This window comes from Pedobacter gandavensis (assembly GCF_014172405.1).
GTDB classification, from domain to species: domain Bacteria; phylum Bacteroidota; class Bacteroidia; order Sphingobacteriales; family Sphingobacteriaceae; genus Pedobacter; species Pedobacter gandavensis.
The window spans coordinates 115,343-173,013 of the sequence record NZ_WNXC01000010.1 but is presented as its reverse complement, the minus strand read 5'-3'; the positions used below and the strand labels follow the sequence as shown (position 1 = coordinate 173,013).

The following is a 57,671-nucleotide window of genomic DNA, read 5'->3' as shown; positions in this document are numbered from 1 at the left end:
TAATTTGTCGATATTTTTGGTTCCGACAGCTAATTTACGGGCAACAGTTTCGCCAACATAGCGGATCCCTAATCCGAAAAGTACTTTTTCAAAAGGCATTTGCTTAGAGTCTTCTATTCCTTTCAGCATATTTTCAATAGAACGTTCCCCGAAACGTTCTATTGTTTTCAGGTCTTCAGATCTTTCGTGTAAGGTGTATAAGTCGCTGATGTGAGCGATTAGTCCACGTTGGTAAAAGGTTTCTATGGTTTCATCACCCAATCCGTCGATATTCATCGCTTTACGGCTGATAAAATGTTGGATTTTGCCTACAATTTGTGGCGGACAAGCTTCGTCATTAGGGCAGTAGAAGGCCACTTCTCCTTCTTTTCTGATCAATGGCGTGTTACATTCCGGGCATTCGGTCAGGTAATGTATTTTTAAAGCATCTGGTTTACGTTTTTCCAGGTTTACATTGATGATTTTCGGAATGATCTCTCCACCTTTCTCAACAAATACGGTGTCACCTTCATGAAGATCTAGTCGCTCGATTTCATTGGCATTGTGCAGCGTTGCTCTTTTTACTGTTGTTCCGGCCAGTTGAACTGGTTTTAAATTGGCAACCGGCGTAACTGCACCTGTTCTTCCGACCTGGTAACTTACTTTTTCCAGAATGGTTTCTACTTCCTGTGCTTTGTATTTATAAGAGATGGCCCAACGGGGAGATTTAGCGGTAAAGCCCAATTCCTGTTGTTGTGCGTAACTGTTTACTTTGATTACGATTCCATCGATATCATAAGAGAGTTTGAAACGCTTTTCTTCCCATTTGTGTATAAAAGCAAGCACATCGTCAATGGTGTTGCTCAATTCCGTATGTTCACAGACATTAAAGCCCCATTCTTTTAGGCGCTGTAAGCTTTCCCAGTGGGTTTTAAAATAGTTTTTATCGGTATTCAGTGAATATAGGAAACAGTCTAATGGTCTTCTGGCAACTTCTTTGGAATCCTGCATTTTAACCGTTCCTGCGGCAAAGTTTCTTGGGTTGGCATATTGTACCTCTCCAAGTTCTTCGCGCTCCTTGTTGAGACGATCAAAGGCTGCACGGTGCATAAATATCTCTCCTCTGATTTCAAACAGCGGGGGGACGGTTTCTTCTTTCAGTTGATGTGGGATGTTGTTAATGGTTTTGATGTTGGTAGTCACATCGTCGCCTTTGGTTCCATCACCACGGGTAACCGCGCGAACAAGTTTGTTGTTTTCGTAGGTTAAACTGATGGAAAGTCCATCGAATTTAAGTTCACATACATATTCAAACTGGTCTCCAATAGCTTTTCTGACACGTTCGTCAAAGTCGCGCAGGTCTTGTTCGTTATAGGTATTCCCTAAGGACAACATTGGCCAGCGGTGGGCTACGGTTATAAAGTTTTTGGTGATATCTCCGCCAACTTTTTGCGTAGGGGAGTTAGGGTCAGCGAATTCCGGGTGTGCTTTTTCAAGTTGTTCCAGCTCGGCTAATTTTTTATCGAACTCATAATCTGCAATGGTGGGCATTGCCAATACATAATAATTGTAACTATGTTGGTTAAGCTCCTTAACCAAGGCTTCCATTTTGTCTTTTATCTCCATAAGTGGCATAAGACAAAGATAGAAAAACTCAGATTATAAAGGGGGGAGAATACTTTCTATGCGCTTAAAAATGTCTAGATATTCTGGTTCAACTGCATCGCGGTAAATGATCAGTTTTTCATGGAGCAACTCGGTTTGTGCTTCTGTAAAAGGATGAGGCCAGATGCGCATACAAATTCTGTTGAGTGCATAAGAGATGTTTTCAATTTTCTGATAGCTGAACAGGTATCTACTGGTGATGAAGTTATCCAGGAATTTGAGGAAAATACTGGTATCTGTTACCCCACAGTTGTTGAGGAAGGCCGCTATGGCTTTTTTATCGGATTTGATGAGCTGTTCGTAAAAGGTATTGATGTTGACGGTACCTTTTACCGTAAGAATGTGGTCCAGGACTAATTCAATACCTATATGTGCGAGGAAAAATGGTTTCACCGGACTGTTTTCACAAGCGGGTAAGATCAATTGCTTCAGGGCAGCAGTTTGTACTTTGAAGAAGTTTGAATTGTGGAAAATCCGGTCTACTTCGAGGTGTCTTTCCCAGCCTTTTAACAGTGATTGTTGAATTGGGTCTTTTAAAAAAAGATGTTTTTCTTTCCCGGGGTATAGGTTAATTTCTTTCTGTGCATTTTTGATCAGATCGGGCAATACAACACCTATGACGATGTTTTCGTCAGTGTTGTCTCGTTCAAAATAATAGTGGGAAAGAAAGTTCATCGGTTTAAAAGTAGCGATTTTTGTTCAATTTCGTTGTTTCTGAAGGGTATTGAATTGCGGGAAGCCCTCAGCTTCTTCCATATTTGTCTTATATTTGCGACAAACTAAGGAGATACATAATGACCAATTTCGTTGAAGAGTTACGCTGGAGAGGCATGTTGCAGGATATAATGCCTGGTACTGAAGAAAAATTAAATGAAGGAATGACATCGGGGTATATCGGATTTGATCCAACTGCAGATTCACTGCATGTGGGCCACCTGACTCAGATCATGACTTTGATTCATTTTCAACGTGCAGGACATAAGCCTTATGCTTTGGTAGGCGGAGCAACCGGAATGGTTGGTGATCCTTCAGGAAAATCTGATGAGCGTAATTTGCAGACTGAGGATATGGTAGAACATAACCTTGCCGGAATGAGAAAGCAACTTTCGAAATTTCTTACGTTTGAAGATGCTGGAAACGGTGCAGTCATGGTGAACAATAATGACTGGTTTAAGGATATGAATCTTTTTACTTTTATCAGGGATGTAGGTAAGCACATTACGGTAAACTATATGATGGCAAAAGACAGTGTAAAGAGACGTCTTGAAGGTGATTCAGGATTGTCATTTACTGAGTTTTGCTACCAGTTGATTCAGGGTTTCGACTTTTACTATTTGTGGAAGCACCACAACTGTTTAGTGCAGATGGGTGGATCAGATCAATGGGGAAATATCGTAACGGGTACAGAATTGATCAGGCGTAAAGATGCAGGTACTGCTTTTGCGGTAACTACAAAGTTGATTAAGAAAGCTGATGGTACTAAATTCGGTAAAACGGAAAGTGGTGCTGTTTGGTTGGCTCCAGAGAAAACTTCTCCTTATAAATTCTACCAGTTCTGGTTGAATGCTTCTGATGATGATACTAAAAAATGGATCAGAATCTTTACGTTGAAAACACAGGAAGAGATCGAAGCTTTAGAGGTTGAGCATGATGCAGCACCTCATTTGCGCATCTTACAGAAAGCTTTAGCGGAAGATATCACGGTGAGAACACATTCTGTAGAGGCTTTGGAAACTGCGATCAAGACTTCTGAATTTTTGTTCGGTAATGGTTCTTTAGATTTCTTTAAGACTTTAAATGAAACTCAGGTATTGGAGATTTTTGAAGGAATTCCTCAATTTGAGATTTCTAAAAATGACTTGATTTTAGGTATTGATGCTGCAACTTTACTGGCTGAGAAAGCAACAGTTTTTGCTTCAAAAGGAGAGGCTAAGAAATTGATTCAAGGTGGTGGTGTATCGGTAAACAGGGAGAAATTGAAAGATGCTGCAGAGGTTATTGGCGCTGAGCATTTGTTGAATGATCAGTTTATCATTGTGCAAAAAGGAAAGAAAAACTACTTCTTGTTGAGCGTAAAATAAGATAATGATCAGTAGGTCTGGCTTGTTAAGCCAGCTTTTGATCATTAGATATATATATTAGCAGACACGTTTTTGTCTCTTATGAAAAATCCCGGTCTTTTGTTTAGAACCGGGATTTTTTATGCTGTAATTTTATTTTCAGGCTATAAATGAGGGGTGTTTTATGCGCTTTTATTGAACGAGCAGGTTGCAACCTCTGATGTCTGCATTGTCGAACCTGCCCAGAACTTCAAAAGATCCGTCTGGAAACAAACGGCCTAAATCCTGAGTAGCGATAAAAGCGCAGGAGTTGAGGTTGGAAAGGTCGATGACATTAATACCGCCACTGTTTTTATTGCTGATTAGGCTTAAAGGATCGTTGGTGTCGCGCAGGTAAATCTTCATCCAAGGCGGACAGTTGAAAACACCAAGTCCTTTGGAATAAGCCTGGCCGAGTAGTTCTGTCATGCCATATTCGCTATGGATGTCGCTAACGCCAAAACCATCTTGTAGGTGCTGATGTAATTCCTCACGTACCATCTCTTTTCTTTTTCCTTTCATGCCACCGGTTTCCATCACTACGAGTTCAGGGAAATTTAGCTGATACTTTTCGATAAAGTCGAGCAGGGCGTAGGTGACACCGATTAGGATGGTCTTTTGTCCGCTGGCTTGCAGTTGTGTTAACTTTTGGTGGAGTTCCTCATGGTTGTGCAGGAAATAACCACTATCGGGATGTTTGCTATCTCTGATTAAGGCATCAACCATGTAAATTAATGAAGATCCTTCGCGCTCCAGGTAGGAAGGTAATAAGGCCAGAAAGCAGGTGTTTTCTATAGGGCCATAAAACTGTTCGAAGGCCAGCGTAAAGCTTTGATCATAGACAGAAAGGTCTGTCACCAGATGCTTACTTTGTGACATTCCTGTAGTTCCGGAACTGCTAAAAGTAATTTCTACGGCTGCTTTGCTACTCAATACTTCATGGGTTTTGAAAAAGCTGATCGGCAGAAAAGGGATTTCTTTTGAAGATTTGATAGCCTTTGGCTCCACCTTCAGGTGGGAGATATAAGCTTTATAAACGCTACAGTTTTCCGCCTGGTGTTTAAACACCTCCAGGCAGGTTTCTTCGAACTGTTCGTTATTGGAGATAGAAAATATTTGCTTGATTAAGTTCTTCACGCTGCAAAAATACACAAGATTGCTTTAGTTGGCGACCTGATTTTTATTTAGAAGGGCTTTTCTGAACTGGTAACCACAGAAACCACTTACGGCCGCTGCAAAAGCACCAAGAATGGCTGTTAGCGTTAGGACGAGGTACCAGCTTTTTACGCCGATCATTTCGGCCACGCGTTTAGCCAGGATATGATCATTAGGGATACTTTTAACGAGCGCCATTCCTGTCCAGAGTAGTAAGATGGCAAAGAAAGGGGCCCATAGGGATATTTTTGCGGTTTTGCCGATTAATCCGCAGGTAGCGAAAGCAATCACGATGATGATCCACCAAGGGAGCACCATTTGAAGGAGGAAGGAAACGATAAGGATAACTAGAAAAACCATCATTTTATTTTTTGGTTATTTTTAATTGAGTAATTATTTTGGCAGCAGGATCATTTGGAGATTGCATGAAATAAAGGTCATATAATTTCCCGCTTGCCCAGGTATCAATCATATTGTCATAGAAAGGACTTCCAGGATTTCCAGATTGACCACCAGGAAAAACGCCATGACCTTTCGGTTTTTTCCCGAGTTCGATGACCATTCTCCAGGAAGGGCCATTGGTTTCACTAAGGGCATTGATGGTCATTTTTCCACCGCCTGTTAGGAGCACCTTAGAACCGAAACCGGGGATTTTTGCCAGGTGTGGTACATTGGTATGTTTTACATTTGCCCAAGCCCAATCCATACTGATGGCGCCATACTTTCTTTCCAGACTGTCGCAAGCATATTTGAAAGCTTCATTTACGGCATCTTCTAATGTTTCTTTTGCAGGCGTATTGATGTTGTCAAACCATTTGGAATTGGGATCCTTTTGGATCAGTTGAACGGTGCGATCTCTGGATGGGAAGCGCATCGGAACATCATCCACCGTAAATTCGTCATTCCAGATGTTAAACATTATTCTTTTAGTCCAGAGGTCGAATACGCTGGCCCCAACAGATTGAGGACCGTAATATTTGTTCCATTCTGAGGTAATCCTGAACGCTTCTTTTTGTGTCGCATTGAGATCCAGCTGACTAATCTTTGGAAGGATATAAGGCAGAATGTTTTGTGCAAAGATGCTATAGGAATCTGTTTGCATGAGGCGAATACTATCGGCTGTAGCCTTGGTCATTGCAGAAAGGCGGTCGTTAATCCTTTTTCCACGCTCATACGGACTGAATTCCCAATTGATATAATAAGGATAAGTTTGATCAGTGGACGATTGATTGGCAGAGCTGACAAAGTTTCTTGGCGGGTTTTTTACAGTTGGATTTTGCGATGCAGGAATCCAGCCCTGCCAATCGTTTTTGGGGTCAGTACCATCAAGGATGAATTTTCCCTGGTCTTTCCATTTTAATGGGAATTTGCCATTTGCGGTGATGGAAATATCATTATCTGCGGAAGCAAAAGCAAAATTCTGCGCAGGGGCGGTATAATAAGTCAGGGCATTGCGATAATCGTTGTAGTTTTTACCTCTGTTTAGCAGATAAAATGTTCTGAGCTCATTGGATTTTTCATGTGCGATCCAGCGAAGCGCGTTTCCAATGGGTACATTGGCGGCTTTGGAGAAGTCTTTCGGTTTTTGCAGGTAGACCACAGGTCCATGATGGGTATAGAATACCGTATCAACTTCTGTCTTTTCTCCAAGGATTTTGATTTTTTCCAGGCGGGTGCTGGTATTGTTCCATTTGTTGTTGTACCAATAGCTTTTATGGCTGTTGTCTTTGAATTTGATCTGGTAGAAGTCGAGGACATCAGCGGCTACATTCGTGACACCCCATGCTATGTTTTGGTTGAAGCCGATGATAATTCCTGGCGCACCGGGAAGGGACACGCCATAAGCATTTAGGCCGGGTGCATGAAGTTGGATCTGGTACCAGATGGAAGGTAAGGTCAGGTCCAGGTGAGGATCATTGGCTAGGATAGGAGATCCGGAAAGCGTTTTTGCACCGGATATTGCCCAGTTGTTACTACCAATTCCTTCTATTTTCTCCTGTGTTTTGATATTTGCGGTATTCATTTCTCCAAATGCAGCAGGAGGTGCTGGAATTGGAAGGGGCTTGAAGTCCCATTTTGTACCTACTGGAATAATTGGGTCTTCTTTGAAAGGGTAATCCGGGAACAGGTCTTTTACGACATCAGTGCCAAATTTCTTCCTGATATTGGTCATGTAAAACTCGTCGGAGCCCATGGCTAAAACAGCCGACATTTGTTTTAACAATAACGCACATTTCAATGGTGTCCAATCTTCCGGTTTAAAGTCTAGTATTTTGTACTCTAAAGGAAGGCTTGCGGAGTTTAGGCTGTGGATATAAGCGTTGATCCCTGCGGTGTAGGCAAGGACCATTTCTTTAGATTTTGGGTCGGCCATCATGCCTTCCATAGATTTTTCAGCTCCGTAAACCATACCCATTCTGCGTTGGTAACGGTCTAATTCTATGGCTTTTTTACCAACTACTTCCGATAATCTTCCGGCGGCATAACGTGTTTGGAAATCCATTTGCCATAAACGATGCATGGCAGTGACATAACCTTGGGCATAATATACGTCATGGTCATTTTTTGCAAAGATATGAGGAATCATGCGGTCGTCAAACGCAATGTCTACATTTTGAAGGGTTCCTTTTAAGGCTAGATTTGTCTTTATGGCCGTCGTTTTGCCTTCGGCATTTTGCCAGAATCCAGTGAATGGATTGAGGAATTTTAGCAATGGGGGAGTATTTCCAAACTTTGTATTCAAGGCATATGCGAGTAATATGGGGATAATCACGCAAACCAAGGCTTTTATTTTATTCATCATGCTTGAATTAAATGTACGGCTTTATGTTGTCAATTAATTGGAATTGATTTTTATGCTTTTGCAATTTAACATAAAACTTAATTCATTTGAAATGAAAATATGATTTCGCCAATTAAATTGTGGACAAAATAGCGTTTGGATAATTAAAAAAATGTATTAATTTTAAGATAAATTAACCAACTATAAATTCTCGATAGTATGAGCAAAACTTTTACAAAAACGATCCTCACGTTTTTATTGCTGTGCATGACTTCCGTATTTGCACAGGCACAAAATGTGATCATTAGTGGAACAATAACAGATAAAACCACGAAGGAACCAATACCAGGTGTTGGAATTACCGTTAAAGGCACTACTTCAGGCACAGCAACAGACATTAATGGAAAGTACAATTTCAGTACTTCTCAGAAAGCTCCTTTTATTATCGTAATTTCTTATGTAGGCTATGCGCCGATTGAAAAGCAGATCACGGGAAACGTATCTAAACTGGATGCGGCGCTGGAGCAAGTAGGTATTTTAGGGCAAGAGGTGGTTATTTCAGCTTCGCGAACCCCGGAGCGGATTTTGGAATCTCCGGTTTCCATAGAACGCATGGGGGCTACGGCAATCAAAGAAGTAGCGGCACCTTCATTTTATGATGCCTTAACCAATTTGAAAGGTGTGGAAATGAGTACGCAGAGTTTAACTTTCAAATCTATCAATACGAGAGGGTTTAACTCTAATGGAAATACGCGTTTCAACCAATATGTGGATGGAATGGACAATCAGGCACCGGGGTTGAATTTCTCCGTGGGTAACATCGTTGGGATCAATGACCTTGATGTAGACAATGTAGAGCTTTTACCAGGAGCTTCCAGTGCACTTTATGGTGCTGGTGGAATCAGCGGTACCATGTTGATCACCTCGAAGAATCCTTATGATTATCAAGGTGCTAGTTTTCAATTTAAAAGCGGGATCAACCATGTGGATGATGCGACTTCCAAAGTACAACCTTTCAATCAGCTGGATGTTCGTGTAGCCAAAGCATTTAACAACAAGTTTGCGTTCAAGGGAAGTTTCTCTTTCCTGCAGGCAGAAGATTGGCATGCAAATAATTACAGCGATTTTGATCGTGCTGCGCGAAAATTTAAAGAAGGTACAAGAGAGACTGACCCTAACTATGACGGGATAAATGTATATGGAGATGAAGTCAGTCAGAATATGAGAAATGTGGCTCAGGCTGCGGTAAATGCGGGTACTTCCGGCTTTATACAACAGGCTTTGGGTTTACCAGCGCCACCTACTGCTGCTCAGATCGCAGGATTTAAAGCTAATCCCGCTGGATTAACCGCTTTAAACACTTTCCTGGGAACTGACCCAAGGTTTAGACCTTTTGTGGCAGGATTAGCAAACAAAGCCTTACTTCCGGATCAGGCAGTGTCGAGAACAGGTTATGAGGAGCTGAATTTGGTGGATTATAAAACACAATCTTTAAAAGGTTCAGGTGCCCTTCATTATCGTTTTACACCAACAATCGAAGCGATTGCGCAAGCGAATTGGGGAACGGGAACGTCGGTTTATACAGGATCTGACCGTTATTCGCTACGTAATTTCAGTATTGGACAATTTAAATTGGAATTAAAAGGTCAGGATTTCTTCCTGAAAGGATATACCACGCAAGAGCGTTCAGGTGATTCTTATATTTCTTCTATTTTGGGTAGTTATATCAATGAAACCTCTAAAAAATCTACGGATTGGTTTCCTCAGTATGTTGGAAATTATGTAGGTGCCAAAGCTACAGGTTTGACAGATGCACAAGCACATGCTGCCGCAAGAGCGGCTGCGGATGTAGGTAGATATCAACCGGGATCTCCTCAGTTTGAAGCTGCAAAAGAGAAAATCATGAACACGACGATTGCCAGTACAGACTTTAAAAATGGTACTTATGGCGCGAAGTTTAATGATAAAACCAATTTATACCACTATGAGGGAATGTACAATTTCTCTAATGCGTTGAAAAACGTAGTGGAATTACAAGTAGGTGCTTCTTATCGTATGTATCAATTGAGATCTGGTGGTACTATCTTTGACGATCTTGACAAAGGAATTGACATTAATGAATATGGTGCTTTTGCGCAGATCGGAAAGAAACTTTTAGATGACAAGTTAAAGTTGACCTTTTCCGGACGTTATGATAAAAGTTCTAATTTTGATGGTAGGTTTACGCCAAGGATAACCGGTGTGTTTACCGTTGCACCAAACAACAATATCCGCGTATCTTATCAGACAGGCTATCGCAATCCAACGACTCAGAATCAGTACATAGATTTATCTGTGGGTGGTGGTTCACAGCGATTGATTGGTGGATTGCCAGCTAGCTTAAACAAATACGAGTTATTGCTGAACAAGCCCTTTACTGATGTGAGTTACCGTGCGTTTTTAGCTTCTGCTTCTGCAGGTACACCAAATCCGGCATTGCTTCAGGCATATGATTTTGACCCGAAAGGTGTTCGTCCGGAAAGTGTGCAGTCTTATGAGTTGGGATACAAAGGATTGTTAGGGCCTAAATTCATGATTGATGCTTACGCTTATTACAGTATTTATAAAGATTTTATTACTGCAGTTGATGTTTATCAAGGTAATAAAGATGGTTCATTCACTAAGTTTGGTGTTCCGGTAAATGCCAAAGGGGAAGTTAAAACTTATGGTGGTGCTATTGGTCTTGATTATTTAATTGGTAAATATAATTTGAGTGGTAACGTGTCTTACAATAAGCTAGATCGTCTTCCAGAAGATTATATCAATGATTTCAATACACCTGAGTTCCGTTACAACCTTGGATTTGGTAACCAACAAATCATCAAAAACGTGGGTTTCAATGTGAACTGGCGCTGGCAAGGTAAATTCTATTGGAACTCCTCTTTTGCTTCCGGAGATGTACCTGCTTTCAGCACACTTGATGCGCAGGTTAACTTGAAAATACCTTCGGTGAATTCTATGATCAAGATTGGCGGGTCTAACGTATTGAATAAATACTATTTCACTTCTTATGGTAATCCTTCTGTTGGAGCGCTGTATTATGTGTCGTACGTATTCAATCCATAGGCTCTCGTTGAATATAAAGTCGAGAAACCCTGGCAGAAATGTCGGGGTTTTTTATGCGCTAAGCTTTTAGGTGCCAATCTGAAAGCCATAAAAGAATCCTTTGGTTTTCCTGTAAATTTTAACAACCTTAGTTGTACAAAATACACGATCTATCAATCTGCTCATTTACTTAAACGATTTTCATGGAAGAACAACGCGAACAAGGGAAAGAAATAAAAGAGGAGGATAAAATTCCCGAAATTGTTGAAGAGACCATTCAACATTTAAACAATCCGGTTACCGATATAAAACCTATTGTAAAGAAATATTTGTCTGCAGTGCAGAAGGTCAAGAAGGAAGGGAATAAGTTCTTTTTCTCTGATGGGGATGCCCGGGTAGAAGTGAGGGTTGTGAGCGACGAAATTATTAGAGTAAGACTGGCACCACATGGTGTTTTTCTAGATGATTTCTCTTATGCTGTGCCTGTGGTGGATCAAAAGGTGACAACTTTTAAAATAACTGAACAGGAGGATCACTATGCGATTTCAACAAATACCATTACTTGTAAAGTTAGGAAGGTAGACTTTGAGATCTCTTTTGTAGAGAACCTCAACCAAATGGTGATGAGTGAAGATGAAGCGCCAATGCATTGGGAGGAAAATGTAGAGTTTGGTGGTTATTATGTGTATGCAACAAAGAAATGCCACTCGGAGGAAAACTTCTTTGGCTTAGGAGATAAATCAGGTAATATGAACCTGAGAGGACGCCATTTCCAAAATTGGAATACCGATGCTTATTCTTTTGGATGGGATCAGGATCCTTTGTATCGTACAATTCCTTTTTACATTGGTGTAAATCAACAGGCAGCTTATGGTATTTTCTTCGACAATACTTTCCGTTCTTACTTTGATTTTGGTAAAGAAGATCAGCAGAAAACCAGTTTTTGGGCAGATGGTGGTGAATTGCAATATTATTATATCCATGGGCCACATATGATGGACGTGGTAAAAAGATATCAGACATTAACGGGGACGCATCCTATGCCTCCAAAATGGGCCTTAGGATACCACCAATGTAGGTGGAGCTATTATCCCGAAAAGAAGGTAAAAGAAATTGCCGATGGTTTCCGTTCCAGGAATATTCCTTGTGATGCCATTTATCTTGATATCGATTATATGGATGGCTACCGCTGCTTTACCTGGAATAAGAATTACTTCCCCGATCCTAAGCGGATGATCAGGGAGTTGGCAAATGATGGTTTTAAAACCGTCGTAATGATTGATCCTGGAATTAAAGTGGATGATAATTACTGGGTTTTTAAAGAAGGTAAGGAGCATAATTATTTTTGTAGAAGGAGCGATGATTATTTCATGGAGGGCCATGTATGGCCTGGTAGATGCCAGTTCCCTGATTTCACTAACCCTGTAGTCAGGGAATGGTGGGGTAATTTATACAAGGAACTGGTTGATATTGGTGTAGCTGGTGTATGGAATGATATGAATGAGCCTGCGGTATTTGGCGCAGGGACTTTTCCGAATGATGTAAGGCATAATTTTGATGGATATAGAGGGTCGCATCGTAAAGCGCATAATGTGTATGGGATGCAAATGGTCCGTTCTACCTATGATGGCTTGAAGAAGTTGATGCGCAATAAACGCCCTTTTACTATAACCAGAGCTGGATATTCTGGGATGCAAAGGTATGGATGCGTGTGGACAGGCGATAATGTGGCGACCTGGGAGCATTTGAAAATGGGTAACATCCAGTGTCAGCGGATGTCCGTTTCCGGAGTCCCTTTTTGTGGAACAGATATTGGCGGTTTTAGTGGCGAACCAGATGCGGAATTGTTTACTCGATGGATTCAGTTGGGTACTTTTTCTCCATTTATGCGCGCACACTCCGCTGGCGATACTGCGGAAAGAGAACCATGGAGTTTCGGAGAGCCTTATACCAGCATCAACAGAACTTTTATTGAATTGAGGTATCGGTTAATGCCTTACTTATATTCTGTGTTCTGGGAGCATCATCGCTACGGTTTTCCGATTTTAAGACCATTGGTCATGTTGGAGCAAGAGAATGTAGGGAACCATTACCGCCAGGATGAGTTTACTTTTGGGGATAAAATACTGGTATGCCCGGTATTGGAGCAGGGAGCAACCTCCCGTATGGTATATCTTCCTAAAGGGAAATGGTATAATTTCTGGACACATGAGATTCTGACCGGCGAAAGTGAACACCTGATTCAGGCTGCTTTAGACCATATGCCGTTATTTGTTCGTGCAGGTGCGGTAATTCCTGAATACCCAGTGATGCAATATGTAGGAGAGAAAAATATTGATGAGGTTTTGCTCAATATTTACTATTCAGATTATGAGGTGAATTCCTTCTTCTTTGAGGATCATGGAGATACTTTTGCCTATGAGCAGGATATTTATTCAGAGAAGAAGTTTAGTGTAAAAGGAGACCGGAATAAATTGAGCATAGAGCAGAGTGCAACCGGACTCTATACCCCAAATTATGAATTGTATGATTATACAGTGATCGGCATTCCATTTAAAGTGACTAAAATCACAATAGATGAAAAGGATGTTAAAGATTATTATATAGACGAACGCAATTGTTTACGGTTCAAATCCAACAAGAATTTTATGACAGTAAAGATATATGGTGAGTAAGGCAAAAAACTAAAACTATTTCCATGAATGTACCAATTAAGAGCAGTTCCAATAAAAAACATGATGATAAAGTAGCGCCGACAGTAGGGCAGCAGGATAGCAGCGTTTGGGTACATAGTTTATTTACTGATTTTGATGTTTCCTTATTTGTAACAGGGAAACATTTCCGACTGTATGAAAAAATGGGGGTTCATTTGCTGCGGGTTGATGGCAGGGATGGCGCCTATTTTGCGGTTTGGGCTCCAAACGCACAAAAAGTGAGTGTGGTTGGGAATTTTAACCAATGGAATGCTGCAAGTCATCCCTTGAACAAAAGATGGGATGCCTCTGGTATCTGGGAAGGTTTTATTCCTGATTTACAAAATGGAGAGGTTTATAAATACGCAATCAAAGGTTTTGATGGGGTCGATATTCAGAAAGGTGATCCTTTTGCACGTCATTGGGAACACCCTCCACGTACGGCGTCCGTTATCTGGGAAGTGGATTATCGATGGAAAGATAAAAACTGGTTGAAAAAACGACCTAAGATAAATGCTTTAAATCAGCCGTTATCAGTATATGAGTTGCATTTGGGCTCCTGGCAGAGGGATCCTTCAGAACCTCAGCGGGTGTTGACGTATAAGGAGATTGCAAACAGTTTGATTCCTTATATTTTGGATATGGGCTTTACGCATGTCGAGCTGATGCCGATCATGGAATATCCTTATTTCCCTTCCTGGGGCTATCAAATTACCGGGTATTTTGCGGCGAGTTCCAGGCATGGAACTCCGGAAGAGTTGATGTACCTGGTGGATGAACTTCATAAAAATGATATAGGGGTGATTTTGGATTGGGTGCCTTCTCATTTTCCTGGGGATGCACATGGTCTCTTTCATTTTGATGGTACTCATTTGTATGAGCACGCAGATATGAGGAAAGGTTTTCATCCAGATTGGAAGTCATACATTTTTAATTATGATAGAAATGAGGTACGATCTTTTTTGATTAGCAATGCGGTATTTTGGATGGATAAATTCCATGCCGATGGGCTACGGGTAGATGCGGTAGCTTCTATGCTGTACTTTAATTTTTCAAGAAAGGCAGAGGATGCGGCAACAAATGAGTTTGGCGGACCAGAAAATTTAGGGGCCATACAGTTTTTGAAAGACTTGAATGAGGCCGTTTACGGTAATTTTGAAGGAGTTCATACCATCGCAGAAGAGAGCAGTACTTATCCTGGAGTAACACATCCGGTAAAGGATGGCGGATTGGGTTTCGGTATGAAATGGATGATGGGTTGGATGAATGATACCTTAAAGTATTTTAAGAATGATCCATTGAATCGGAGTTTTCACCACCACCAGCTTACTTTCAGCATCACCTATGCCTTTACGGAGCGATTTATGCTGCCTTTCTCTCATGATGAGGTGGTTCATGGAAAGTCTTCCATGATTTATAAGATGCCTGGTGATGAATGGCAGAAGTTTGCCAATCTACGCCTTTTATATGCTTATATGTTTACACAACCGGGAACTAAACTGCTGTTTATGGGCAATGAGTTTGCACAAACGCATGAATGGGATTTTAAAAGTTCTTTGGATTGGCATTTGTTGCAGCATGCTCCTCATTTGGGGATGCAGAAAGCCGTCAGGGCACTAAATAACCTATATCGTAGCGAGCCTGCGCTTTATGAGCATAGTTTTTCAGCTGAAGGATTTGAATGGATTAATGCCGATGACACCAATAATTCGGTTTATGTTTACCAGAGAAAAGGACTTAAAGCGAAAGATACACTGATTGTAATTTTGAATATGACTCCGGTGCTTCGCGATAATTACCGGATCGGGCTCCCTTTTAAAGGGAAATGGAAAGAGATCTTTAATACAGATGCCGAGGAGTTTTTTGGTAGTGGAAAAGGAAATGATGGGGTTTTGTTTCTACCTGAACCCTTAGCCTGTCATGGCCGAGAGTATTCGATTCAATTACAACTACCGCCTTTGGGAGCCGTCGTATTGAAGCAAGGGAAATAATACGAATAGCCGTCATTACTGGCGGCTATTCATGCTTTTAAGCAAAATTGTTCTTGTTTTTTAAAAGATCCTAAAAAGTATTATGAATTAATTTTGGCCTTTCAATTCTGTTTCTTCTTTAGTCTGGTGACTGGAAGTTGTAGATCACTTGAGAAGTTAATCTTTTTTTATCTTTTAATCGCTCTAAATTGTCATGTAGGGCACTTTTGTCTTCGATTCCGGTACTGTTTAGTAGCGCTTTTTTATAGAATTCATTAGCTGCTTCCCATCTTTTATCTTGTTCTGCATACATTCCCATTTGTTCATAGATGCAGCATTTGCAAACACCTTTTGTAGCTAGAGCCTGACTGAAAATTTGCTCTGCTAATCTAGGCATTTCTAATGTGGTCAATAAACGCAGGTAGGGCAGGTAGGTATCCGGAAACTCCGGTTCTAACTCGATACATTTCTTGTAGTAATAACCAGCAGTCTGATAATTTTTAAGTTTATCCTGATATATATTTCCCAGACTACAATATGCTCTTGCGTAATCTGGATCAGTTTGAATAATTGCATTTAGTAAATGAAGGGCCTTTGGTGGCTCTCCGAAGTTTAATTCTTCTAGAGCTTCCAAATACTTTTCTTCGGTGGTATATAAAATGTCCATAAGGAATCGTTTCGTTTTTAATCCGAAAAGAAAATTCGGGGTGGTATTGAATTATTGATTTTAGTATTGGCTGAATATCAGCGGGGGATGACTTTATATCCCGGATAGAAAAGCACATTCCATGCCTATCCGATGCAGGCAAGCCAAGGGGCTGCTGCTTGTAAATGGGATATGTGGGTACTTTAGCATGGTTTCTTATTTTTACAAAGATAAGGATATGTAGCTTAATATCAAAACGTTTGGTTTTTCTAGCCGGAAATCAGGGTTTGTCAGACATAAAATATAAATTTCTTAGATTTAGGGACACATTTTTGAAACCAAACTTATATTTAAATGAACTTGTCTAATTCTAGTCCAGGGCTAAGCAATAGAATTCATGTCGTAGATGCTTTTAGAGGATTTGCCGTGATGGCCATCTTTTTAGTGCATAATATTGAACACTTTATTTCGGGAATCTATCCGGATGCAGGAGCACAACCGGATTGGCTGAATATCCTGGATAAAGCGGTATTTAGCTTCACATTTTCTCTTTTTGCAGGAAAAGCTTATGCCATATTTGCGCTTCTTTTCGGTTTCACTTTTTCTCTTTTGTTTGCGAAACAACAGGCATTGGGAAAGGATTTTGGCTACCGGTTTTTATGGCGTCTGTTACTACTTAGCTTATTTGCGTCCTTAAATGCGTTGTTTTTTCCTGGTGGCGATGTTTTGCTTCTTTACTGTATTGCAGGGATTGTCTTATTTTTTGTGAGAAAACTAAATGATAAAACGCTATTGATATTGGCAGTGCTGTGTTTGCTTCAACCGATTGAATGGTATCATTATGTGAGAAGTATACTTGATGCAGGCTATACTTTACCGGTAAAACAAGCGGATGCACTATATGGGGAAATTGGGAAGGTAGTTGCGAGTGGCAATCTTTGGGAATTTTTTAAAGTGAACGTGACCACCGGTCAGAAGGCCAGTTTATTATGGGCAATTGAAGGTGGAAGATTCATGCAAACCATGGGCTTGTTTATGTGTGGTTTGTGGATTGGTAGAAAACAATTATTCCTGAATTCTAAAGAAAGCCGAAGCTTTTGGTTGGCTGCTTTAATCATTTCCGCCATATCATTTGCGCCATTATATGAATTTAAAGTAATCATGATGGATAAAAACACGGATGTGATTAGTAAGTCCACAGTGGGTGTAGTGTTGGATATGTGGTCTAAATTTTCATTTACATTGGTGCTGACCGCTTCATTTATGCTCTTGTATCAAAAACTTAAATTTAGAAACCTGACTTCCTCGCTGATTCCATATGGCCGGATGAGCTTGACTAATTACGTGAGCCAGTCGATTCTGGGCGCTTTAATTTATTTTCCATTCGGGCTATCCCTGGCTAAAACCTGTGGGATAACGCTGAGTTTGGTTATTGGAATTGTTGTTTTCCTAGCCCAGGTACAATTTTGTAAGTGGTGGTTAAGCAAATATAAACAAGGTCCTTTGGAAGGACTATGGGCAAGAGCAACCTGGTTGAAGTAACCAGGAAGGCTTATGATTGGATAAAATTGAAATTATTTAATTGGAATTGTTACATTAGAATAGATTTCAACCAATCAACCAACCATTACCTAAATGACCACCACCATTAAAGAAAAAAGCGCTTGGGCTTATTTGCTCAGCGCACCAGTAATTGTAGCCTCACTTGGGTATTTTGTAGACATCTATGATTTACTTTTATTTGGGATTGTAAGAATTCCTAGCTTAACTGAACTTGGACTTGATGAGGCTGCACGTTCTGTAGAAGGTGCCAGTATCATCAATTGGCAGATGACAGGATTACTGCTTGGAGGAATTTTATGGGGTGTTCTGGGGGATAAAAAAGGCCGGTTATCCGTTCTTTTCGGTTCAATTATCACTTATTCTATTGCAAATTTTGCCTGTGGATTTGTGCAGGATGTTTTTGTATACAAGATTCTGCGATTCATTGCAGGAATAGGTTTAGCAGGGGAACTTGGTGCGGGTATCACACTGGTTTCTGAAAGTTTACCAAAGAAATTAAGAGCTTTGGGAACTTCCCTGGTGGCAGGCGTAGGATTGTTAGGTGCTGTAGTGGGGTATTTCACGGTAGAGTTATTTAGCTGGCGGAATGCTTATTTTATTGGCGGTGGTATGGGGATACTTTTGTTGTTCCTGCGTATCGGAGTTTTTGAATCCGGTATGTTTCATGCGATGAAAGCCAAGCAGCAACTGAGTAAGGGCAATTTCTTGTCCTTTTTTACTAAGAAAAGTAGATTGATTTTATATTTGAAATGTATCGGGGTAGGCTTGCCGACTTGGTTTGTGATTGGAATTTTGGCCACTTTTAGTAATGAAATTGGTAAAGCTTTACATATTTCCGAGGCTATAAAACCAGGATTAGCAGTAATGTGGTGTTATGTTGGCTTAGCAGCAGGAGATTTGGTAAGTGGACTAATCAGTTATTGGTTGGAATCGAGGCGTAAAGCTGTAGCCTATCTGATGCTATTTGCAGCTATTGGGAGTCTGATTTTTCTGTATGGAGGGATTTCAACCACAAAAGGATTGTATGCAATGTGCTTATGGGTAGGATTTGGAATCGGGTATTGGGCGATGTTTGTGACCATCGGCGCGGAGCAGTTTGGGACAAATGTTAGGGCAACAGCAGCCACCACTATTCCAAACATGGTGAGAGGAACAGTGGTGCTGATGACAACCGGTTATACTTTTTTAAAACCGCATGTAATGGAGTTAAATGCGGCGGCAATTATCGGTGTCCTTTGTTTTGGAATTGGCTTTTATTGCATTAAAAATATTCCTGAAACTCATCATAAAGACCTGGATTTTGTAGAAGACTAAAGCTAAAGGGCTGGATTTATCTAATGGGCTGGAAGATTACTGATTTCAACTTAAACAATTCTTTTGTGTTGCTTTCGGGTCTTAGATTCAGGGTGTATATTCCTGGTTCTCGTACAGTAACCGTGGCTACAGGGTGCTTAATGAATAGCAACGGTTTAGATGAACTGTATTCTGAAGTTCTTAAGGTTTGAAACTTATAGGTTTTATGATCAAACTCCATAATTCCTTCTTGTTTGGCACTTTCCTCTGGACAAGCATATTCCAGCTGTACTTTATAATCGCCGGGTTCTGTGATGTTAAATTGAAAAGTCACCTGATCCTTTGGTTTTACCATACCCGTTACGCAGGGTGTATGCTTCCAGTCCCCAAAATAATGACTATAGGTTAAAGTTTGGATTTTTGCCGCTGCACTTGTTTTTGAATGGATGATTTCGAGCATATTGTTATCGTAGGCAGCAGAAACCGTTGGAACTGAGTTTAAATACCCATCATTTAATTGACCATTAAAGCTAACTGTAATTACTTCATGATAAGGTTCCACTTTTGTAGGGAGGTTCAGGTAAAGAATCTGGTCTTTGATTTCATATTTCAATCGGGTATTGCTGTTAAGCATGGCAACATTTGTTACAGTCGCGTTGATTCCTGGAACCCTGATTTTTCCATTTTTTGGTGGATTTAGGATATGCAGGTATAGCTTCCCTGGTTTAGAGGTACTGACCCCCCATGGTTGCGCAGGAACAAGTCCATAAGTGCTTCCGTAAATACTTTCTCCGTTTTTCTCTAACCATTTACCAGTTTCTCTAAGGTATTTTTCCGAATAATATGGAATGTTTCCTTCTCCATCAGGTCCTATGTTTAGCATTAAGTTTCCTCCTTTGGAAGCCACATTAGCTAACAACTGAGTGATTTCTTCTGGCGTTTTGAAATTCATATCATGACTGATATAACCCCATGAGTCGTTGTGTGTGTAAATCGATTCCCAAGCGCCTTTAATCGGTGTTGCCGGAACCTCAGAATCTCCGAAAGTACGGTAATCCCCTAATCCTTGACCCACACGACTACTAAATAGACTTTTGGGTTGTAGCGCATGCATTTCATCTACTAATGCCTGTGTTTGTACTTTAGTTAATCCCCCTGGCATATCAAACCACACAATTCCTAGATTGCCATAATTGCTGAGCAATTCTTTTAGCTGCGGGATAGATTTTTCTTTATAATATTTCAAATAGTCTTTGTCGGCTTCTTTAAAGTCCCATTTGTTACCACCACCATTGGGTTCGTGCCAATCCAGAAATTGAGAGTAATAGAAACCAAATTGAATGCCCCTTTTTCGGGTGGCATTGGCCAATGCTTTCATTGGATCTTTACCATATGGGGAGGCTTTTACGATGTTAAAATCACTTACTTTAGAATCGTACATCGCAAATCCTTCATGGTGTTTCGCTGTAATGACCATATACTTGATCCCGGCATCTTTTGCAAGATCTGCCCAGGCTTCTGCATTGAATTTTTGTGGATTAAAGCTTGCTGCAACTTTCTCATAAGCCTTAGCAGGAATTTTTGCCTGGTGCATCAGCCACTCCCCGCTACCATAATAATCTTTATTGTCCCAAACTCCTGCTAGCTTGGAATAAAGTCCCCAATGAATAAACATTCCAAATTTAGCATCCTGAAACCATTGGGTATTCGGATTTTCCTTTCCGACTGCATTTTTATCCCATCTTTCGATGTCTTGGGCCTGGGATATATAGATTGTGGAGAAAAATAAAAAAAGGTAAATACTGATTTTTCTAAGCTTGTTCATATTTGGATATTACTTGATAGTTAGTTGTTTACTAAGATAAGACCCCTAATTTTTTATAGTTATTCGTTTATAGCCAATGATTAAACGCTTTTGGCAAGAAGTTGCTGTTTTTGAGCAAAGCTTGATAGTTTGCGTTAATTGGTTTAGGTTTATCCTCCCAAAGTAGCATCAGGATATGGAAGACCAATTAAAAACAGAGCAAGCGATATTGAAGAACAAGGTGAAAATTAACTGGCTGGACTTACTGAAAGTTATTGCCGTTTTTATGGTTATTGTAGCGCATGCCAATGATTGTATTATTTTAAATCAGGATGGTAATTTTAACTTCGAGTGGGGAACGTATATCGGTTCTTTGTATCGGTTTTCAGTTCCTCTATTTGTGTTGATTTCAGGGGTTTTACTGTTGCCAACCAAACTCAATACTATTGAGTTTTATAAAAAGCGGCTTTGGCGGATCCTTCCTGCATTACTGTTTTGGGGGGTCGCTTATGTGATATTCGATGGTCTGGTGCTGAACGCTAAATCATGGGATAAAATGTGGCTGGACATCGTTCGTTTACCACTTAGTTTTGGTGATGCTTCACCTCATTTGTGGTATTTATACATGTTGGTGGGCCTATACCTGATCATTCCTATCATTTCTCCATGGGTTGCTAAAGCGACAAAAAGAGAGTTAGAATTGGTACTAGCTATCTTTATTTTCTCCACTTTTATCCCTTATCTGAAATTTCTAACTGGATTGGCTTTTGGTGTGTGCGATTGGAATGAGTTTCATTCGTTCTACTATTTATCTGGTTTTATTGGCTATTTGTTAATGGGCCACTATTTGTATACTTACTTGCCAACTTGGAGTTCGCTGGTAAAAAGATGTACTGGTGTTGTCTTATTTCTAACCGGTTATGGCATCACTTATTACCTGACCATCAGCGTACCTTTTTCAATTCCAAATATTGAAATGGTATGGTACTACTGTTCGCCAAATGTTTTTTTGGAGGCAGTGGGAGTGTTTTTAATGATCGAAGGCCTAGAACTTAAAAACGGAGTTTTTACAAGTGTCATACAAGCCATTGCTAAATATTCATTTGGAATCTTTTTAATTCATTATTTTTTTATAGGTGTGATTTTCAGGTATCTTGCTGCTAAGTTTGACCTTCATCCTGGATTGAATGTATTGGTATCTTGTTCGATCACCTTAATGGTTGCTTTTGGAACAGTATGGTTACTGACGCGTATTAAATGGATGCGAAAACTACTCCTCTAGCCTTTAAAGGTTTGTCATAGCGTCTTCGATAGGGTAATTTAATCTGCTGATTTTCTATCGAAGAAACGCTAAAGCGGGTTAAAAAATAAATTCTATTTGTTCTTTTTCCGGCTATCAATTAATCTTTTCATCAATTCAATAATTAATTTCATATCACTATTGTTTTCGATATCATAATTGTGCTCCATATCATACCCGCCAGTGATATTTTGTTGACCTAGTTCAGGGTCTAGTTTTTTAAAGAGACTGTGTTTAACATTCAGAATTTTTCCTATTCTTAATAATAACTCATCTCCCAGGATGGTTTGTTGTTCCATTTTTGAAACAGCTTGCTGGCTAATTCCCAGTGCTTTGGCTAATGTGGTTTGTTTCATTCCGTAATAGAGACGAATGCGGCTCAGGTTTCTTCCTATATGGGGTTTATTCTTCATTTTGTTAATGGTAAAGTTATTAAAGTTTCTTTCGTTTCTGTTGAATTGAGTAATTGTAAAATACAACCGGCTCAAAGTTAATCACAACCTCCTTTTATCCCGTTTTTTAGTTCGTTGTGTTTACTTTTGATTAATTAAAACGTGAAATATGACAGTTATTGCTAAGAGGAAAGAAAAAGGATTAAAAACCACCTATTTAAATTTTGATTTAATCTATTTTATCCAATTGAAAAGGATAGCTTCCCAGTTTTCGCAGGAAGAACTTTCCTTTTTAATGGGTAGGAAGAAGGGATTCATTGCGGATCGGGAAGCATTTAAACTAAATAAGGAATTATGGTTAGGGGATGTTTCTGCGATGGCTAAGATATTTGATTGTCATACGGTTGATTTCTTTAGGAGCATAGATGGAAGTCCCAAGGAGATTAAATTATGGGCTGTACAATCGAAACATAAGGACTATATACAATATAAGGTATTCCAACTCCATGAAGATGAGCCTATGGTAATGTTGTATATGTTGAATGAAGTTGATCCCTTGAAGCGGCATGATGAAAATGAACAGGCTACTTTTCGATACCATGCGAGGATTGAGCTTAGTCATTTAATGATGGAGGGTTTCTTTGATGTTGGGCCCAAGACACCATTGGAAATTTTTAAGGTGTGTAGAATGAGGGCAGGTCATTTGATCAAAGCAGGTTTTCTGGAGTTGGCATTAGCGGAATATTTGGGAGAAGTTGAGGGACAAGCATTAAAAAAATATAAGCATAGAGAAATGGGCTATGTGTATGAGGTTCAGTAATATTAGTTCCATAAAAGGGGGGAATAAAAAGAGATTTGCGTAATTTTTTAATATTTTAGTAAGGTCTTATCTATTAACTGTATAGTTGGATGATGTTCAAAAAATAACCAAATTGAATCTAAAAACGTGTACCCTTAAACTAAAAACAATATGAACCTAAAAGTTGGCCTGATTATCCTTACTTCAGCGGTGATTCCCGTGTTAAATTCTGTGAATCCTTTTGATAAGCATACAAAAGAATTACCCATTCAAGGAACCTGGCAATTGGTGTCTGGAATAACCATAGAAAAGGGGAAGTCTACATTTACTGATTATAAAAAGGACATGAAGCAAATCAAGATTATCAATGGAAGTCACTTTGCTTTTTTTAACCATGATTTGAAGATGGGAAAAGATCCGAAACCTGTTTTTGTAGCAGGTGGAGGTAAATATACCTTGAAGGGAGATACGTATACGGAACACCTGGAGTATTGTAATTACAGAGAGTGGGAGAATAAGACCTTTAAATTTAAGCTGGCTATGAAAGGAGATACTTTAATTCAAAGAGGATTTGAAAAAGATGAAAAAATAGGGGTGGATCATGAGATCATTGAAAAATACGTGAGGTTGAAAGATTAATATATGAATTTAGGAGACCTTTCAAATGCCAGGTTGTGTAGCCAAAGAATTCATGCTAAAGTTGATGTTTCTGGCCCTAAAGACATTGTAGCCTGGATGGGAGTCATCCAGGCACAGGATTATGCGAGGGAGTAAGGAGATAAACATCGCAATATTTTTTATATCAAAGCATTTGGGCTATCTTTGGTTTAATGAATCCCATTAGGCATATCAATCATTTCCGATATAATCTCCTCGCAACACAATTGCGTAGGTTATCGGTTGTGTCTTGCCATTTTTTATCTCTGCAATATCGTTTGGGAGATTCTTTTCTTAAAAGTAGTAAGGACTTTATTAAGTAAGCCCCAGCCTTTCTGAAGGTTTGGGGATTTGACCTTAATTCTTTTTTCCTTTTATCTTTTTCTCTTTAATCATGAAAAAATCAGGTATCATACCCTTTGCAAGGGTTGTTCTGGCATTGCTCTGGTTGCTAAATCTTGGCGTATTATTAATTTCCATTTTGATGGCCAAACCATTATGGATTGGCGGCTCTATCTCTTTTTTTACGATGATCACAGCTTTTCAAGAATATAAGTATTCTGGGAAATCGAAAAGGTATTTGGTTTTAGGGAAAGAAGACAATCATACTTATTAAGATGGGATTACTGGTCAGGAGGATTAGGGACTTTGATGGTTTCGCCCCAGTTGAGTATTAGACTGGGGCAATAGAACACACTCATATTTATATCATTTAATCCAAAAAAAGAATATCATGATTACAAAATCATTAAAAATAGACGAAAGCCCGATCATATTATCAACTGGAATTTTTGACCTGTTAAAAGATCACCTGAGAAGAAGAAAACTTAGTAAGTTCAATGAAGATAAATTGAAATTAGAACTTCGTTTTGCTCAACAGGTACTAAATAAAGAATTGCCAGATGATGTGGTGACCGTGGATAGGACTGTTCGAGTAAAAGAAATGGAGTCTGGGAAAGAATTTACCTATAAACTGGTTGCTCCTGGGAAGGCAAGAGATAAGCATAAAACCCTTTCTATTTTGTCACCAATTGGTGTTGCGATGGTAGGATATGTTAAAGGTGCACAATTACAGTGGGAGATGGCTGATGGTATAAAAATTTACCGTATCGAAGAAGTGAGTAAAATCGCTTAATAAAGATCACATCCGGGTTACAGTTTACATAAAAGCTACTCAGGGTTATTTCTGAGTGGCTTTTACTATGATCTTCAATACATTGTCTATCGTCTTAAACCTCTTGGACTAATAGTTCATCCTTCTCTAAGATCACTTTAGCACTATTTTTATATTTAACGAGGTTGATAAGGAGAACGCTCCCTAAAATTACAAATAGCCCAATAATCTGTATAAATGTAATTTTCTCATTCGTAAAGCCCAGACTTAATAAAATGGCTACCACAGGATTTACATACGCATAGGTGCTCACTTGTGTGGCAGGCCTCACTTTTAACAACCATACGTAAGCACTAAAAGCCGCAATGGACCCAAAAATGATTAGGTATGTAATCGAAAGCCAGGCGTCCAAAGAAACTTGGGACCATTGAAAGGTTTTATATTCTGCACTAAAAACACTACCAGGAATAAAAACTACTCCTGCTGCAATCATTTGCCAAGCTGTATTTACGGTTACAGAACTGTCAGGGTCAGTTTTGTATTTCGCATAAAGCGACCCTCCAGCCCAGGCAATTGGACCAACAACTAATAAACACATACCAATAATCTGTTTGGTACTTTGATCGGTATTAAAAGAATGGATCATTTGTTCACCGAATAGTAAGATTACCCCAATAAAACCAATAATCAGGCCGGCAAGGGTTGATTGGCTTTTGAAATTCTCTTTCCATTTCGGTTTATCCAAAATTACAAACCAAATTGCTGCAGAAGCCACCATGATAGCTACCAGTCCACTTGGAATGAATTGCTCTACCCATATGACAATCCCATTTCCTAAGCCCAGCATCAATATGCCGCCAATTGCCGCATGCTTCATGTTTTTTTTGTTAAAAACCTCTTCTCCTCTTACTGTACACCAGGAAATAAGTATGCCTCCGGCAATCAGAAAACGGAAGGCACCCAGTATAAACGGCGGAAAGCCGGCAAGTGCCTTTTGAATGAAAAAGTATGTGGAGCCCCAAACGATATAAACAATAGCGAAGGCCAGATATACCATGATTGGGGAAGCGGTTTTGGTTGGGCGTATCATAAGTTCATTTATTTTTCAGGAATGAGTAATTGTATATCTTCTTTGACAGTTTCAAGTACAATCGTGGTTCTTATAGATTGTATGGTTGTTATTTTGCTAAAGGAATCTCGCATTAATGCCATTAAAGAGGCCGAGTCTGTAGTTCTAACCTTGACCAGATAACAGTCGTCTCCAGCAATTATATGGACTTCCTGTACCTCTTTAATCTTGGCTAATTCGGTCGCTGTGGTAGTGCAGCCAATACTGTGGGAAGCTTTCATAGAGATGAATGCCAATAATTTTAAATCTACGGCGGCAGGATTGATTCTGGCAGTGTATTGTGTGATCACATTTTTTTGTTCTAATTTCTTTACGCGTTCCAGTACAGCAGAAGGCGCCATTTCGAGTTCTTTAGCCATGTGAACATTAGAGACCCTTGAATTCTCTTGCATCAACCTTAATATGGCAAGGTCGACCTTATCTAAACTGATGTTGTTTTCGATTATCATTCTGTAAATCTATGTAATATCAGAATAATATTCAAAATTATTTTTATATTATGTTTATTGTTCGTTTAGTGTTTGTTGATTTTTGGTTTTTATTGGTTTTTGCTCTTGGTCCAAGAAGTCCTTTTAAAGGTTTGCTATATTTTCAATTCGTACCGTATATTGTGCGAGGATTGAAAGCTCTAATTTGGCTTTTCCTAAAGGAAGTACGCGCATTTTATAATGGTTAATGGCTGCATTGGAAAGGAGTGAATAGGGGCATTTGTGAATTGTATTGAATAATTTGTAAAGACTAACTGAGCTATGAAAAATCTAAAGGCTATATTATTCGATCTTGATGGAACATTGATCGATTCCGAATACTTTCATTATGAATGTTGGAATGAGGTATTGGGCGAATATGGCATTCAACTAGATTACACTGATTGGTTAAAAAACTATGCTGGAATCCCACTTCCAGTAAATGCTAAAAATCTTCTATCAAAGTATGCAATAAGTGCTGATTTAGCCGATGTGGTGAAAAGGAGAGAGGCACTCACTTTGGAAAGGTTGAAAACCAAGGATGTTGAGCTGATGCCTTATGCTTTGGATATGATTGAATTTCTATATGAGCGTAAACTACTGTTAGCCATCGTCACTTCCAGTCCGCGTGAAGACGTCGCTGCGATTTTCAATAGAAATGGATTAAAGAAATATTTTACACTGATCATTACGAGAACGGATGTGATTCAGAATAAACCTGCCCCTGAGGGTTATCAAAAGTGCTGTGCAATGCTTGGTGTAGTACGGGAGGAATGTATCGTATATGAAGATACTTTAAATGGCATTAAAGCGGCAAAAGCAGCGGGAATCAGGTGTATTGCGATACAGAGCAATACAGATGTTCATCCTTCATTAGCCATAGCTGATGAATTATTTTTAGATTTTAAGGCTGCCAAAACAGCCTTAATAGCAGTAGGGGTGTAGTTACTACCTAGATATCTGTATCAATAATCTTATGCTTAAATGCGAAAACAACGAGGCCTGCAACATTTTTTGCCCCGGTTTTAACCAGTAAATTGTTTCGGTGGCCATCTACTGTACGTAGGCTGATCGACAGTTTATCTGCAATTTCGGCAGTGGTAAGTTCTTCGCAAATTAAGCCTAATATTTCTTTTTCACGTTGTGTAAGGGAAGAACCTGCATCAAAGCCTCTCAGGTTAGTTTTGTTCAATAACTTGCCCGATTGCAAGGTTTTCAAGACCATCTCATTAAAATAGAAACCATTATTGTAAGTAGTTTCTATAGCATTTTTGAGTTCAGAAAGTTCCGAATTTTTCGCGATATAACCATTTACTCCTTGTTGAATCATCCTGGATACATGTTTTTCTTCGCCATGTACGGAGAGTACAATGACCCGCACATCCGGAAAAGCTATTTTTAATTTCCTGGTGGCTTCCATTCCGTTCATTTCCGGCATATTCAGATCCATTAATACTATGTCGGGTTTGATGCTGCCACATTCGTTCATTGCATTTAACAATTCTAGTCCATTTCCAGCTTCAAACATAACTTCCATGTTACCAAAACTTTTGATGTTATTCACCAGGCACTCTCTAAACATCACTTGGTCGTCTGTGACTGCAATTCTTATTAATTTGTTCATTTTATTTAATTAGCACAGGGAAATAGATGGAAACACCAAACCCTTGAATACCTGTGTGGTAACTGAGCTGTCCGCCGTTCATTTCTACCCTGCTGGTGATGTTCTGTATGCCCAATCCTCTGCGAACCAAATCTTTGTCGAAGCCTATTCCATCGTCTTTATATTGATACATCACTTCCATTTGTGTACAGTTGAGTTGTATGTCCACGTGTTTTGCCTTAGCGTGTTTTACGGTATTACTGATTAGTTCCTGGGTGATACGGTAAAGGGCAAGTTCTATTTCTGTACGGCCACATTTATCGAGGCCTTCGCTTTCAAAGCTGACATCCAGTCCGTCGGTGCCTTCTATTTGAAAACATAACTCTTCAATTGCTGCAGCAATTCCAAACATTTCTAGTTCATTAGGAATCATATTATGAGAAATTCGTCTCACGCTCATGACTCCTTTATCCACGAGGAGTTTGGTATCTTTAATCAGGTCAATGCCGTCTGTAGCATTGTTTTTTTTCTCAAACTGGATGATTTTCATGCCAATAGTAGAAAAAATACTGCCTACTTCATCATGCAGGTCTTTCGCGACCCTTCTTCTTTCTTCTTCTATTTTTTCAATGTTATTGTGTAGTAATTTTTGCTGATACTCTGCTTCTTTCTCTTTAAGCTTTACCTGTTGGTTATAAAATTTTTTCTGATACACGAAGAAGAGTACCACAACTGCAGCACTCAGGATAAACATGACAATCATTCCCGTAAAGAGAAAGAAGTAAACGTCTATGTTTTCTTGTGTTGCCATAGGCCAATAGAGATTAGGATATTGTTGACAATAGAAAGAAAAGCATGGAATTGCCAAACCATCATATTGAATTTAAAGCTATATGGCAGAATATAATTACTAATGGTAAACAATAAGAAGCTTCCCGAAAAGTAAATGAAAAATCCGGTATTTATCCAAAATACAGGACTCTTTTCAATTTGAGTATACAGGGTTTGACGGGTGATTTTATAGTAATAATACAAGGATGCGCCAATAACCAGAATACTTTCCAATGTTCTTGGATAAGTGTTGAAAATTTTCCAGTCCTGGATGAAGGTGGCATTGAGTAGACAGAATGCCAGAAATACTGAAATAAGTAGGGTAAACCAGCGTTTTGCAATGTATTCTTTGAAAATAACCTGATAAAAAAGCATAATGGTGGTAAACTCTACCATCGTGTAAATGTGCAATACCGGAAGATTATTTTTAAGTTGTGACCATAAATAGGCGCTATATCCGCCGATAATTGCAATGCATACCAAATATAACGTGATCACTTTTAATTCCTTTGGAAAGGATTTAACTTTGATCAAAGCCAAAATCAATGGGCAAATGATAATGCCCATTGAAAAGTATAAATAAATTTTTTCTATTGTTGATGCCATTTTTGAGCTACAGAATTGGGTCTGGTGAGCATGTTGGTGGACATGGCATTGTGAAATCAAATATATTATTGGCAGCATTAGTCTCAGTAGATGATTCACCGTCTAAGAGAATCATATCTTTTCCGTTGATATCCACAGGAACCATGATCATTCTTACTTCTCTTCCTACTTCCATTTCTTTATCCCAACCGAAGTACATCCTAACGTATTTGGCTTTTTTCTCAGAGATCATGTCCGATAACTCATCAGCATCAACAAGGAATGCTTTGATAAGGTGTTTTTGTTCTGCCCAGGCAGTAGTAAGTTCTTTCGCTTCTGATAAAGGAATTTCGAAAATACTTTTGTTGTGTTTATTGACTTTTTTCTTCATGGTACTTAGTTGGTCTTGGTTTTTTAAGGTGGTTTTGAAAAAATGTTTTTAAATTCTTAATCTAAAATAAAACATTCCTTGTTAAGCTTATGAATTATTTACAGCTAATTCATATTTGTTACGCTGTTGTTATTTAAACAGGTATTTATACCTGTTTTTTTTTTCAGGTAATCTAGCGCATTTACACGTTCTGAGGTTTTCAGATCTTTATCTGTATTGAACCAGTATATTTTAATGCCCGATTTATTTATGAAAGCTCCCGATCCTCTATTTATTGCCTACTGGTTAGGTTATGCGAATCAAAAGGTGAATATTGAAGTGTTGCCTGAGGGGATTGATGTCATCAATTTGTTTCATCTCAATTTGGACACCGAAAACACTTTGCAACATACCTACCTAACGAGCAATGGAATGAGTTGGGAAGAAATTTTGACTGGTGTAAGGGTGCAACAACAACGAGGGGTTAGGGTGATGGCTACTATTACGAGTACTGTTCATTCTAAAATTTCCTGGAATACCGTTGTTGATCCAGAGATATTTGCTGCTAATGTTTATGAGTTGGTCGTTAATACCTGGAACTTGGATGGGATAGATCTTGATCCTGAAATGGGGGGGGATGTTCCTGACGATAATTTTATTAAAGTGATTACGGAGTTGTCTAAATACTTTGGCCCTAAGTCGGCGACAGGAAAAATGATGAGCTATGTGACCTACCAATATTATGCAGATGAGCAACTATTGAAAAAGTGTAATGCTTGTTTTGATTATGTGGCCTTAGCAGGTTATCTCTGGGACTTGGAAACGATGATTAATCAATTTGAATTATACACCGGCCTGGTAGGTAGTAAAAAACTGTTGTTTGGCGTACAGCCTGGTCGGCATCAGGCTACTTCTTTATCTGAAGCCATGCAATTGTGCAAATGGCAACCAGATAATGGATTAAAAGGCGGAATGATGCTTTTTAATATCAACCTTGATAAAGGTTTTCGTTATACAACTGAGCTGATTAAAACACTTAAACCAGCCATGAATAAATTAATAGACTAAATTTCTATAAAATACAGGAGCTCTCAAAACTTCTGGCGGAGGCAGATCTTAGGAATTGCTTCCGCTATTTTTTTACAATGGGTCTTACAGTTTTTCTATTGATTTCCCGAAATACCAACATACCCAACTAAAGAAAGGTGCAGCAATTACATCAGCTGTATAGTGCACATGCTGAATTAAAAGCAATATGCCGATGATCGCAGCAGCAATAAAAGCGATGGTTTTCTCGCGTCGGTTTTCAAGACACAATGCACCTAAAAAGATGGTTGCGGTATGGCCAGAGAAGAAAAGATCTTTGGTGATGACATTAGAGCCATAAAAAACAACAGAACAGGGATCTATTAATTCAATAATATCTTTTGGTGGGTGTAATGGGACAATGGAAATGGTGATAATTCTGGCAGTACATAGAAAGATATACGACCAAAGTGCGGTTAAGCAAATGGACGTGTTTTTGGACATCCGAATGATAAAAAATATAGACATCCCATAAAGGATGATGAAAATCCACCAGGATACGTCAATCGCAGGAACTTTTGCCAATACCCAATCGTTAAGTATGAATCCTTTTTCTCTATTTTCTACGTAAGCGAAAAAATGTGGAATAAATAGCAAAATCAGGGCAAGAATAGAGATTCCCAGGATAAATTTAAGTCTGAATGGCGGGTAATCCCAGGCAATTTGCCAGGAGAATTGTTTAAACTGCATTAATGTGTTCTGTTGGTATATTTTAAACTAAACAAAACAAATAACGGAATTAATCTATTATAAATGAATAGCAAAGCTAAGAAATAGTGGTTATTTCTCTAAATAAATAAGATGTTTAAACAGCTAGTTTGGGATTTTTTAACTTAAAATAGGCTGAGTTGATGTTCTTGTACTGGTTTAGCATCACCAAAAATAGTTTTGCCTCCATATTTCCAGGAATCTCTTCTTTCTTTTGCGATCAGGGCTTCAAAATTATCATTTGGAATGAAGTCGTTTTCGACATTTCGCGCAATGACATTTAATTGATGTATGGCTTTTTGCCGTTCTGATTGACCTATTTTAGCTTGCTGAACCGCCTTGGTCAACACCTGAATGGTTTCATCGTATATTTTTATAGGAACGGGGAAGGGATGGCCATCTTTTCCACCATGGGCAAAAGAAAAGCGAGCTAGATCAGTAAAACGGGAAGGGCTGCCATAGATTACTTCACTCACAAGGGCTAGTGATTGTAAGGTTCTCGGGCCCATTCCTTCCAGCATCAAAAGTTCTTCAAAATCTGCAGGTTGTTTCTCCTGTGTTAACCATAGCATCGAGCCTAATCGTTTTAGGTCTACATCCGTTGCTTTTACTTCATGGTGTCTGGACATGATCAATTTTTTCGCTTCTTTGATTATACGGTCAGGGTGCTCAGTAGTCATGTCCAATATAGATTTTTGAGTAGGAGCTGCTGCTTTTGCAACGAGGTTCATAATCTCTCCTTGATGGATTCCGAAAACTCCGGTATGTGGTTCTTCCACAAAAGACTGAAGTGCTGAGGAGTGCCAGTGGTATCTTCTCGCGGTTCCGTTGTTTTGGTGCATCCCTTGTTGAACGACAGTCCAGAGGCCCTCTTTGTTGAGGATGAAATTATGAGCATAGAGCTGAAATCCATCTTGAATTGCGGTATTGTCTACTTTAGCACTGAGCTTACTGCATCGAACCAGATGGTTTCCGTCTAGGCCGATGTGATTGGCGATGTGTAACAGCTCTATGGGAGTCTGCTTTGATCTTTTTCCTTTTCCACCACAAATATAGATGCCTAACTCTTTGCTATGAGGATTGATGGCAGCTTTCAAAGCACCCATTACCGAGGTTGTGATCCCTGAAGAGTGCCAATCCATCCCCATGACTGCACCCAGGCTTTGAAACCAAAATGGATCGCTCAATCGGCGCAATACCTCGGCACTGCCGTACTCAGCAATGATGGCTTCGGTAATTGCCAAACCAAGGCGCGTCATTCGTTCCGTTAGCCAACTGGGTAAATAACCATAATGCAAAGGTAAATCTGCTGTGCCGGATGATTTCATTACTAACAAAATTAGTAAAAATAACCCGGGTTTTAAAGCAATGTATGTGTTAGTCGAAATCGTTTACCGACGGTTTTCCGCTATTCATCGGGTTTTTAATCGCTTTTGGCTGATGTTACTTTTCAAAGTACAGCATATCATGCATTTTTATGGGAAATAAAGCTGAAACTTAAAAAAAAGAACGATGAACATCATGATTTTTAAAACATCGGTACAGGGGCAACGAGATTTGATTTCAATCAGACCTGTGATGGATATTTTATTCGGAGAGAAAAACTGGACTTTTGCTTTTGAGGATGTAGATAAAATTTTAAGGGTAGTAAGTGCGGTTCCGGCTGTTGCTGTGGTGAGGCATATCCTCATGAATAACGGCTTTTTTTGTGAGGAACTTCCTTACTCCCTGGATGATTTTAGTGTATAGTGCCTATTTTTTAAATTCGCTGATGTCGACAATTTTATCATCCTCTCTATTCGTCAAAAAGGAAATTCCTTGTTTACTTTTCTGAAAACTGTAGCTTTTTTGAACCCAGTTATAAACCGTTGGCAGATCTGTAGGCAGATTGGCAGGCAAGGGCAGGGTGGAAGTTTCATTTGAAATGTAATTCACCTGGTACAATGACTTCGGAGTTGCGAAAACGATGGTTTGTCTGTCCGGAGATAGGATTAGAAACTTCCCGTCAATTCGTTGTTCAGGATCTTGTCTTTTCAAAAGATAAGCTTTCGCAGTCACACTGGTGATAAAAAAATCATTGTCTACCAAGTGTCCCGTCCGACCAAGTCTACTGATGCCCAAACCAGACTTTTCTCCTGGTCCCTCTTTTGTTGGGCGACTTAAGCTAACTACCTGCAATCCGCCTTCTTCCTTCAATGAAATAAGGAATGAGGGAGCAACCAATGCGGTTTCATCTTCGATTTGTACCAATACGCATGTTTTTTGAGTGTTTACAAACTCTGCAAAAGTAAAGTGATTCGTTGCTTTTTTTGGGTCTTTTGGATCTGTTTGAATGCTCACCGTACTGTCTCCGAATTTTACAGACAACCATTCTGCCTGCTCTGGTTTGTTTAATTTGTAAATGGTGACGGAATCACTCTTTTTATCCGAAGAAAAATTGAAGGATTCATTCTTTGTTAGCGCTCTTGGGATGTAGTTTTTCGTTTTTTCTTCGTCTTTACTACAGCCAAAGATTAGGGTCATCAGTGCAAGCGCAAGTAGGGTGTGTTTCATAATTGAGCGGAAGGTTATCTGGTTCGTTTGTATACAAATATAAAAAAGAAAGATAATTAGCTGCTATGGATTACTAAAGTTTTAGTTTATATATGTTTTTGTGCTCATTAATTTCACTGCACAGTCATATGGGGAGGTAGCCAGGATAAATGTATTGGAAACAAGAAAGGGATGTTCCATCCAGACACATCCCTTTTCTAACCAAATATAAACCTGTATGAACGGGTTTTACTTTAAATTTCCGTAGTATTCTACGAATTTAGCTAATGCATTAGAATAGCCCCATTCGTTATCATACCAAGAAACCACTTTCACGAAGTTGTCATTTAATGCAATACCTGCATTTGCATCGAAAATTGACGCATGATCATCTCCTATAAAGTCAGAAGAAACTACTTCATCTTCTGTATATCCTAGCACACCTTTCAAGTAACCTTCTGAGGCTGCTTTCATGGCTGCTTTAATTTCTTCATAAGTTGCTGCTTTTTCCAGACGAACTGTTAAATCAACAACAGATACATCAGCTACCGGTACACGGAAAGCCATACCTGTTAATTTTCCTTTTAAAGCAGGAATTACTTTTGCTACTGCTTTCGCTGCACCAGTACCAGAAGGGATAATGTTAGAGAAACCTCCACGTCCACCTCTCCAGTCCTTAGCTGAAGGACCATCTACTGTTTTTTGAGTTGCAGTTACCGCGTGAACTGTGCTCATTAAGCCTTCAACGATACCGAAGTTGTCGTTTAATACTTTAGCGATTGGTGCTAAACAGTTAGTGGTACAAGAAGCGTTAGAAACTACAGTTTGATCAGCAGTTAATAACTCATGATTTACACCCATTACGTAAGTAGGGATTGAATCATCTTTTGCAGGAGCAGAAAGAACTACTCTTTTAGCACCAGCTTGAATATGTTTTTCAGCATCAACCTGAGTTAAGAATAAGCCTGTAGATTCAATTACAGTTTCTACACCTACTTCATCCCACTTTAAGTTAGCTGGATCTCTTTCCGCAGTGATACGGATTGTTTTTCCATTTACTACAAGATGACCGTTTACTACTTCAATAGTACCATCAAAACGACCGTGTGTAGTATCGTATTTTAACATATAAGCCATGTAATCCGGCTCAACTAAATCATTGATTGCAACAATATCTAATCCTCTTTTTAAAGCAGCTCTAAAAACCAGTCTGCCGATACGGCCAAAGCCGTTTATTCCAATTTTGCTCATTTTGTTAATTTGAATAGTAGTTTAGTAAATTATATATCGGTTCTTTAGTAATCGATGTTATTTCCAGTCCGTGCCGCTTTGCGGTTGCCCGCAGCTCTTCCTGAAAGTTTCCGGCCACAAGACCTACAAAATGTATTTCTTTACCGGGATGTAATTTTAATGTTGGTAACAAATAAGTGTTAAAATAACTTTCAAACCCTTTCTCTATAATTCCTAACAAAAATTTATCAGTTCTGTTTTCAATAAAAAAATCAAAGAAAGAACTTAGAAATTGCTGAGCCAGAGGTCTTTTGTATACGCGTTCCAGGATTTGAGGCCTGTCCAGATTATACTTAAGTTCAAACTTTTTATGTAGGTCTTTCGGCAGTTTATCTTGTACAAAATACTTTAATAGTGTTTTTCCAAGGTAATTCGCCGAACCTTCATCTCCGAGGATATACCCCAGTCCAAAGTTGTTCTTCTCCGGTTTTTTTCCGTCGTAATAAGCACAATTTGCTCCGCTACCTAATAAACCTACAATTCCAGGGTTATTGTAACAGGCAGAGATGGCTGCGCCATATAGGTCATCTTTAACCGTTATTTTACTATATCTAAAGAACATTCCAAGCGTTTCCGCCAATTCATTTCTTCTTTCTTCTGAGGAAGCACCAGCAGCAAAAACATAAATTTTCTTGATGCTTTCTGCATGATTCACCAGAATCGATTTCTTATTTAAGAATTGAAGTATAGACTTCTGGTCATTAAAACAGGGATTAATTCCTGGCATATTACATTCTGCGATGGTTTTACCATCCTGTGCAATTTTCCAGTATGCTGTTTTAGATCCACTGTAAACTACCGCTATCATAATTAAATGGATAAAACCTTAGTCATTTCCAATAAATCACTTTCCAGTTTAAAAGTATGTCTGGTTAGCGCCTCGTCTATACTCGTTGTCTTTATTTCATTACCACGTAAGCCAACCATTTGCATGGTACTTCCTTTTAGTAATTCATTAACGGCTGCAAAGCCCAAACGACTACCTAAAATTCTGTCGAAACTACTTGGGCTACCTCCACGTTGCAGGTGACCTAGTATGGTTACTTTCGTGTCATAGTGGTTAAAACTCTCTTTAACCTTTTTCGCAACATCATAAGCACCACCAGCTTTATGGCCTTCGGATACAATCACAATACTGGAAGATTTCTTTGTTGAAGCTCCAATTGCCAATTGTGAGATCAGCTCGTCCAGACTGGTTTCTTTTTCCGGTAGGAGTACAGCTTCTGCGCCACTGGCGATTGCACTTCTCAGTGCGATACATCCAGAATCTCTGCCCATCACTTCTATAAAGAATAAACGGTCATGGGAATCTGCGGTATCTCTGATTTTATCTATTGCTTCAATAACGGTATTTATGGCCGTATCGTATCCTAAAGTAAAATCAGACCCATATAAATCATTGTCAATTGTTCCTGGAATTCCAATCACACGAATTCCGAACTTCTTTCCAAAAAGTTGTGCTCCTGTAAATGTTCCATCACCCCCAATTACTACTAAGCCGTCAATATCGCGGGCTTTTAAGTTTTCAAAAGCAAGCTGCATTCCTTCTTCAGTTTTAAACTCAAGACAACGCGCTGTTTTTAAAATGGTACCACCTAAGTGAATGATGTTACTAACGGATCTTGCATCCATTGGGTTGATGTTGTTATTGATCAAGCCCTGGTATCCTTGCAAAACCCCAAACATATTGATTCCATTGTATATGCCGGTACGTACTACTGCTCTAATGCAGGCGTTCATCCCTGGAGCGTCTCCTCCAGATGTCAATACGGCGATATTTTTAATATTTGGTTTCATGATTTGTGATTACGAATATAGCGTGTATTTTTTACACTAAGTAATTTATTTTTTATTTTCCTATGTAATTAGGATGCAAGTGCATTTTATTGCTTCAATGTTTAAAAATTTAATAAATTGGTATTTGTTGCTTAAAATCGGTTCATTGCTGTAAGGTTTTAGCCTCTGAAAAGTAATTAAAGGTTTCCAGGTAGTGTTCCGACATAAAACAAGATCTAATTTCAATAAATATGAGTCATTATCCCCGCATCCGAAGGATTAGCGGATGCAATATAGAAAACACGATGGAAAAATCCGATTCAGGACTTCAATTCCTGTAAGATTCTTTTGCAACAAAATTTTTATAATTATACTTTTCATTTTGTTTTTAACTTAAATCCTGTTAATCTTGTTAAAATGAGATCTTATTTGAGAACTTTATAAATTAGACCCAAAGAAGGAGAGGGACAGTAGGGCAGCAGGAAAAGGAATAAGAATAGAAAAGATAAGTAATCTACCACAAATTAACGCCTTAAATTGAATTCAAGGCAGATTGAAAAATAAGTTTGAAAAATAAAATTTGATATTTTGAAAGAAGTCTTACCAAAGTTTAATTCCACTTTCTCGATTGATTGTGTGCTGTTCGGATTTGATGAAGGAGAATTGAAAATTCTTTTGATAGAAAGGAACGAAGAACCCTTTAAGGACTGGTGGGCATTGCCAGGAAATATAGTTGGAGAGGACGAGAGTTTAGACCAGTCTGCCTCCAGAATTTTGCATGAGCTTACCGGGCTAGGGGATGTTTACATGGAACAATACTATACTTTTGGCGATGTAAACCGACATCCACAAGGAAGGGTAGTCAGTATTGCATATTATGCGTTATTGAGATTAGGGGGTGATAAAGCCTTAAAGCCATTAAGTAACTATGCAAAACAAGCACATTGGATCAATGTAAAAAGCCTGCCAAAGCTCGCCTTCGATCATCAACAGATTTTTGATAAAGGATTGGAGAAAATTAAAAGACGGATCAAACATCAGCCAATTGCGTTTGAGTTATTGCCGGAGAAATTTACCTTGACACAATTGCAAAATGTTTATGAAATTATTCTGAATAAAAAGCTGGATAAAAGAAATTTCAGAAAGAAAATGCTAAGTTTCGGAGTGTTGAAAGACCTGGAAGAAAAACAAAAAGGAGTAAGCTTCAGGGCAGCTACTTTGTATAAGTTCGATAAACGTAAATATGCCAAATTATTTGGCAAAGAGATCTCTTTTTAGATTTTTAGCCTAGAAATAAAATACTTAACAATAAAACGGCCGCAACATGATTCATGTTGCGGCCGTTTTTATGGAAAAAAAACTTTTCGTTTATTTGTTAACAGTAGTCATGTGGTAATCCACTAGATCATCTATAGGAGAGCGGATCACTTTACCAACGCCCATCTCATATCTGTCAGCAACGATGCTTAGAATATCTCTGAAGCTATAACCTACTGATCCTACACAGTTTAAAGAGAAGTCTTTATAGTTTGGATAATGAATCACTAAATTCTCAAAGAAAGCAGTAAAAGCATAATCTACAGTAGAGAAGGTATAATCTTCATAATTGTCTTTATAGTCGTATAAGAACTTGCTGAAGCCAGCGCAAAAACGATTTGGAAGTGGTTTGTTATAAATATGGTCAAAAATGTCCTCGTTAGTTAAAGCGAAGTTATCATAGAAACTTTCTCTTAAACCTTTAGGCATATAACCTTTCATATAATCACTCAGAATTCTTTTTCCGATGAAGCATCCACTACCTTCATCCCCAAGGAAATAACCCAGAGAGTCAATGTTTAGCGTAATGTCTTTACCGTCATACAAACAAGAGTTTGTACCTGTGCCTAATATCGCTGCGAAACCTGGCTCATCACCAAGTAGAGCACGGCATGAAGCCAATAAATCGTGTCCTATGTTGATCTTTGCATTAGGAAAAACCTGTTGCATTGCATCTGCTACAATTTTGCGCTTGGCATCTGTTGAACAACCTGCACCATAGTAATTTACTTCGGTAAGTTTATCAGTTTCTAAATGATCCGGAAGAGATTTTCTTAACGAACCAACAATGTATGCTGTGTCTGAAAAGTATGGATTGTATCCCTCGGTATTAAATAGAATTTTTCTGCCTGCTTCATTAATTAAACACCAATTGGTTTTGGTTGAACCACCATCTGCAATAACTATCATCTTAATTTGTTTTTTTCGGGATAAAAGTAAATAATCCTAACACTTTTGTAGGGTTTTTTTTCATAATTTTAATTCTTTGGTTTTAGTTTTTAAATAATTTTCCGCCTCTATTATGCAAATAAGGGCGTTTTTGCTCGTTTTATTTATTGATTTAAAGTTACCATATTGTTAAAAAAACACTAAGCCTAAAATACACTTGTTATTTTGAAATCCAAATTTAAAATCAAGCATTTACCGGAAATGGGATTTTAATTCGGGGAAAACGTCTTTTCGTAAATTTAAAAAACCTCAATTATGGAGTTGATAAACGTTTTACTAGCGTTAAATGCCCTTTTTTGATAAAATATTGGTCATCATGATTTAATGTAATTATCTCGTTAGCTCTACTGATTTTGTACTGCAGCTCTTTTTAACGAGATTTAAAAAGTTAATATTTGTAGAAAGCTATAATAATGAATGTGATGGCAATAAAGATTGATTTGAGAAGCGATACGGTTACCAAACCAACGGCAGGAATGTTGGCGGCTATGATGGCTGCGAAAGTCGGCGACGATGTTTTTGGGGAAGATGAAACTGTTCATCAGCTGGAAACAAAGCTTGCCGGAATGTTTAACATGGAAGCTGGATTGTTTTGTCCTTCCGGGACGATGACCAATCAGATCGCAATCAAATGTTTTACCCAGCCCATGGATGAGGTTATTTGCGACCAGAGCGCTCATGTTTATCGTTATGAGGGAGGTGGAATTGCTTATCATTCTATGGCTTCTGTCAGGCTGTTACATGGTCCGCGTGGGATCATTAGTCCGGAATTGATAGAACCAGAAATCAATGAACAAAACATTCATTATCCAAATTCAAGCCTGGTGGTGTTGGAAAATACCGTGAACAAGGGGGGAGGAGCTTGTTATCATTTGGCACAAATCGAACCCATTCATACCTTATGTAATATAAAAGGGCTTAAACTTCACCTGGATGGCGCTAGAATATTTAATGCGCTGGTAGCAACAGGAAATTCAGCGAAGCATTACGGCCAATATTTCGACGGCATTTCTGTCTGCTTATCTAAAGGTTTGGGTGCTCCGGTAGGTTCCGTTCTGTTAGGTAGCAAAGAAACCATAAAAAAGGCAGTTAAAATCCGGAAAGCATTTGGTGGCGGGATGAGACAATCAGGGTTTTTAGCTGCGGCAGGAATTTATGCTTTGGATAATCATGTGGATAGAATGTCTGTTGATCATGATCATGCTAAAGCATTAGCTGGCATATTGAATCAGGTGAGTTACGTCGCGTCGGTTATGCCTGTTGAGACTAATATTGTAATTTTCGAAATTGCAAAGGGTTATAACACAGAAAATATTGTTCATCTTTTTGCAGAAAAAGGAATCGCCTGCGGGACCACAGGGCCACGAACAGTGCGTATGGTCACGCATTTGGACATTTCATCTGAGATGATCGATCGTGCCCTGGAAATAATTTTACATTTAAATCCCTCTCCCCATAAATAACCTTTATATGAAGAAAATTTTAATAGCCAATAGGGGCGAGATTGCACTGCGTATCATGCGCTCTGCACGTGAGATGGGGATTAAAACGGTTGCTGTTTATTCGGAAGCGGATAGAACTGCGCTCCATGTTCGGTATGCAGATGAGGCCATTTGTATTGGTCCGGCAGCATCTAACCAGAGTTATTTGCGGGGTGATAAAATCATTGAAGCCAGTAAAATTACCGGTGCAGATGCGATTCATCCTGGCTATGGTTTTCTATCTGAAAATGCTGCTTTTGCCAGATTAGTGAAAGCTTCGGGGTTAATTTTGATCGGTCCTACACCAGAAGCGATGGAAATCATGGGTAATAAGTTGTCTGCAAAAGCGGCTGCCTTGAAATACCAGATTCCTATGGTTCCCGGAACGGAAGAGGCAATCACAGATGTCGAAGAGGCAAAGTCCAGAGCGGTAGAAGTAGGTTTCCCTATACTGATTAAAGCTGCCGCAGGTGGTGGTGGAAAAGGAATGCGCATTGTAGAAAAAGTAGCAGATTTTGAAGAGCAGATGCAGTTGGCCGTTAGCGAAGCGACTTCTGCTTTTGGCGATGGCGCAGTATTTATCGAACGTTATGTTTCCTCACCAAGGCATATAGAAATACAGGTTCTTGGGGATACTCATGGAAATATAATTCATCTTTTTGAAAGGGAATGTTCTGTGCAGCGCAGGCATCAGAAGGTGATCGAAGAAGCGCCATCAAGTGTGCTTACGGAAGAAATAAGAGCGAAAATGGGTAAATGTGCTGTAGATGTTGCCCGATCCGTAAATTATGTAGGAGCCGGTACAGTAGAGTTTATTCTGGATGAGAATCTTGATTTTTTCTTCTTAGAGATGAATACCAGGCTCCAGGTAGAGCATCCAGTCACAGAACTGATCACTGGTTTAGATCTGGTAAAGGAGCAAATTAAAATTGCAAGAGGAGAGGTGCTGTCCTATAGACAGGAAGATCTGAAAATTAATGGTCATGCGATTGAATTGAGGGTATATGCGGAAGATCCAGAAAATAATTTCTTACCGGATATTGGAACTTTGGAAGTTTATGAAACGCCAAAAGGGAATGGTGTGCGCGTAGATGATGGTTTTGAACAGGGAATGGAAATTCCTATTTATTATGATCCCATGATTGCGAAACTGATTACTTACGGTCAGACAAGAGAAGAAGCGATGGAGAGAATGGTTCGCGCAATCGACGAATATCACATTACTGGGATAAAAACTACCTTGGGTTTTGGTAAATTTGTCATGCAGCATGAAGCTTTTAAATCTGGTGACTTCAATACTCATTTTGTAAGTAAGTATTTTAGTCCAGATAGGATGAAGCAAACAGATGAAAATGAAGCGCTGATGGCAGCAGTCATGGCAGCAATAACTTATAAAAATAAAACCATAGCGCGAAATGCAGTTGTTGAAGAGCAGCAGGTTAGCAATTGGAAAAGAAACCGTACAAAATATAATTAGCAAATGTTTACAGGTATAATTGAAACACTAGGAGAAATAGAAGCGATTAGAGAGGAAGGAACAAATCTTCATTTTACCGTTAAATCTGAATTGAGCAACGAATTAAAAATCGATCAGAGTGTGTCGCATAATGGGGTGTGTTTAACAGTTGTGGCTTTAACGGACCACACACATACGGTTACCGCCATTCAGGAGACTTTAGAAAAGACTAACCTTGAGCATTTAAAGGTGGGTAGTAAAGTTAATTTGGAACGTTGTATGCAAATGAATGGTCGATTGGACGGACATATTGTTCAGGGACATGTAGACCAGACTGCCATTTGTATTAAAAGAGAAGAACTAGACGGAAGCTGGGAATATCGCTTTAAATATGATGCACAATTTGGTAATGTTACTGTAGAGAAAGGATCTGCTTGTGTAAACGGAATCAGCTTAACGGTGGTAGGGTCAGAAAATGATGAGTTTTCTGTTTTTATTATTCCCTACACTTATGAAAACACCAACCTTCATCAGGTGAATGTTGGTGATACCGTAAACCTTGAATTTGATGTGATTGGTAAATACGTAGCCCGTTTGATGGGACGCGTTTAGTTACCTTTTTAGCTCTTCAATCTTATTTTTGATAAAAACGATCAGTTTGGGCTGCTCTTCAGCATTTACTGTTTTCAGGTATTGTTGGTAATAGCTGATGGCATTTTTCTTGTCGTTAAGCTTAGTCTCATAAACCAAGGCGATGTTATAGTATAAACTACCATTGTTTTCAAACAATAGCCCTCGTTTGTAGGCTGCATTTGCAAGGTCGTTTTTATCAATATTTTCATAAGAATCACCTAAAAGACCATAATAACTCGATGTTTTTGGAGAAATTGCGGCTTTAATGGTTAGATCTAAGTATTTTGCGGCATTACTAAAGTCCTTAATTCCTCGGTAACTTAAGGAAATATTATACAAAAGGCCCTCAGCATCATCACTTTTATTATTCACTTTTAAAAAGTAATCTAATGCTTTTTGATAGTTCAAGAGTAAGAAATGACTCTTTGCAATGTTATTCAATACAAAGTTGGAGCTGTCGCCATAACTCAATAATTTCTCTCCCGTCAGAATTGCCTCCTTATATTTTTTTGAACCTATGCTTGCAGGCATCTTCATTTTTAGTAACTGAAGATTACTGGTGTCGACTGCTAAAGCAGGTTCTAGAACGCTTAAAGATAATGGGTACATCTTCATCTTGAAATAGAGTTCACTTAAGTCATAAGCGACATCTGCATCAGTTGGGTTCAGCCTATTGGCAGTTCTGAAGCTTTTTAGCATAGGTAAAAGCTCTCCCTGCTCTTTTTCGATGCGCCCGATTTGCTTATAGGCGTTAAAATTATTACTGTCAAGTGCAACAATTTTAGTCAGAAATTCCTTGGCTTTAGCATTGTTTCCTCTTCTTAAATTGATATTCGTCAGGTTGAATAATCCAGGAATGTCATCTGGTTTTTCTGCGTATAGTTTTAAATAATTCTTTTCTGCTTCCGCTAGTTTTCCGGCCATAAGGTAGGCGTAAGCCAATTGCGAGATCTCCTTTGGATCTTTGGTGTCGTCTTTGTAAACGCCCTGCAGGTATTGAGCGGCCTCCAGGTAACGTTGCGATTGAAATAGGTCTAGTAATTTTTCTTTGTCAACAACGGAAGTCGTTTGGCCATTTACGTAATAAGTACAGGTCAGCAGGATTACAAAAAGGAGGAGTTTTTTCATGCGTAAAATGGTTTTATTTTTTGAAAGATAAATTAATTAGGTTGATGTGAACAAAATCAATTGGGTTGTTCGGTACAACTAATTTATTAGTTTGATCTGAGCTTTCCAAATTATAAATGTCGGAATCGGTGCCTAATCGAAAAAAAGAAAACATCTTGGCAGGGTAATTGGTTCTATTACCATAACAATGGAGTGTTAATTTAAATCGAAAAAAGTATGGATACATTAAAAAAGTTCGAATTAATGGAGAAGATAGTCAGGGAGTTGGAGGATTTACAACACTCACAACAAGCGATTATCCAAAAGATAGGTAAGATTGAAGTAGACAATATTGAATTGGGTGATAAAAGGTTAGATAAAGATCTTCCCGATATGCATCAACGGGTTTCGGATAACCTGGATACCATTGTAGGAATCCTGGAGTATTTTGCGGATAAAACTCAGAATTTTGGAAACAAAAACAATGTGGAGGCTTTAAAAGAAAAACAAATCATCAACGAAGCAACAGGCCACTAAATTAAAAATGTTGACCAGTGTTTTTTAGGAGATAGCCTTTGAATTAATAGAAAGCAATTTACAAAATCCGGTAAGCGTTAATGCTTATCGGATTTTTTTATAAAATCATCATTTCCTGGCTCAAAAGGGATAAATAAGTTGAACTTAGTACCTAGTCCCAACTCACTTTCCACGGTAATGGTACCTTCATTACGTTCCATAAACTCTTTGCATACCACCAGGCCTAGTCCGGTTCCTTTTTCATTGAAGGTACCTCTTGTCGACATGTTCTCTCCGCTAAATAATTTTTCAACTGTTTCTGGTTTTATCCCAACCCCATTATCATTGATGGAAAGCATCATCTTGCCTCTGTTGTAAACAGAAGAAATGTCAATTTCGCAGCCTTCGTAACAGAATTTTATCGCATTACTCAGTAAGTTGCGCACTACGATTTGAATCATTAACATGTCTGCATAAACCATGATTCCCGGAAATACATCCTGTATAATTTTAACGTTTTTTGAAGTCGCTGAAGGTAAATGATAATTGACTTCATTGATGATCATGCTTCTCAAATCGAAGTACTCTTTATTGAGACCGTATCCTTTTAATTGACTTCTTGACCAATGTAAGATATTCTCCAGCAGCTCTGTGGTATACAAAATGTCTTTGTTTAAGGTCGGTGATAACATTTTAAACTCTTCAATAGTGATTTCATCATTGGAGATCATTTTGAGTACTTCCGAAAGATTTACCAATGGACCGCGAAGGTCATGGGCGATGATGGAGAAAATCCGGTCTTTTAACTGGTTTAACTTTTTTAGTTCCTCGGTTTGCCCCAATGATCTTAAAGATTCTTGTTTAAAGTGCGTCAGGTCCTGGAACTTAATGATTGTTGCATTGTTACTCAGTTGATTTTCGTCGAGGTAAAGGATATCTGCTTCCAGATCATGAACCCCTAATGGGCTTTCTAAACGTAATTCTACTTTACCCGACTGGTGTTTTTTTATGCATTGAATAAAAGCATCCTGTTCAGGGAATAGGGATTCAATCGATGCACCAATAATCTTTTTGCTGTTCGGTTCATCCAGGTATTTTCTTAAAGCATGGTTGTAATCAATCACCCTATATTTGCTGTCGATCACCAGGAAACCATCTTGAATTAAGTCTAAAACCTTTTCTCTGGCCACTGGCAATACGTCGAAAAGTTTGTACCGATAAACGGCTATCGCTACAAAAGTAATGGTACCCGCAAAAGCAAATGGGGTTAGGTCCAGGTTTTCAACAGGGCGGAACCCGAAGGTATAAGCAATATTGGTCACCCATGGAATAAGGGCAGCAACGATGATGCTGTAGTTTTGCCTTTTATAAATGGAGTCAGCTTTTCGAAAGGTGGAGATCAGGAGATAACTACCGATGGCTAATAAGACGTAGAAATAGGTGGTGAATATTCTATAGCTGATGCCGGGTTCAATGGAGACCAATGGAAATGGACCACTGGTATCCATAAAATAATGTTTATAATGCAGATGATGGTAGTCGTTAGTCCATACCAGAATGGATGTAATTGCGGCTACAATGATCAATATAGATAGATTTAAAGTTCGCTTATACCAGTATTCTTTTCCGGATAGCTTTAAACAGAATAGTAGCCAGTAGAGCGGGACGGTGGTGATGCCGATATACTCTATATCGATGAAAAATTTGGCGTCTGAGAGGTTGTTCGTCGCAAGTTCAAATCCATAAGCTATGGACCAAATGGCATTGGACAACATCATGAGACCAAACAATCGGACTGCACCATGGTCTTGGCGGTAAGCATACCAGCTTAAGAAAAGGGTGATTGCCCCAAAAAAAATTAAGAAATAGGAGTAGGCATTAAATGTAAAATCCATCTAAATAGGTGATGATAAGGGCCTCACCTTCGAATTCTAACATGATTTCAAATAGGCGATTATAAATATAAAATTACGTAATATACTGATGAATTAAAAATATTCTTAGTTTTACATAACAGTTAAAATATCAACCTAACATTACATTATGAAAAAAATAATCTTATCTGCGTTATTCATCTGTTCGAGTATGATGGCGTTTAGTCAGATCTTGCCTAGTTTTCAATTCGGATTAAAGGGTGGGGTCAATCTGACCAAGTTTAGTACAGAAGGTACCTTGAAAAGTGACAATAGAGCAGGATATTATGGTGGTGTTTGGGCCCGTATTGGAGCAGCAGGAATCCACTTGCAACCAGAGATGTATATTTCAGGTAAAAACACTTCATTAAAAGATCCAAATGGTTTTGATACTAATGTAGATTTTACCAGTTTAGATATCCCGGTTTTAGTGGGTACAAAAATTGGCGCAGCAGGAGTGGGCATTCGTTTAAATACCGGACCGGTTGTATCTTTTGTTTTAAGTAAAGATCAGACAATTAAAGCAGCAGCAACTGAGGCTTTTAAAGGTAAATTTAAAGATCAAAACTTTGCATGGCAATTTGGCGCAGGTCTGGACGTCAGTAAATTAGGGATTGACCTAAGATATGAACAAGGTTTGACCAAAATTGGCAAAGATGAATTTAGTGGTGCTAAGAAACTAGGTTTATTTACGCTAGGACTAGCTTATCGTTTGTTCTAAAATAGAATTTTTCAACATTTGTGGAAAAGGGCTGAGCTTTAGGGTTTTGCCCTTTTTTTGGCGCTAAAATTGATATTATGATTCTCCCTAACTAAATGAGGAAAACCATGGGTATCAAAGAATTATTATTGAATGGAAAAGGCTTTCTAGAGCTGCTAAAACAGTTCTCTATTGAAGCTAATGATGTTAAAATTCAGGATGAAGAGGTGATTTTGTCTGACCAGATTTTGCAACACAAAGACATCCTAAAAGAAAGCATCTGCATTGAAGGTAGAAATAAAGAAGGTATAGTGAATCTTTTTGGGACACTTCATTATAACCTGCTTAGTAAACTGGCCGTGTTTGAAATGCAGGGATTCGAGAAAGTTGCCGTAGTATAACTTGGTTAAGCGCTTTTTATTATTTCTTTGATTTCGTAGTTGAATGCGCCTTTTATAGGGCGTATGGGACGATTTTTGTCATCACTCAGCACTTTGACATAACAAGCACCGAAGTAAAAAATAAAGGAAGAATAGAAGACAAAGAGCATAATCAGGACAATAGAGCCTGAGGTGCCATAAATGTTTCCAATGCCACTAAGGGGAAGCATAATCCTCAGGATAGATTTCCCAATGGTAAATAAGATACCGGTCAGGATGCCTCCATGAATGGCAGCTTTCCAGCCTGGGCGGCCATTAGTCAGGTATTTAAATAAGACAGAGAACCAGGTGGTTACAATGATAATGAACAAGACCTGGTTTAACATTAAGAGGAAAAATCTTCCAAAAGTTGGGGCAGCATTGTTGACATAAGTTCCGATGATCGCCTGCATGCTATCAGTCATGATCCCAACAAAGAATAGGAGTCCTGCCAGTAAAATGATGACAAAAGAACGTGCCCTGAGTTTCATTTTGAAATAGAATCCTACCTTTTCTTTAATGCCAATCGACCAAATTTGGTCCATGGAATTTTTGATTACTGCAAAAAGTGTAGTGGCTACAAATAAGAAAAAGATAAAACTCAATACGGTCGCATACCATTGATGGTCGACACCCCTGATATTTCGCAAGACCTGTCTGATTTGAGTAGTACTGCTGTCGTCTAATACCGTCCCTAAACGTTCAAATAACGTGTTTGCCAGGGTTTTCCTATCCATAAAAAAACCAAATAAACGAATTAATATGATCAGGATCGGAGGTAGCGCGAAGTTGGCAAAAAAAGCAGTGGCACCGGCAAGACGCAAGGGGTCATTCTTTTGAAATAATTTAAATGCCGCACTAAAGCGTGTGAAAAATAATGAGATGCTTCCGATGATGTTAATGTCCATTCCCGCAGGTTGCCTAGAAGGCCGAAATTAACTATTTTTTCGTAAATCCCATCTTCTGTAACATAAAAAAGCCAGTACTGTTTCCAGACTGGCTTTCGTTTTATGAATAATAAGCGTCAGTTTTTTATAAGTTACCTCTCAATTCCTGCTCACGTTCCAGGGATTCAAATAAGGCTTTGAAATTGCCGGCACCGAAGGATTGTGCACCTTTTCTTTCAATAATTTCAAAGAATAAAGTCGGACGATCTTCTACCGGTTTCGTGAAAATTTGCAATAGATAACCTTCCTCATCGCAATCTACCAGAATTCCAAGCTCTTTTAGTTGTGCAATCTCCTCGTCGATTTCACCTACACGGTTTGGCATCATGCTGTAATAGGCATCAGGGGGTGCACTTAAAAACTCAACCCCTCGAGCTTTTAATTCCCTTACAGTAGACAAAATATCTTTTGTCGCTACCGCAATGTGTTGCACCCCTTCGCCTTCATAAAATTCTAAATATTCTTCAATCTGTGATTTTTTCTTTCCTTCTGCAGGTTCATTGATAGGGAATTTTGAAAAACCATTCCCATTACTCATTACCTTACTCATCAGAGCTGAGTATTCTGTATTGATTTGTTTATCATCAAAGGATAAGATATTGACAAATCCCATCACGTCTTCGTACCATTGTACGGTCTCATTCATCCTGTTCCAGCCCACGTTACCTACACAATGGTCAATGTATAATAAGCCTGTTTCTGCCGGGGCATAGTCACTTTTCCATTCGCGGTAACCAGGCATGAAAGTACCGGTATAGTTTTTACGCTCCACAAACATGTGGATGGTTTCGCCATAAGTATAAATCCCAGACATTCTTACTTCTCCAAACTCGTCTGTTTTTGTAACAGGCTCCAAATAAGGTTTTGCCCCACGTTTCGTAGTTTCTTCAAATGCACTGTAAGCATCATTTACCCATAAAGCGAGTACTTTTACGCCATCACCATGTTTTTTAACATGTTCTGCAATCGGGCTTTCTGATTTTAAAGCAGTAGTCAGGACTAATCTGATCTTTCCTTGTTTTAAAACGTAGGAAGCACGATCGCGTACACCCGTCTCCGGTCCGGCATAAGCCAATGATTGGAAACCAAACGCTGTTTTGTAATAATGTGCAGCTTGTTTTGCATTACCTACATAGAATTCTATGTAATCCGTTCCATTAATTGGCAGAAAATCTGGCGCTTTAGCGATCTTTTCTGCAAATGTTTGTGTACTCATGATATTTAAATATTTTAAACTCTTAATCTGATTTTCTATTTATGTTCCTTTATTCTACGTTTTCTTGCCAGCTTTTGAAGTAATTTGGATCTTCGATTTGGATGGCATCTTCGGTAAGCATTAAAGGGCGGAATGGATCAATCATAACTGCCAACTCTTCCGTACTTTCTTTGCCGATAGATTTTTCTACCGTTCCAGGATGAGGTCCGTGTGGAATTCCACCTGGATGTAAGGTAATCTGGCCTCTAACTACACTTTTTCTGCTCATAAAATCACCATCAACATAATATAATACCTCGTCACTGTCCACATTGCTATGGTTATATGGCGCAGGAATAGATAAAGGATGATAATCGTATTTTCTTGGAACAAAAGAGCAAATCACGAAATTATGACCTTCAAAAGTCTGATGTACCGGAGGCGGTTGATGTAGACGGCCTGTAATTGGTTCAAAATCATGGATAGAAAATGCCCAAGGATAGTGAAAACCGTCCCAGCCCACAAAATCAAAAGGATGGGTTCCATAAGTGTATGGATACATTAAGCCTTGTTTTTTGATCAGGACCTTGAAATCCCCATACGCATCGATGGTTTCCAAATCCTGAGGACGTCTGATGTCACGTTCACAGTAAGGAGAATGCTCCATTAATTGTCCGTACTCATTTCTATAACGTTTTGGAGAACGAATAGGACTGAAACTCTCGATGATAAAAAGTCTGTTTTTCTCATCGTCGAATTCCATTTGGTAAATCGTACCACGAGGCACAACCAGGTAGTCGCCATAAGCAAAACGGATCTTTCCAAACCCTGTTTTTAGCGTTCCAGTACCTTCATGGATAAAGATGACTTCATCTGCCTGACTATTCTTATAGAAATAGTCGGTCATAGATTTTCTTGGTGCCGCCAAAGAGATATGTAAATCACTGTTTACGAGCACAGGTTTTCTGCTTTTCAGGTAGTCATCTTCCGGTTTAACATTAAATCCGATCAGACTGGTATGACGCAAGTGCTTTTCGCGCGCAATCTTTGGCTCCACAGAGTAAGGCTCACCCAGTTCTTTTACAATGGTTGGCGGGTGACAATGATAAACGAGTGAGTATAAGCTGGAAAACCCTTCAGTAGAAACTAATTCTTCTGCATATAAATTGCCATCTGGCTTTCTAAAAACGGTATGACGTTTCGCAGGAATTGTTCCTAAGGTATGATAAATAGGCATAACAGTAGGTTAATTTGGTTAGAATTATATGTATATTAATAACAGTAAAACGTAGAAAACGTTTTATTTTAACAGCAAGGGAAAGCTATATGGAATATTGAGCAAAAATAATCTTGGAAAGCATCGCATACCTGAATGCAGCCAATGCTTGTTTGGCCACTTGATTATGATATGTGAGGTTTAAGATCATTTTGTTTGCGGAGCTAAATTAAGTAATAATTATAGTAACGAACAAACAATCATCGCGATTTAATGTAGATAAATTATATTTAACCATTGAAGCTGTATTTTTATATAGCTTTGAACAAACTGACAAAAAACTGAGCATATGAAGCTGGTATCCTATAAAACAGAAGACAGAGAACACCTGGGTGTTTTTGTAAACGGACATATTTATAACCTGAACTCTTGCGACAAATTGTTGCCTGATGAGATGAACGAATTCCTACGTGGTGGTGTCGATCTTATGGATCGCGCTAAAAAGGTAGATGCACAGATTAAATCTGGTGAAATCGAACCTAAAGAAGAGGCTTTCTATGAATTATTGGCACCAGTACCGCATCCAACATCATGTAGAGATGGTTACGCTTTTCGTCAGCATGTGGCTGCCGCACGTAGAAACCGTAAGGTAGATATGATTGCAGAATTTGATCAGTATCCAATTTTCTATTTTACGAACCACAATGCCATTCAGGGACCTGGCGATATCGAATGTATGCCTGATCATTTCCAAAAGCTGGATTTTGAACTGGAAGTTGCAATTGTGATCGGTACAAAAGGACGTAACATCACTGCCGCAGAGGCTGACAATTATATTGCCGGTTATATGGTGATGAATGATATGAGCGCAAGAACCCTGCAAATGGAAGAAATGCTGCTGAATTTAGGACCTGCAAAAGGAAAAGATTTCTCTACCGTTATCGGCCCATGGTTGGTTACACCGGATGAGTTGGAAGAATACCTATGTGCGCCTAAACCTGGGCATACCGGAAAAGCTTACAACCTAAAAATGACTTGTACTGTAAACGGAATAGAAGTATCGGCTGGAAATATGGCTGATATGGATTGGACTTTTGCAGAAATCATTGAGCGTTGTGCCTATGGTGTAGATATTTTGCCTGGTGATGTTATTGGTTCTGGTACGGTAGGTACAGGCTGTTTTCTGGAACTCAATGGTACTGGATTATTAAATAATCCTGATTTTAAACCGCAATGGCTACAAGAGGGTGATGTGGTCGAAATGGAGATCACCGGTCTTGGACACTTAAGCAATAGCATTATAAAAGCGGATAGCGATTTCTCTATTCTTGCTTTGAAAAAGAAATAAATGAAATCTCTCCGGTAAGCGCTGTGATGACCTTACCGGAGTATCTCTTTCCCTCCTGGATTAAAATTCAGTAAGCCCTTTTTTTAACTACAATTAGGCATTAACTTTGACCTTAAATAAGCTCAAACCTATATGCTGACTATCGATGTAACCACAATTTCTTCTGTTCAATTGCAAAACTATCTGCAGTATGCTATTGCACCCAGACCCATCTGTTTTGCAAGTACCATAGATCAGGAGGGGAACATCAACCTTAGCCCTTTTAGCTTTTTCAATATGTTCAGTACAAATCCGCCAATGTGTATCTTTTCTCCATCGAGAAGGGTGAGGGATGGTAGTACTAAACATACCTTGGAAAATGTGCTGGAAGTGAAAGAATGCGTCATCAATATTGTAAATTATCCGATGGTGCAGCAAATGAGCTTGGCTAGTACAGAATATGTGAAGGGGATTAATGAGTTTGAGAAGGCAGGTTTTACCATGTTTCCTTCCGAGTTAGTTAAACCACCGAGAGTGGCAGAAGCACCGGTCCAAATGGAATGCCTGGTTAAAGAGATCATTCATTTGGGAGATCAACCTGGGGCAGGAAACCTGATTCTGGCAGAAATAAAGCTAATCCACATTAAGGAAGAAATTCTGGATGCTGATGGGAAAATCGACCAGGAAAAGATTGATCTTGTGGCCCGTTTGGGTGGTGATTGGTATTGCCGAGTTACGCCAGAAAGCCTGTTTAAAGTAGCTAAACCCTTAACCACACTGGGGATTGGTGTTGACGCTTTACCTAAAGCAGTTAGAAATTCTTATGTGCTTTCAGGGAATGACCTGGGTAGATTGGGAAATATAGAGCAGCTTCCTTCAGCGGATGAGGTAGATGAAATGCAACGCAATAGCCAGGTGAAAGAAGTTTTAGACGCTACTATTGGCGATGCAAATAACCGGGAGCGTGAACTTCATGAATTGGCAAAGCAGTTTCTGGCAGAAGGAAATGTATTGGATGCTTTAAAAGTGGTATTGCTGTAATTTTCTTATAAAATACTAACCACTTTCATAAACCTTTTCTTATAGAAACCTTCGTTTAAGCTGGTAATGGTTACCCCTTTTGCAGCACCTGAAGAAGAATGAATAAACTTGATCTCGTCTCCATCTACTGCAGAAATAATCCCTACATGGCCAACGCGACGAACGCGACTGTTCGTGCCGGTAAAGATGATCACATCTCCAACCTGTGCATCAGCAAGCTTCTTATCCTGACCCTTTGTTGCAAAATCTCTGGAAGAGCGAGGGGCATTAATGCCAAAATTTCTAAATACATAATTTACAAATCCAGAGCAGTCAAAACCAATTTTAGGATTGCTGGAAGCATATCGGTAACGCGTGCCAATCATTGACTTTGCAAAAGATAGCAAATTACTCGGTTGAAATTTACTGGCAGGAAGTGCCGGTAGGTTTTCCATCAGCTTGAAAACCATATCCTGATAAGGAATAGGTGTCAATGCTTGGGACTTTGCCACAAACGTACTCATGGATAAAAACAGGACAATTAGGATGCTTTTCTTCATAGGGATTGGGCTAAAGATAATAAAACTATCTTTAGCCTAAAATAATGTTGGTAAGTAATTGATTAAGGGGTGGTTACTGCTACTGGGAGCACTTTTCCATTAAAGAACTTGTGTCCGGTCTTGGCAAAGTCGGCCACATATTTTCCCATTTCAAATGCCATAACCGGCGATTCATAACCAGGGAATGCCAATTCTAACATCTCTGTTTGCGCAGAACCTAATGCCAGACAGTTCACCTTAATTCCAGTTTCAGCCAATTCAAAAGCAAGGCATTCTGTTAAAGTATGTAGTGCAGACTTGCTGGAAGAGTAAGCTGAAAGGCCAGGGAACTTTACGCTACCTTGAAAACCACCCATACTACCAATATTTACAATATGACTACCTGCAGTCATCAAAGGCAATAAATTCTGAATCATATTAAAATGACCCAAAACATTGCTTTCAAACATCTGATACATATCATCCTTACTGGTTTCTAGGAAAGGCTTGTTGATTAAAGCACCTGCATTGTTGATCAAAATATCTATAGTGCCTAGTCTCTCCTTTAAAAAAGGAAGTAATACAGCATAATCATCATGTACAATATCAAATTCTACCGGAAGCAACACGCAATCCGGATTAATACTTCTGGCAATCTCCAGCAGTTTACGCAGTTTGTCCGCCGAACGGGCAATACATACAATTTTGTTCTCTTTGTAATTTGTGAACTCTAATGCAGCTTCAAAACCAATCCCACTGCTTGCACCTGTTAATACTATATTCATTTAATCCTGTTCTGTAATCAATTGACTTACCGGATTTTCAATCACATGTAAGCCATCGGTAATTAATTTATAATGGTCTGGCTCATTTGCCGCCTTTAGTTCCAGATAGATACGTATTTCTTTCTCCAATTCCGGATCTAGATTTTTGTGGTAAAGGATTTCGAGAATCTCTAAAGCGCCCAACCAATCGTAACGATGCGCTGTTTTTAAAGCTTCAAACAGTGCAATTACCTGCTCATAATTTCTCTTATCTTCTCTGATCGAGCGAATTTCTTTGTAAATCGCATGGAGTTGCTGCGTTTTCTCGTCGTAAGTTACTTTATGCGTTTGCTTGTCACTGATGTGCGTGATCTCTTCGTAAGCTTCTTTATCAGCCGCACCATTAAATACAGATACGATTTTCTCTCCAACTGCCATATCATAAGTACCCCATTCCGGTTGGAAAAGTACATTTCCATTGCCTTCTTTTACAGTACAGTCTTCAAAAACAATCAGGATGTTTTTACCATGATGTTGTATAATCTCCTTGACTAAACCATTCAGCTGAATACCACTATCGAAAGTCACATCTGCTCTGCTGCCCTCTGCAATACCTTGTTCCTGCAATTCGGCTAAAGTGAGGTCTTCTAACACCAAGCCGTTTAAGCGACCTACAGGAGAAGAGAAACCATCTTTATGGTAGAACTTACTATGACCTTCCAGTTGTTTTGAATCTACTGCCAGTGCAGAAGGACCAGTTGTTTTGATAAAAGTAAGCTCATCAGCAGTATTTAATCCCATGTCTGTAAAGACACCAGTTACCTGTAATCCAGAACTGTACACTGCCGTTGCCGGGTTTTTACATTCAATTGCTTTGACTACACTTTCTGCACCACCACGTCTGAACGCCATCGTATCAGCAAACTGCTCTAATACATCTATTAGGTTCTGGAAATTTTCAGTCACAAATAGTTGTGGTTGTGGTTTGGTGATGTCATACGAATAATTGATCGTATCTATGTTGTACCATAGTTTGGTCACCTCCGCTTTCATGCAGCTGGAACTTTCACCAATAGAAGAAAGTAAGCCTGCACCATATATTTTCGGATTTTCTAAAGTACCAATCAAGCCATATTCTACAGTCCACCAGTGCAAACGACCTAATAAGGACATTTCTGATGGCTCACCCATATTTTCTGAAACCACTTGTAAGTGTTTCTCTGCTTTTGCGATTTCCTGTTCCGGGGCATTTGCTGCTTCTTTTAAAATACTCAGGTTGCGAATGGCCTCGTACAATTCAAAATCTTTTGAAGAGAACATGGCTTTGGCGCCAATGGAGCCAAAATAGCTCAGGTAATTGTTATAATCGGTATCTGCAATAATCGGGGCATGCCCGGCCGACTCGTGGATAATATCCGGAGCTGGTGTATATTCAATATGGTTAATCTGACGAATGTCTGCTGCAATCACCAATACCCGGTAAGCCTGGTATTCCATGAATGCTGCCGGTGGAATAAATCCATCTACAGTAACGGCACCCCAGCCAATTTTGCCAAGATTGTCGTTCATCGTCTGTAAATTCGGGATGTGTTCTATACTTAAACCTGCGCGTTGCAAGCCTTTGATGTAAGGATAGTAGGCCACTTGTTTCAGGTAGCTATAGTTTTGGCGCATTACATAGCGCCAAACTGCCTGATCGATTGGCGTATATTTTTCGTAATGCTGCTCAACAATAAATTGTCTTAAATGCTGCGGAAGCTTAGCTACTTGCGGATTGTTAAAGTCATTAAAATCGCTCATTACGTGTTATGTGTTATCTGAAGGGCAATATAAGGAAATCTATTTCTTCTCCTCTACAAAACACGCCTTGATTTATGAAAAATAACGGAATCTAGACATTTCTCCAGAACATAACGCTTACTTCTTTACCTTAAAGGAGAAGTGCTTCTGAGAAAAATAACTGAATATAGCCAACAGAAAGGAAATGATGATTTTGGAAACTGTAGGGTAGAAACCAAAGGACTCTATCAGTACTTTTAGCAAAGCATAGCTGATTAGAATATTGGTGGCTACCACAGATCCATATCTGAATAATTGAATCCGACCCTTTAAAGTAGATTTGGTGAAAACCAGGTATTTGTTCAAGGTAAAACCGATGATAAATGTAGCGACAGTTTCCATGGCAAAGGCCGCAATTGGTGCGGTAATGAGCTTTGGTAGAAAAGGAATGTCAAGGTGAACATCCTGCTGTTTTAACACCCAGTTATACGCAATGTAGTAAAACACAATTCCAGCTACAAAAGTTGTACCTCCAGAAGCAATGTACCTGAACGTATGTAAGGAAATGTATTTTGAAAAAGGAGGATAGAAAAAGTCTATGAGCTTTAACAAAGCTTTGCGCATGCTTATTTTTTATAGGTTAACTGGTTTGCGATCATTCTGTTATTGTACTGCTGTCTGAAGGCTTTCAACTTCTTTTCCATGGCTGCAGCAACTTCAGGTTCTTCCGCTAAAATGTTGTGCTGTGTCAGGCGGTCTTTTTTCAGGTTATACAGCGCCAGGTTATCTTTACCATCGTTCACCAAATAGTAATCACCCATATAAAAGTTAAAAGAGCCATCGTTATTGTTCACGACAAAATTATCAGTTTTCTCGTCAAATGCATCAAATCCCATCGAGAAGTATGGTTTATCATAATGCAAGTAGTTCAACACGGTAGGCATGATGTCCATTTGTTGTACCAATTTATCTGACAATCCTTTTAAGGAACCATCCGGGCGATAAAAGATAATAGGGATAGA

At 39.0% G+C, this 57,671-nt stretch carries 55 protein-coding genes (2 of these 55 running past the window's edge); 24 read left to right on the top strand and 31 right to left on the bottom strand.

The window, feature by feature from the left end; genetic code table 11:
* Both ligA and GM920_RS21975 read right to left on the bottom strand, forming a co-directional pair.
* Positions 1-1,614: the 5' portion of an NAD-dependent DNA ligase LigA gene (gene ligA, locus GM920_RS21980; protein ID WP_182961539.1), read on the bottom strand. Its footprint begins 399 nt before the window's first position; only the first 1,614 of its 2,013 coding nucleotides appear in the window; its start codon is at positions 1,612-1,614; its stop codon lies off the left edge, out of view.
* Positions 1,615-1,638: 24 nt separating this feature from the next.
* Positions 1,639-2,319 (bottom strand): ACP phosphodiesterase, encoded by a 681-nt coding sequence (locus GM920_RS21975; RefSeq protein ID WP_182961538.1) that lies wholly within the window; start codon positions 2,317-2,319, stop codon positions 1,639-1,641.
* 119 nt (positions 2,320-2,438) lie between these two features.
* On the opposite strand from GM920_RS21975, the gene tyrS reads away from it, so the two are divergent.
* Entirely contained in the window at positions 2,439-3,725 is a 1,287-nt protein-coding gene (gene tyrS / locus GM920_RS21970; RefSeq protein ID WP_182961537.1) for a tyrosine--tRNA ligase, read from the top strand.
* A 171-nt stretch (positions 3,726-3,896) separates the two neighbouring features.
* Here the strand turns inward: tyrS and GM920_RS21965 are convergent, their stop codons facing one another.
* From GM920_RS21965 to GM920_RS21955, 3 genes are read right to left on the bottom strand one after another with little or no spacing between them, the layout of a single operon-like run.
* On the bottom strand, positions 3,897-4,880 hold the full coding sequence (locus tag GM920_RS21965) for a LuxE/PaaK family acyltransferase (RefSeq protein WP_182961536.1): 984 nt from the start codon (positions 4,878-4,880) through the stop codon (positions 3,897-3,899).
* Between the two features lie 24 nt (positions 4,881-4,904).
* Positions 4,905-5,261 (bottom strand): hypothetical protein, encoded by a 357-nt coding sequence (locus GM920_RS21960; RefSeq protein ID WP_235964608.1) that lies wholly within the window; start codon positions 5,259-5,261, stop codon positions 4,905-4,907.
* Between the two features lies 1 nt (position 5,262).
* A complete protein-coding gene (locus GM920_RS21955) occupies positions 5,263-7,701 on the bottom strand; it encodes a penicillin acylase family protein (RefSeq protein ID WP_317171582.1) in 2,439 nt (812 codons plus the stop codon).
* Between the two features lie 198 nt (positions 7,702-7,899).
* Between GM920_RS21955 and GM920_RS21950 the strand changes: the two genes are divergently transcribed.
* From GM920_RS21950 to glgB, 3 genes are all read left to right on the top strand, one after another.
* Positions 7,900-10,785, top strand: coding sequence for a TonB-dependent receptor (locus GM920_RS21950; protein ID WP_182961535.1), 2,886 nt, complete (start codon positions 7,900-7,902; stop codon positions 10,783-10,785).
* Positions 10,786-10,967: 182 nt separating this feature from the next.
* Positions 10,968-13,439 (top strand): glycoside hydrolase family 31 protein, encoded by a 2,472-nt coding sequence (locus GM920_RS21945; RefSeq protein WP_182961534.1) that lies wholly within the window; start codon positions 10,968-10,970, stop codon positions 13,437-13,439.
* A gap of 23 nt (positions 13,440-13,462) precedes the next feature.
* Positions 13,463-15,448, top strand: coding sequence for a 1,4-alpha-glucan branching protein GlgB (gene glgB / locus GM920_RS21940; RefSeq protein ID WP_182961533.1), 1,986 nt, complete (start codon positions 13,463-13,465; stop codon positions 15,446-15,448).
* Between the two features lie 118 nt (positions 15,449-15,566).
* On the opposite strand, the gene GM920_RS21935 is transcribed toward glgB, so the two are convergent.
* Positions 15,567-16,094 carry a hypothetical protein gene (locus GM920_RS21935; RefSeq protein WP_182961532.1) on the bottom strand — a complete coding sequence of 176 codons (528 nt, stop codon included), beginning with the start codon at positions 16,092-16,094 and terminating at the stop codon, positions 15,567-15,569.
* A 333-nt stretch (positions 16,095-16,427) separates the two neighbouring features.
* On the opposite strand from GM920_RS21935, the gene GM920_RS21930 reads away from it, so the two are divergent.
* Both GM920_RS21930 and GM920_RS21925 read left to right on the top strand, forming a co-directional pair.
* Entirely contained in the window at positions 16,428-17,615 is a 1,188-nt protein-coding gene (locus GM920_RS21930; protein ID WP_182961531.1) for a DUF418 domain-containing protein, read from the top strand.
* Positions 17,616-17,708: 93 nt separating this feature from the next.
* Entirely contained in the window at positions 17,709-18,950 is a 1,242-nt protein-coding gene (locus tag GM920_RS21925; protein WP_182961530.1) for an MFS transporter, read from the top strand.
* A gap of 16 nt (positions 18,951-18,966) precedes the next feature.
* On the opposite strand, the gene GM920_RS21920 is transcribed toward GM920_RS21925, so the two are convergent.
* Positions 18,967-20,754, bottom strand: coding sequence for an alpha-L-fucosidase (locus GM920_RS21920; protein ID WP_182961529.1), 1,788 nt, complete (start codon positions 20,752-20,754; stop codon positions 18,967-18,969).
* A gap of 175 nt (positions 20,755-20,929) precedes the next feature.
* Here GM920_RS21920 and GM920_RS21915 point away from each other — a divergent pair, with 175 nt between their 5' ends.
* Complete coding sequence (locus GM920_RS21915; RefSeq protein WP_182961528.1) at positions 20,930-22,015, top strand: acyltransferase; 1,086 nt, start codon at positions 20,930-20,932, stop codon at positions 22,013-22,015.
* A gap of 92 nt (positions 22,016-22,107) precedes the next feature.
* On the opposite strand, the gene GM920_RS21910 is transcribed toward GM920_RS21915, so the two are convergent.
* Complete coding sequence (locus GM920_RS21910) at positions 22,108-22,446, bottom strand: helix-turn-helix domain-containing protein (protein WP_182961527.1); 339 nt, start codon at positions 22,444-22,446, stop codon at positions 22,108-22,110.
* A 148-nt stretch (positions 22,447-22,594) separates the two neighbouring features.
* Here GM920_RS21910 and GM920_RS21905 point away from each other — a divergent pair, with 148 nt between their 5' ends.
* From GM920_RS21905 to GM920_RS21890, 5 genes are all read left to right on the top strand, one after another.
* Positions 22,595-23,245 carry a hypothetical protein gene (locus tag GM920_RS21905; RefSeq protein WP_182961526.1) on the top strand — a complete coding sequence of 217 codons (651 nt, stop codon included), beginning with the start codon at positions 22,595-22,597 and terminating at the stop codon, positions 23,243-23,245.
* A gap of 150 nt (positions 23,246-23,395) precedes the next feature.
* A complete protein-coding gene (locus GM920_RS21900; protein WP_202986165.1) occupies positions 23,396-23,863 on the top strand; it encodes a hypothetical protein in 468 nt (155 codons plus the stop codon).
* Positions 23,864-23,866: 3 nt separating this feature from the next.
* Complete coding sequence (locus GM920_RS23895) at positions 23,867-23,998, top strand: hypothetical protein (RefSeq protein WP_262891088.1); 132 nt, start codon at positions 23,867-23,869, stop codon at positions 23,996-23,998.
* A 277-nt stretch (positions 23,999-24,275) separates the two neighbouring features.
* Positions 24,276-24,497 (top strand): hypothetical protein, encoded by a 222-nt coding sequence (locus GM920_RS21895; RefSeq protein ID WP_182961525.1) that lies wholly within the window; start codon positions 24,276-24,278, stop codon positions 24,495-24,497.
* 117 nt (positions 24,498-24,614) lie between these two features.
* Entirely contained in the window at positions 24,615-25,016 is a 402-nt protein-coding gene (locus GM920_RS21890) for a GreA/GreB family elongation factor (RefSeq protein WP_182961524.1), read from the top strand.
* Positions 25,017-25,110: 94 nt separating this feature from the next.
* On the opposite strand, the gene GM920_RS21885 is transcribed toward GM920_RS21890, so the two are convergent.
* Together GM920_RS21885 and GM920_RS21880 are read right to left on the bottom strand one after the other, a co-directional pair.
* The gene (locus GM920_RS21885; RefSeq protein ID WP_202986164.1) at positions 25,111-26,085 is read right to left on the bottom strand and encodes an EamA family transporter; all 975 of its coding nucleotides are present in this window, start codon (positions 26,083-26,085) and stop codon (positions 25,111-25,113) included.
* An 8-nt stretch (positions 26,086-26,093) separates the two neighbouring features.
* Entirely contained in the window at positions 26,094-26,573 is a 480-nt protein-coding gene (locus tag GM920_RS21880; protein ID WP_182961523.1) for an Lrp/AsnC family transcriptional regulator, read from the bottom strand.
* A 300-nt stretch (positions 26,574-26,873) separates the two neighbouring features.
* Between GM920_RS21880 and GM920_RS21875 the strand changes: the two genes are divergently transcribed.
* Entirely contained in the window at positions 26,874-27,536 is a 663-nt protein-coding gene (locus GM920_RS21875) for an HAD family hydrolase (protein ID WP_182961522.1), read from the top strand.
* Between the two features lie 7 nt (positions 27,537-27,543).
* Here the strand turns inward: GM920_RS21875 and GM920_RS21870 are convergent, their stop codons facing one another.
* Genes GM920_RS21870 through GM920_RS21855 form a run of 4 tightly spaced genes read right to left on the bottom strand, consistent with a single transcriptional unit; the run spans position 27,544 to position 30,001 of the window.
* Positions 27,544-28,215, bottom strand: coding sequence for a response regulator transcription factor (locus tag GM920_RS21870; protein ID WP_182961521.1), 672 nt, complete (start codon positions 28,213-28,215; stop codon positions 27,544-27,546).
* A gap of 1 nt (position 28,216) precedes the next feature.
* On the bottom strand, positions 28,217-29,005 hold the full coding sequence (locus tag GM920_RS21865) for a sensor histidine kinase (RefSeq protein WP_182961520.1): 789 nt from the start codon (positions 29,003-29,005) through the stop codon (positions 28,217-28,219).
* Positions 28,984-29,592, bottom strand: a complete 609-nt coding sequence (locus GM920_RS21860; protein WP_182961518.1) for a hypothetical protein — start codon at positions 29,590-29,592, stop codon at positions 28,984-28,986. Before GM920_RS21860 ends, GM920_RS21865 begins: the two co-directional genes overlap by 22 nt.
* Positions 29,593-29,638: 46 nt before the next feature.
* Positions 29,639-30,001, bottom strand: a complete 363-nt coding sequence (locus GM920_RS21855; protein ID WP_182961516.1) for a hypothetical protein — start codon at positions 29,999-30,001, stop codon at positions 29,639-29,641.
* A 234-nt stretch (positions 30,002-30,235) separates the two neighbouring features.
* Here GM920_RS21855 and GM920_RS21850 point away from each other — a divergent pair, with 234 nt between their 5' ends.
* Positions 30,236-31,048: an EndoS/ChiA family endoglycosidase gene (locus tag GM920_RS21850; RefSeq protein WP_235964607.1), complete on the top strand. Its 813-nt coding sequence runs from the start codon at positions 30,236-30,238 to the stop codon at positions 31,046-31,048.
* A gap of 84 nt (positions 31,049-31,132) precedes the next feature.
* Here GM920_RS21850 and GM920_RS21845 read toward each other — a convergent pair whose 3' ends face one another.
* Together GM920_RS21845 and GM920_RS21840 are read right to left on the bottom strand one after the other, a co-directional pair.
* Positions 31,133-31,756 carry a phosphatase PAP2-related protein gene (locus tag GM920_RS21845; RefSeq protein ID WP_182961512.1) on the bottom strand — a complete coding sequence of 208 codons (624 nt, stop codon included), beginning with the start codon at positions 31,754-31,756 and terminating at the stop codon, positions 31,133-31,135.
* Between the two features lie 143 nt (positions 31,757-31,899).
* Positions 31,900-33,102, bottom strand: a complete 1,203-nt coding sequence (locus GM920_RS21840) for a DUF763 domain-containing protein (protein ID WP_182961510.1) — start codon at positions 33,100-33,102, stop codon at positions 31,900-31,902.
* 184 nt (positions 33,103-33,286) lie between these two features.
* Here GM920_RS21840 and GM920_RS21835 point away from each other — a divergent pair, with 184 nt between their 5' ends.
* The gene (locus GM920_RS21835) at positions 33,287-33,523 is read left to right on the top strand and encodes a hypothetical protein (protein ID WP_182961508.1); all 237 of its coding nucleotides are present in this window, start codon (positions 33,287-33,289) and stop codon (positions 33,521-33,523) included.
* Between the two features lie 3 nt (positions 33,524-33,526).
* On the opposite strand, the gene GM920_RS21830 is transcribed toward GM920_RS21835, so the two are convergent.
* The 4 genes from GM920_RS21830 to pfkA all read right to left on the bottom strand — a co-directional run bounded on the left by GM920_RS21830 (position 33,527) and on the right by pfkA (position 37,393).
* Positions 33,527-34,327 (bottom strand): hypothetical protein, encoded by an 801-nt coding sequence (locus GM920_RS21830; protein ID WP_182961506.1) that lies wholly within the window; start codon positions 34,325-34,327, stop codon positions 33,527-33,529.
* A gap of 228 nt (positions 34,328-34,555) precedes the next feature.
* Positions 34,556-35,557 carry a type I glyceraldehyde-3-phosphate dehydrogenase gene (gene gap / locus GM920_RS21825; protein ID WP_062547140.1) on the bottom strand — a complete coding sequence of 334 codons (1,002 nt, stop codon included), beginning with the start codon at positions 35,555-35,557 and terminating at the stop codon, positions 34,556-34,558.
* 4 nt (positions 35,558-35,561) lie between these two features.
* The gene (locus tag GM920_RS21820) at positions 35,562-36,404 is read right to left on the bottom strand and encodes a hypothetical protein (RefSeq protein ID WP_182961504.1); all 843 of its coding nucleotides are present in this window, start codon (positions 36,402-36,404) and stop codon (positions 35,562-35,564) included.
* A gap of 2 nt (positions 36,405-36,406) precedes the next feature.
* A complete protein-coding gene (gene pfkA, locus GM920_RS21815; protein ID WP_182961502.1) occupies positions 36,407-37,393 on the bottom strand; it encodes a 6-phosphofructokinase in 987 nt (328 codons plus the stop codon).
* Between the two features lie 567 nt (positions 37,394-37,960).
* Here pfkA and GM920_RS21810 point away from each other — a divergent pair.
* Positions 37,961-38,650 carry an NUDIX hydrolase gene (locus GM920_RS21810; RefSeq protein WP_182961500.1) on the top strand — a complete coding sequence of 230 codons (690 nt, stop codon included), beginning with the start codon at positions 37,961-37,963 and terminating at the stop codon, positions 38,648-38,650.
* Between the two features lie 90 nt (positions 38,651-38,740).
* Here the strand turns inward: GM920_RS21810 and GM920_RS21805 are convergent, their stop codons facing one another.
* On the bottom strand, positions 38,741-39,598 hold the full coding sequence (locus GM920_RS21805; RefSeq protein ID WP_182961498.1) for an N-acetylglucosamine kinase: 858 nt from the start codon (positions 39,596-39,598) through the stop codon (positions 38,741-38,743).
* A gap of 461 nt (positions 39,599-40,059) precedes the next feature.
* On the opposite strand from GM920_RS21805, the gene GM920_RS21800 reads away from it, so the two are divergent.
* The 3 genes from GM920_RS21800 to GM920_RS21790 are packed head-to-tail and all read left to right on the top strand — an operon-like array spanning position 40,060 to position 43,186.
* Positions 40,060-41,100, top strand: coding sequence for a threonine aldolase family protein (locus GM920_RS21800; RefSeq protein ID WP_182961496.1), 1,041 nt, complete (start codon positions 40,060-40,062; stop codon positions 41,098-41,100).
* Positions 41,101-41,107: 7 nt separating this feature from the next.
* Positions 41,108-42,595: an acetyl-CoA carboxylase biotin carboxylase subunit gene (gene accC, locus GM920_RS21795; protein ID WP_182961494.1), complete on the top strand. Its 1,488-nt coding sequence runs from the start codon at positions 41,108-41,110 to the stop codon at positions 42,593-42,595.
* A 3-nt stretch (positions 42,596-42,598) separates the two neighbouring features.
* Positions 42,599-43,186, top strand: coding sequence for a riboflavin synthase (locus tag GM920_RS21790; protein ID WP_182961492.1), 588 nt, complete (start codon positions 42,599-42,601; stop codon positions 43,184-43,186).
* Here GM920_RS21790 and GM920_RS21785 read toward each other — a convergent pair whose 3' ends face one another.
* Entirely contained in the window at positions 43,187-44,335 is a 1,149-nt protein-coding gene (locus GM920_RS21785) for a tetratricopeptide repeat protein (protein WP_182961490.1), read from the bottom strand. It abuts the gene before it with no gap.
* Between the two features lie 216 nt (positions 44,336-44,551).
* On the opposite strand from GM920_RS21785, the gene GM920_RS21780 reads away from it, so the two are divergent.
* On the top strand, positions 44,552-44,851 hold the full coding sequence (locus GM920_RS21780) for a hypothetical protein (RefSeq protein WP_182961488.1): 300 nt from the start codon (positions 44,552-44,554) through the stop codon (positions 44,849-44,851).
* A gap of 77 nt (positions 44,852-44,928) precedes the next feature.
* On the opposite strand, the gene GM920_RS21775 is transcribed toward GM920_RS21780, so the two are convergent.
* A complete protein-coding gene (locus tag GM920_RS21775; protein ID WP_182961486.1) occupies positions 44,929-46,725 on the bottom strand; it encodes a sensor histidine kinase in 1,797 nt (598 codons plus the stop codon).
* Between the two features lie 148 nt (positions 46,726-46,873).
* Between GM920_RS21775 and GM920_RS21770 the strand changes: the two genes are divergently transcribed.
* Both GM920_RS21770 and GM920_RS21765 read left to right on the top strand, forming a co-directional pair.
* Entirely contained in the window at positions 46,874-47,464 is a 591-nt protein-coding gene (locus GM920_RS21770; protein WP_182961484.1) for a porin family protein, read from the top strand.
* Between the two features lie 107 nt (positions 47,465-47,571).
* Positions 47,572-47,844: a hypothetical protein gene (locus GM920_RS21765; protein WP_182961483.1), complete on the top strand. Its 273-nt coding sequence runs from the start codon at positions 47,572-47,574 to the stop codon at positions 47,842-47,844.
* Positions 47,845-47,849: 5 nt separating this feature from the next.
* On the opposite strand, the gene GM920_RS21760 is transcribed toward GM920_RS21765, so the two are convergent.
* From GM920_RS21760 to GM920_RS21750, 3 genes are all read right to left on the bottom strand, one after another.
* A complete protein-coding gene (locus tag GM920_RS21760) occupies positions 47,850-48,770 on the bottom strand; it encodes a YihY/virulence factor BrkB family protein (RefSeq protein ID WP_182961481.1) in 921 nt (306 codons plus the stop codon).
* Positions 48,771-48,894: 124 nt separating this feature from the next.
* Positions 48,895-50,025, bottom strand: a complete 1,131-nt coding sequence (gene hppD / locus GM920_RS21755; protein WP_182961479.1) for a 4-hydroxyphenylpyruvate dioxygenase — start codon at positions 50,023-50,025, stop codon at positions 48,895-48,897.
* A gap of 49 nt (positions 50,026-50,074) precedes the next feature.
* Complete coding sequence (locus GM920_RS21750) at positions 50,075-51,241, bottom strand: homogentisate 1,2-dioxygenase (protein ID WP_182961477.1); 1,167 nt, start codon at positions 51,239-51,241, stop codon at positions 50,075-50,077.
* Positions 51,242-51,569: 328 nt separating this feature from the next.
* Between GM920_RS21750 and GM920_RS21745 the strand changes: the two genes are divergently transcribed.
* Complete coding sequence (locus GM920_RS21745; protein ID WP_182961475.1) at positions 51,570-52,568, top strand: fumarylacetoacetate hydrolase family protein; 999 nt, start codon at positions 51,570-51,572, stop codon at positions 52,566-52,568.
* Positions 52,569-52,700: 132 nt separating this feature from the next.
* On the top strand, positions 52,701-53,588 hold the full coding sequence (locus tag GM920_RS21740; protein WP_182961473.1) for a flavin reductase family protein: 888 nt from the start codon (positions 52,701-52,703) through the stop codon (positions 53,586-53,588).
* 5 nt (positions 53,589-53,593) lie between these two features.
* On the opposite strand, the gene GM920_RS21735 is transcribed toward GM920_RS21740, so the two are convergent.
* The 5 genes from GM920_RS21735 to GM920_RS21715 form a co-directional block, all read right to left on the bottom strand.
* The gene (locus GM920_RS21735; protein ID WP_182961471.1) at positions 53,594-54,127 is read right to left on the bottom strand and encodes a C40 family peptidase; all 534 of its coding nucleotides are present in this window, start codon (positions 54,125-54,127) and stop codon (positions 53,594-53,596) included.
* A gap of 62 nt (positions 54,128-54,189) precedes the next feature.
* Positions 54,190-54,891 carry an SDR family NAD(P)-dependent oxidoreductase gene (locus GM920_RS21730; protein WP_182961469.1) on the bottom strand — a complete coding sequence of 234 codons (702 nt, stop codon included), beginning with the start codon at positions 54,889-54,891 and terminating at the stop codon, positions 54,190-54,192.
* Positions 54,892-56,670 (bottom strand): aromatic amino acid hydroxylase, encoded by a 1,779-nt coding sequence (locus GM920_RS21725; protein ID WP_182961467.1) that lies wholly within the window; start codon positions 56,668-56,670, stop codon positions 54,892-54,894.
* A gap of 117 nt (positions 56,671-56,787) precedes the next feature.
* Positions 56,788-57,273: a GtrA family protein gene (locus tag GM920_RS21720; protein WP_182961465.1), complete on the bottom strand. Its 486-nt coding sequence runs from the start codon at positions 57,271-57,273 to the stop codon at positions 56,788-56,790.
* 2 nt (positions 57,274-57,275) lie between these two features.
* On the bottom strand, positions 57,276-57,671 hold the end of the coding sequence (locus tag GM920_RS21715; protein ID WP_182961463.1) for an LTA synthase family protein. Its footprint extends 1,536 nt past the window's final position; the window shows 396 of its 1,932 coding nt (coding positions 1,537-1,932); the start codon falls outside the window, past its right edge; it ends in the stop codon at positions 57,276-57,278.

Bases quoted from the DNA above. Each gene is read 5' to 3' on its own strand.
- GM920_RS21870 (WP_182961521.1), bottom strand. From the start codon at position 28,215: ATGAACAAATTAATAAGAATTGCAGTCACAGACGACCAAGTGATGTTT.
- GM920_RS21840 (WP_182961510.1), bottom strand. From the start codon at position 33,102: ATGAAATCATCCGGCACAGCAGATTTACCTTTGCATTATGGTTATTTA.
- GM920_RS21880 (WP_182961523.1), bottom strand. From the start codon at position 26,573: ATGATAATCGAAAACAACATCAGTTTAGATAAGGTCGACCTTGCCATA.
- pfkA (WP_182961502.1), bottom strand. From the start codon at position 37,393: ATGAAACCAAATATTAAAAATATCGCCGTATTGACATCTGGAGGAGAC.
- GM920_RS21905 (WP_182961526.1), top strand. From the start codon at position 22,595: ATGACAGTTATTGCTAAGAGGAAAGAAAAAGGATTAAAAACCACCTAT.
- GM920_RS21920 (WP_182961529.1), bottom strand. From the start codon at position 20,754: ATGAACAAGCTTAGAAAAATCAGTATTTACCTTTTTTTATTTTTCTCC.
- GM920_RS21830 (WP_182961506.1), bottom strand. From the start codon at position 34,327: ATGAAACACACCCTACTTGCGCTTGCACTGATGACCCTAATCTTTGGC.
- GM920_RS21950 (WP_182961535.1), top strand. From the start codon at position 7,900: ATGAGCAAAACTTTTACAAAAACGATCCTCACGTTTTTATTGCTGTGC.
- GM920_RS21895 (WP_182961525.1), top strand. From the start codon at position 24,276: ATGAAAAAATCAGGTATCATACCCTTTGCAAGGGTTGTTCTGGCATTG.
- GM920_RS21955 (WP_317171582.1), bottom strand. From the start codon at position 7,701: ATGATGAATAAAATAAAAGCCTTGGTTTGCGTGATTATCCCCATATTA.
- GM920_RS21915 (WP_182961528.1), top strand. From the start codon at position 20,930: ATGGAAGACCAATTAAAAACAGAGCAAGCGATATTGAAGAACAAGGTG.
- GM920_RS21875 (WP_182961522.1), top strand. From the start codon at position 26,874: ATGAAAAATCTAAAGGCTATATTATTCGATCTTGATGGAACATTGATC.
- GM920_RS23895 (WP_262891088.1), top strand. From the start codon at position 23,867: ATGAATTTAGGAGACCTTTCAAATGCCAGGTTGTGTAGCCAAAGAATT.
- GM920_RS21805 (WP_182961498.1), bottom strand. From the start codon at position 39,598: ATGATAGTTATTGCAGATGGTGGTTCAACCAAAACCAATTGGTGTTTA.
- GM920_RS21900 (WP_202986165.1), top strand. From the start codon at position 23,396: ATGAACCTAAAAGTTGGCCTGATTATCCTTACTTCAGCGGTGATTCCC.
- GM920_RS21865 (WP_182961520.1), bottom strand. From the start codon at position 29,005: ATGGCAACACAAGAAAACATAGACGTTTACTTCTTTCTCTTTACGGGA.
- gap (WP_062547140.1), bottom strand. From the start codon at position 35,557: ATGAGCAAAATTGGAATAAACGGCTTTGGCCGTATCGGCAGACTGGTT.
- accC (WP_182961494.1), top strand. From the start codon at position 41,108: ATGAAGAAAATTTTAATAGCCAATAGGGGCGAGATTGCACTGCGTATC.
- GM920_RS21735 (WP_182961471.1), bottom strand. From the start codon at position 54,127: ATGAAGAAAAGCATCCTAATTGTCCTGTTTTTATCCATGAGTACGTTT.
- GM920_RS21730 (WP_182961469.1), bottom strand. From the start codon at position 54,891: ATGAATATAGTATTAACAGGTGCAAGCAGTGGGATTGGTTTTGAAGCT.
- GM920_RS21925 (WP_182961530.1), top strand. From the start codon at position 17,709: ATGACCACCACCATTAAAGAAAAAAGCGCTTGGGCTTATTTGCTCAGC.
- GM920_RS21845 (WP_182961512.1), bottom strand. From the start codon at position 31,756: ATGCAGTTTAAACAATTCTCCTGGCAAATTGCCTGGGATTACCCGCCA.
- GM920_RS21885 (WP_202986164.1), bottom strand. From the start codon at position 26,085: ATGATACGCCCAACCAAAACCGCTTCCCCAATCATGGTATATCTGGCC.
- hppD (WP_182961479.1), bottom strand. From the start codon at position 50,025: ATGAGTACACAAACATTTGCAGAAAAGATCGCTAAAGCGCCAGATTTT.
- GM920_RS21765 (WP_182961483.1), top strand. From the start codon at position 47,572: ATGGGTATCAAAGAATTATTATTGAATGGAAAAGGCTTTCTAGAGCTG.
- GM920_RS21750 (WP_182961477.1), bottom strand. From the start codon at position 51,241: ATGCCTATTTATCATACCTTAGGAACAATTCCTGCGAAACGTCATACC.
- GM920_RS21770 (WP_182961484.1), top strand. From the start codon at position 46,874: ATGAAAAAAATAATCTTATCTGCGTTATTCATCTGTTCGAGTATGATG.
- glgB (WP_182961533.1), top strand. From the start codon at position 13,463: ATGAATGTACCAATTAAGAGCAGTTCCAATAAAAAACATGATGATAAA.
- GM920_RS21910 (WP_182961527.1), bottom strand. From the start codon at position 22,446: ATGAAGAATAAACCCCATATAGGAAGAAACCTGAGCCGCATTCGTCTC.
- GM920_RS21785 (WP_182961490.1), bottom strand. From the start codon at position 44,335: ATGAAAAAACTCCTCCTTTTTGTAATCCTGCTGACCTGTACTTATTAC.
- GM920_RS21760 (WP_182961481.1), bottom strand. From the start codon at position 48,770: ATGGACATTAACATCATCGGAAGCATCTCATTATTTTTCACACGCTTT.
- GM920_RS21800 (WP_182961496.1), top strand. From the start codon at position 40,060: ATGGCAATAAAGATTGATTTGAGAAGCGATACGGTTACCAAACCAACG.
- GM920_RS21780 (WP_182961488.1), top strand. From the start codon at position 44,552: ATGGATACATTAAAAAAGTTCGAATTAATGGAGAAGATAGTCAGGGAG.
- GM920_RS21835 (WP_182961508.1), top strand. From the start codon at position 33,287: ATGAACATCATGATTTTTAAAACATCGGTACAGGGGCAACGAGATTTG.
- GM920_RS21855 (WP_182961516.1), bottom strand. From the start codon at position 30,001: ATGAAGAAAAAAGTCAATAAACACAACAAAAGTATTTTCGAAATTCCT.
- GM920_RS21890 (WP_182961524.1), top strand. From the start codon at position 24,615: ATGATTACAAAATCATTAAAAATAGACGAAAGCCCGATCATATTATCA.
- GM920_RS21720 (WP_182961465.1), bottom strand. From the start codon at position 57,273: ATGCGCAAAGCTTTGTTAAAGCTCATAGACTTTTTCTATCCTCCTTTT.
- GM920_RS21935 (WP_182961532.1), bottom strand. From the start codon at position 16,094: ATGGACATTTTATATACCACCGAAGAAAAGTATTTGGAAGCTCTAGAA.
- GM920_RS21860 (WP_182961518.1), bottom strand. From the start codon at position 29,592: ATGGGCATTATCATTTGCCCATTGATTTTGGCTTTGATCAAAGTTAAA.
- tyrS (WP_182961537.1), top strand. From the start codon at position 2,439: ATGACCAATTTCGTTGAAGAGTTACGCTGGAGAGGCATGTTGCAGGAT.
- GM920_RS21945 (WP_182961534.1), top strand. From the start codon at position 10,968: ATGGAAGAACAACGCGAACAAGGGAAAGAAATAAAAGAGGAGGATAAA.
- GM920_RS21975 (WP_182961538.1), bottom strand. From the start codon at position 2,319: ATGAACTTTCTTTCCCACTATTATTTTGAACGAGACAACACTGACGAA.
- GM920_RS21960 (WP_235964608.1), bottom strand. From the start codon at position 5,261: ATGATGGTTTTTCTAGTTATCCTTATCGTTTCCTTCCTCCTTCAAATG.
- GM920_RS21850 (WP_235964607.1), top strand. From the start codon at position 30,236: ATGCCCGATTTATTTATGAAAGCTCCCGATCCTCTATTTATTGCCTAC.
- GM920_RS21930 (WP_182961531.1), top strand. From the start codon at position 16,428: ATGAACTTGTCTAATTCTAGTCCAGGGCTAAGCAATAGAATTCATGTC.
- GM920_RS21745 (WP_182961475.1), top strand. From the start codon at position 51,570: ATGAAGCTGGTATCCTATAAAACAGAAGACAGAGAACACCTGGGTGTT.
- GM920_RS21775 (WP_182961486.1), bottom strand. From the start codon at position 46,725: ATGGATTTTACATTTAATGCCTACTCCTATTTCTTAATTTTTTTTGGG.
- GM920_RS21740 (WP_182961473.1), top strand. From the start codon at position 52,701: ATGCTGACTATCGATGTAACCACAATTTCTTCTGTTCAATTGCAAAAC.
- GM920_RS21790 (WP_182961492.1), top strand. From the start codon at position 42,599: ATGTTTACAGGTATAATTGAAACACTAGGAGAAATAGAAGCGATTAGA.
- GM920_RS21725 (WP_182961467.1), bottom strand. From the start codon at position 56,670: ATGAGCGATTTTAATGACTTTAACAATCCGCAAGTAGCTAAGCTTCCG.
- GM920_RS21820 (WP_182961504.1), bottom strand. From the start codon at position 36,404: ATGATAGCGGTAGTTTACAGTGGATCTAAAACAGCATACTGGAAAATT.